This window comes from Abyssibacter profundi (assembly GCF_003151135.1).
Lineage (GTDB): Bacteria > Pseudomonadota > Gammaproteobacteria > Nevskiales > OUC007 > Abyssibacter > Abyssibacter profundi.
This window is the reverse complement of the sequence record NZ_QEQK01000008.1, coordinates 1-56519: the sequence shown is the minus strand read 5'-3', so window position 1 is coordinate 56519 and position 56519 is coordinate 1. Positions and strand designations below refer to the sequence as shown.

Annotated in this window: 55 protein-coding genes and 1 pseudogene (1 of these 56 running past the window's edge); 33 read left to right on the top strand and 23 right to left on the bottom strand. The window is 62.8% G+C overall.

Annotated elements, in window-relative coordinates; genetic code table 11:
* The 3 genes in view from DEH80_RS10255 to DEH80_RS10245 are tightly spaced (each overlapping or abutting the next) and all read right to left on the bottom strand, a layout consistent with a single transcriptional unit that may run on beyond the window.
* Window positions 1-281, bottom strand: the beginning of a protein-coding gene (locus DEH80_RS10255) for a DUF6502 family protein (RefSeq protein WP_109720407.1). The gene continues 586 nt to the left of window position 1, outside the view; 281 of the gene's 867 nt are visible here — the first part of the coding sequence; it begins with the start codon at window positions 279-281; the stop codon falls past the left edge of the window.
* Window positions 278-1162, bottom strand: a complete 885-nt coding sequence (asd, locus tag DEH80_RS10250) for an archaetidylserine decarboxylase (RefSeq protein WP_207774558.1) — start codon at window positions 1160-1162, stop codon at window positions 278-280. The genes DEH80_RS10255 and asd overlap by 4 nt, the downstream gene beginning before the upstream one ends.
* Window positions 1159-1755, bottom strand: coding sequence for an SCO family protein (locus DEH80_RS10245; protein WP_109720406.1), 597 nt, complete (start codon window positions 1753-1755; stop codon window positions 1159-1161). The genes asd and DEH80_RS10245 overlap by 4 nt, the downstream gene beginning before the upstream one ends.
* A gap of 46 nt (window positions 1756-1801) precedes the next feature.
* Between DEH80_RS10245 and prmB the strand changes: the two genes are divergently transcribed.
* From prmB to DEH80_RS10230, 3 genes are all read left to right on the top strand, one after another.
* Window positions 1802-2707 carry a 50S ribosomal protein L3 N(5)-glutamine methyltransferase gene (prmB, locus tag DEH80_RS10240; protein ID WP_109720405.1) on the top strand — a complete coding sequence of 302 codons (906 nt, stop codon included), beginning with the start codon at window positions 1802-1804 and terminating at the stop codon, window positions 2705-2707.
* A gap of 120 nt (window positions 2708-2827) precedes the next feature.
* On the top strand, window positions 2828-3925 hold the full coding sequence (gene aroC / locus DEH80_RS10235; protein WP_109720503.1) for a chorismate synthase: 1098 nt from the start codon (window positions 2828-2830) through the stop codon (window positions 3923-3925).
* 7 nt (window positions 3926-3932) lie between these two features.
* The gene (locus tag DEH80_RS10230) at window positions 3933-5102 is read left to right on the top strand and encodes an MFS transporter (RefSeq protein WP_165831413.1); all 1170 of its coding nucleotides are present in this window, start codon (window positions 3933-3935) and stop codon (window positions 5100-5102) included.
* 78 nt (window positions 5103-5180) lie between these two features.
* Here the strand turns inward: DEH80_RS10230 and DEH80_RS10225 are convergent, their stop codons facing one another.
* Both DEH80_RS10225 and DEH80_RS10220 read right to left on the bottom strand, forming a co-directional pair.
* The gene (locus DEH80_RS10225) at window positions 5181-6197 is read right to left on the bottom strand and encodes a diguanylate cyclase domain-containing protein (protein ID WP_109720403.1); all 1017 of its coding nucleotides are present in this window, start codon (window positions 6195-6197) and stop codon (window positions 5181-5183) included.
* Between the two features lie 68 nt (window positions 6198-6265).
* Window positions 6266-7144 (bottom strand): LysR family transcriptional regulator, encoded by an 879-nt coding sequence (locus DEH80_RS10220; RefSeq protein ID WP_109720402.1) that lies wholly within the window; start codon window positions 7142-7144, stop codon window positions 6266-6268.
* Between the two features lie 101 nt (window positions 7145-7245).
* Between DEH80_RS10220 and leuC the strand changes: the two genes are divergently transcribed.
* The 17 genes from leuC (at window position 7246) to DEH80_RS10135 (ending at window position 26643) form a co-directional block, all read left to right on the top strand.
* On the top strand, window positions 7246-8658 hold the full coding sequence (leuC, locus tag DEH80_RS10215; protein WP_109720401.1) for a 3-isopropylmalate dehydratase large subunit: 1413 nt from the start codon (window positions 7246-7248) through the stop codon (window positions 8656-8658).
* Between the two features lie 4 nt (window positions 8659-8662).
* Window positions 8663-9310 (top strand): 3-isopropylmalate dehydratase small subunit, encoded by a 648-nt coding sequence (gene leuD, locus DEH80_RS10210; protein ID WP_109720400.1) that lies wholly within the window; start codon window positions 8663-8665, stop codon window positions 9308-9310.
* Complete coding sequence (leuB, locus tag DEH80_RS10205; protein WP_109720399.1) at window positions 9307-10380, top strand: 3-isopropylmalate dehydrogenase; 1074 nt, start codon at window positions 9307-9309, stop codon at window positions 10378-10380. Before leuD ends, leuB begins: the two co-directional genes overlap by 4 nt.
* A gap of 25 nt (window positions 10381-10405) precedes the next feature.
* Window positions 10406-11431, top strand: a complete 1026-nt coding sequence (locus tag DEH80_RS10200) for an aspartate-semialdehyde dehydrogenase (protein WP_109720398.1) — start codon at window positions 10406-10408, stop codon at window positions 11429-11431.
* Between the two features lie 174 nt (window positions 11432-11605).
* Window positions 11606-15097 (top strand): FimV/HubP family polar landmark protein, encoded by a 3492-nt coding sequence (locus tag DEH80_RS10195; protein WP_109720397.1) that lies wholly within the window; start codon window positions 11606-11608, stop codon window positions 15095-15097.
* Window positions 15098-15209: 112 nt separating this feature from the next.
* The gene (locus tag DEH80_RS10190; protein WP_109720396.1) at window positions 15210-15887 is read left to right on the top strand and encodes a hypothetical protein; all 678 of its coding nucleotides are present in this window, start codon (window positions 15210-15212) and stop codon (window positions 15885-15887) included.
* Window positions 15887-16705 (top strand): tRNA pseudouridine(38-40) synthase TruA, encoded by an 819-nt coding sequence (gene truA, locus DEH80_RS10185; protein ID WP_109720395.1) that lies wholly within the window; start codon window positions 15887-15889, stop codon window positions 16703-16705. Before DEH80_RS10190 ends, truA begins: the two co-directional genes overlap by 1 nt.
* Window positions 16672-17301: a phosphoribosylanthranilate isomerase gene (locus DEH80_RS10180; RefSeq protein WP_109720394.1), complete on the top strand. Its 630-nt coding sequence runs from the start codon at window positions 16672-16674 to the stop codon at window positions 17299-17301. The genes truA and DEH80_RS10180 overlap by 34 nt, the downstream gene beginning before the upstream one ends.
* Window positions 17279-18490: a tryptophan synthase subunit beta gene (gene trpB / locus DEH80_RS10175; protein ID WP_109720393.1), complete on the top strand. Its 1212-nt coding sequence runs from the start codon at window positions 17279-17281 to the stop codon at window positions 18488-18490. Before DEH80_RS10180 ends, trpB begins: the two co-directional genes overlap by 23 nt.
* A complete protein-coding gene (gene trpA / locus DEH80_RS10170) occupies window positions 18487-19311 on the top strand; it encodes a tryptophan synthase subunit alpha (RefSeq protein WP_109720392.1) in 825 nt (274 codons plus the stop codon). The genes trpB and trpA overlap by 4 nt, the downstream gene beginning before the upstream one ends.
* Entirely contained in the window at window positions 19308-20165 is an 858-nt protein-coding gene (accD, locus tag DEH80_RS10165; protein WP_109720391.1) for an acetyl-CoA carboxylase, carboxyltransferase subunit beta, read from the top strand. The genes trpA and accD overlap by 4 nt, the downstream gene beginning before the upstream one ends.
* A 4-nt stretch (window positions 20166-20169) precedes the next feature.
* A complete protein-coding gene (folC, locus tag DEH80_RS10160; RefSeq protein WP_109720390.1) occupies window positions 20170-21441 on the top strand; it encodes a bifunctional tetrahydrofolate synthase/dihydrofolate synthase in 1272 nt (423 codons plus the stop codon).
* Entirely contained in the window at window positions 21434-22324 is an 891-nt protein-coding gene (locus tag DEH80_RS17700) for an SPOR domain-containing protein (RefSeq protein WP_165831412.1), read from the top strand. Before folC ends, DEH80_RS17700 begins: the two co-directional genes overlap by 8 nt.
* A 220-nt stretch (window positions 22325-22544) precedes the next feature.
* Entirely contained in the window at window positions 22545-23063 is a 519-nt protein-coding gene (locus tag DEH80_RS10150; protein WP_109720388.1) for a CvpA family protein, read from the top strand.
* Between the two features lie 37 nt (window positions 23064-23100).
* Window positions 23101-24612 carry an amidophosphoribosyltransferase gene (gene purF / locus DEH80_RS10145; RefSeq protein WP_109720387.1) on the top strand — a complete coding sequence of 504 codons (1512 nt, stop codon included), beginning with the start codon at window positions 23101-23103 and terminating at the stop codon, window positions 24610-24612.
* A gap of 62 nt (window positions 24613-24674) precedes the next feature.
* The gene (locus DEH80_RS10140; protein ID WP_109720386.1) at window positions 24675-25871 is read left to right on the top strand and encodes an O-succinylhomoserine sulfhydrylase; all 1197 of its coding nucleotides are present in this window, start codon (window positions 24675-24677) and stop codon (window positions 25869-25871) included.
* 1 nt (window position 25872) lies between these two features.
* Window positions 25873-26643: a ferritin-like domain-containing protein gene (locus tag DEH80_RS10135; RefSeq protein ID WP_109720385.1), complete on the top strand. Its 771-nt coding sequence runs from the start codon at window positions 25873-25875 to the stop codon at window positions 26641-26643.
* Here the strand turns inward: DEH80_RS10135 and DEH80_RS10130 are convergent.
* The 6 genes from DEH80_RS10130 to DEH80_RS10105 form a co-directional block, all read right to left on the bottom strand.
* The gene (locus DEH80_RS10130) at window positions 26610-28109 is read right to left on the bottom strand and encodes a PepSY-associated TM helix domain-containing protein (protein WP_109720384.1); all 1500 of its coding nucleotides are present in this window, start codon (window positions 28107-28109) and stop codon (window positions 26610-26612) included. The two genes, DEH80_RS10135 and DEH80_RS10130, sit on opposite strands and share 34 nt — an antisense overlap.
* Window positions 28109-28729: a hypothetical protein gene (locus DEH80_RS10125; RefSeq protein WP_109720383.1), complete on the bottom strand. Its 621-nt coding sequence runs from the start codon at window positions 28727-28729 to the stop codon at window positions 28109-28111. Before DEH80_RS10125 ends, DEH80_RS10130 begins: the two co-directional genes overlap by 1 nt.
* A 191-nt stretch (window positions 28730-28920) precedes the next feature.
* Window positions 28921-31110: a TonB-dependent siderophore receptor gene (locus tag DEH80_RS10120; protein ID WP_109720382.1), complete on the bottom strand. Its 2190-nt coding sequence runs from the start codon at window positions 31108-31110 to the stop codon at window positions 28921-28923.
* Between the two features lie 138 nt (window positions 31111-31248).
* Window positions 31249-33147, bottom strand: coding sequence for a CocE/NonD family hydrolase (locus DEH80_RS10115; RefSeq protein WP_207774556.1), 1899 nt, complete (start codon window positions 33145-33147; stop codon window positions 31249-31251).
* Window positions 33148-33281: 134 nt separating this feature from the next.
* Window positions 33282-34025: a UDP-2,3-diacylglucosamine diphosphatase gene (locus DEH80_RS10110; protein ID WP_109720380.1), complete on the bottom strand. Its 744-nt coding sequence runs from the start codon at window positions 34023-34025 to the stop codon at window positions 33282-33284.
* Window positions 34022-34561: a peptidylprolyl isomerase gene (locus DEH80_RS10105; RefSeq protein WP_330408665.1), complete on the bottom strand. Its 540-nt coding sequence runs from the start codon at window positions 34559-34561 to the stop codon at window positions 34022-34024. The genes DEH80_RS10110 and DEH80_RS10105 overlap by 4 nt, the downstream gene beginning before the upstream one ends.
* Window positions 34562-34744: 183 nt before the next feature.
* Between DEH80_RS10105 and DEH80_RS10100 the strand changes: the two genes are divergently transcribed.
* Together DEH80_RS10100 and DEH80_RS10095 are read left to right on the top strand one after the other, a co-directional pair.
* Window positions 34745-35017, top strand: coding sequence for an ElaB/YgaM/YqjD family protein (locus DEH80_RS10100; protein ID WP_109720379.1), 273 nt, complete (start codon window positions 34745-34747; stop codon window positions 35015-35017).
* Between the two features lie 6 nt (window positions 35018-35023).
* A complete protein-coding gene (locus tag DEH80_RS10095) occupies window positions 35024-35449 on the top strand; it encodes a hypothetical protein (protein WP_109720378.1) in 426 nt (141 codons plus the stop codon).
* A gap of 10 nt (window positions 35450-35459) precedes the next feature.
* On the opposite strand, the gene dusA is transcribed toward DEH80_RS10095, so the two are convergent.
* Entirely contained in the window at window positions 35460-36479 is a 1020-nt protein-coding gene (dusA, locus tag DEH80_RS10090; protein WP_279323122.1) for a tRNA dihydrouridine(20/20a) synthase DusA, read from the bottom strand.
* Between the two features lie 251 nt (window positions 36480-36730).
* Between dusA and DEH80_RS10085 the strand changes: the two genes are divergently transcribed.
* Window positions 36731-37672, top strand: a complete 942-nt coding sequence (locus tag DEH80_RS10085; RefSeq protein ID WP_165831411.1) for a site-specific integrase — start codon at window positions 36731-36733, stop codon at window positions 37670-37672.
* Here the strand turns inward: DEH80_RS10085 and DEH80_RS10080 are convergent.
* Window positions 37660-37974, bottom strand: coding sequence for a pyocin activator PrtN family protein (locus tag DEH80_RS10080; protein WP_207774555.1), 315 nt, complete (start codon window positions 37972-37974; stop codon window positions 37660-37662). The genes DEH80_RS10085 and DEH80_RS10080 overlap by 13 nt on opposite strands.
* A gap of 328 nt (window positions 37975-38302) precedes the next feature.
* Between DEH80_RS10080 and DEH80_RS17185 the strand changes: the two genes are divergently transcribed.
* From DEH80_RS17185 to DEH80_RS10045, 7 genes are all read left to right on the top strand, one after another.
* Window positions 38303-38680, top strand: a complete 378-nt coding sequence (locus DEH80_RS17185) for a hypothetical protein (RefSeq protein WP_133249204.1) — start codon at window positions 38303-38305, stop codon at window positions 38678-38680.
* A gap of 67 nt (window positions 38681-38747) precedes the next feature.
* The gene (locus tag DEH80_RS10070; protein WP_165831410.1) at window positions 38748-40049 is read left to right on the top strand and encodes a TolC family protein; all 1302 of its coding nucleotides are present in this window, start codon (window positions 38748-38750) and stop codon (window positions 40047-40049) included.
* Window positions 40039-41010 (top strand): efflux RND transporter periplasmic adaptor subunit, encoded by a 972-nt coding sequence (locus DEH80_RS10065; RefSeq protein WP_109720373.1) that lies wholly within the window; start codon window positions 40039-40041, stop codon window positions 41008-41010. Before DEH80_RS10070 ends, DEH80_RS10065 begins: the two co-directional genes overlap by 11 nt.
* Window positions 41011-41019: 9 nt before the next feature.
* The gene (locus DEH80_RS10060) at window positions 41020-44190 is read left to right on the top strand and encodes an efflux RND transporter permease subunit (protein ID WP_109720372.1); all 3171 of its coding nucleotides are present in this window, start codon (window positions 41020-41022) and stop codon (window positions 44188-44190) included.
* Complete coding sequence (locus DEH80_RS10055) at window positions 44187-44813, top strand: cation efflux transmembrane domain-containing protein (protein WP_109720371.1); 627 nt, start codon at window positions 44187-44189, stop codon at window positions 44811-44813. The genes DEH80_RS10060 and DEH80_RS10055 overlap by 4 nt, the downstream gene beginning before the upstream one ends.
* Entirely contained in the window at window positions 44813-45151 is a 339-nt protein-coding gene (locus tag DEH80_RS10050; RefSeq protein ID WP_109720370.1) for a YnfA family protein, read from the top strand. The genes DEH80_RS10055 and DEH80_RS10050 overlap by 1 nt, the downstream gene beginning before the upstream one ends.
* Window positions 45152-45196: 45 nt before the next feature.
* Window positions 45197-46108, top strand: a complete 912-nt coding sequence (locus DEH80_RS10045) for a cation diffusion facilitator family transporter (protein WP_109720369.1) — start codon at window positions 45197-45199, stop codon at window positions 46106-46108.
* A gap of 17 nt (window positions 46109-46125) precedes the next feature.
* Here the strand turns inward: DEH80_RS10045 and DEH80_RS17805 are convergent.
* The 10 genes and pseudogenes from DEH80_RS17805 to DEH80_RS09990 all read right to left on the bottom strand — a co-directional run.
* Window positions 46126-46221: pseudogene (locus DEH80_RS17805) on the bottom strand (MerR family DNA-binding transcriptional regulator); the annotation flags it as partial.
* Entirely contained in the window at window positions 46221-47351 is a 1131-nt protein-coding gene (locus DEH80_RS10035; protein WP_165831409.1) for a c-type cytochrome, read from the bottom strand. The pseudogene DEH80_RS17805 and the gene DEH80_RS10035, both read right to left, overlap by 1 nt.
* A 1-nt stretch (window position 47352) precedes the next feature.
* A complete protein-coding gene (locus DEH80_RS17330; protein WP_165831408.1) occupies window positions 47353-47508 on the bottom strand; it encodes a hypothetical protein in 156 nt (51 codons plus the stop codon).
* A 569-nt stretch (window positions 47509-48077) separates the two neighbouring features.
* Window positions 48078-48833 (bottom strand): copper resistance protein B, encoded by a 756-nt coding sequence (locus DEH80_RS10020; RefSeq protein WP_109720365.1) that lies wholly within the window; start codon window positions 48831-48833, stop codon window positions 48078-48080.
* On the bottom strand, window positions 48833-50785 hold the full coding sequence (locus tag DEH80_RS10015) for a copper resistance system multicopper oxidase (RefSeq protein ID WP_109720364.1): 1953 nt from the start codon (window positions 50783-50785) through the stop codon (window positions 48833-48835). Before DEH80_RS10015 ends, DEH80_RS10020 begins: the two co-directional genes overlap by 1 nt.
* 116 nt (window positions 50786-50901) lie before the next feature.
* Entirely contained in the window at window positions 50902-51288 is a 387-nt protein-coding gene (locus DEH80_RS10010; RefSeq protein WP_133249203.1) for a hypothetical protein, read from the bottom strand.
* A gap of 119 nt (window positions 51289-51407) precedes the next feature.
* Window positions 51408-52118, bottom strand: coding sequence for a PepSY domain-containing protein (locus DEH80_RS10005; RefSeq protein WP_109720362.1), 711 nt, complete (start codon window positions 52116-52118; stop codon window positions 51408-51410).
* Complete coding sequence (locus DEH80_RS10000; RefSeq protein WP_109720361.1) at window positions 52118-52612, bottom strand: YybH family protein; 495 nt, start codon at window positions 52610-52612, stop codon at window positions 52118-52120. Before DEH80_RS10000 ends, DEH80_RS10005 begins: the two co-directional genes overlap by 1 nt.
* A gap of 33 nt (window positions 52613-52645) precedes the next feature.
* Window positions 52646-53416, bottom strand: coding sequence for a MauE/DoxX family redox-associated membrane protein (locus DEH80_RS09995; protein WP_243412792.1), 771 nt, complete (start codon window positions 53414-53416; stop codon window positions 52646-52648).
* A 238-nt stretch (window positions 53417-53654) separates the two neighbouring features.
* Window positions 53655-54065 carry a MerR family transcriptional regulator gene (locus tag DEH80_RS09990; protein ID WP_165831407.1) on the bottom strand — a complete coding sequence of 137 codons (411 nt, stop codon included), beginning with the start codon at window positions 54063-54065 and terminating at the stop codon, window positions 53655-53657.
* Window positions 54066-54195: 130 nt separating this feature from the next.
* Between DEH80_RS09990 and DEH80_RS09985 the strand changes: the two genes are divergently transcribed.
* From DEH80_RS09985 to merA, 3 genes are read left to right on the top strand one after another with little or no spacing between them, the layout of a single operon-like run.
* The gene (locus DEH80_RS09985; RefSeq protein ID WP_165831406.1) at window positions 54196-54507 is read left to right on the top strand and encodes a mercuric transporter MerT family protein; all 312 of its coding nucleotides are present in this window, start codon (window positions 54196-54198) and stop codon (window positions 54505-54507) included.
* 28 nt (window positions 54508-54535) lie between these two features.
* Window positions 54536-54829, top strand: coding sequence for a cation transporter (locus DEH80_RS17585; protein ID WP_243412791.1), 294 nt, complete (start codon window positions 54536-54538; stop codon window positions 54827-54829).
* Window positions 54826-56238 (top strand): mercury(II) reductase, encoded by a 1413-nt coding sequence (gene merA, locus DEH80_RS09980; RefSeq protein WP_243412790.1) that lies wholly within the window; start codon window positions 54826-54828, stop codon window positions 56236-56238. The genes DEH80_RS17585 and merA overlap by 4 nt, the downstream gene beginning before the upstream one ends.
* Window positions 56239-56519: the final 281 nt, after the last annotated feature.

Here is a 56519-nt window from a genome sequence, read left to right as displayed (position 1 = left end):
GTTTCACGCAATCGTTTGACTTCCTTGCGGGTCAGCCCCGTCATGATCGCGACGCGGGAATCCGAGGGGCGGGCATCGTCGGGCGTGAATTCGTCCCAAGCGATCTCCATATAGGTGCGCTTGGCAATCTCGGAAAATTCCCCGAACGAAATACCCTGGCGCAGCATGATGCGAACAAGCGGTCGCAATAATCGCCGTAAGGCCCGGTCCAGTTGGCTGTGAGCATCCATGTCCATTGTCTGGGCAGCGTAGCCCAGCGACTCCTTTCTTGCCAGATTCATTGCAGGCCTCCTAACGTGCCTACGCGTTGTCCCATACGGACCGAAGTGCCGGCGACCAGCGAGTCGATCCATTCGACGGCGCCGGCTCCGGATAAGAGGATGACAGTCGATCCCATGTTAAATCGACCGATTTCTTCACCTTTTGAGACGGGCAGCGGTGTTTCCATGGTTTTCTTCCAGGCCCGCTGGCCATGGGGCGGGGTGACAACCCCGGTCCATCGGGTTTCGATGGACCCCACGAAGATGGCCCCCACCAGCACCAGGGCCAGCGGACCGACCGCGGTATCGAAAAGCAGGGCGAGACGCTCGTTGCGGTTAAACACGCCCGGGATGCCCGCGACGGTCGTCGGATTAACGCTGAAGAGCCGTCCTGGCTCGAAGTGCATGGCCACCAGTCTGCCGTCCATAGGCATATGAATCCGATGATAATCGCTGGGGGACAGATAAAGGGTGGCGAATTCGCCACCGAGAAACGTGCCCAGACCAACGGTATCAACGCCCAGCAGATCAGCCGCCGAATAGCGGATGCCCTTGGCCTGGATGAGCCGGCCTTCCTCAATCGGCCCGGCTTCGCTGACCGTGCCATCCACGGGGCTGACCAGGGCATCGGCGGCTGTATCCAACGGCCGCGCATTGGCGAGCAAGGCGCGGGTGAAAAAATGGTTGAAGCTGACATAGGCATCGGCGTCTCGTAGCCGCGCCTCCTCCAGCGAGATGCCAAAATGGGTCATGAAGCGGGTGATGAGCCGGCGCTTGAGCCAGGGGCGCTGGCTACGCGTGACCAAATGCGCCAGCTGCGAAAGCCACAACGTTGGCAGAACGCGCTGTAGCCAGACAAATGCGCGTTGTTTGGCGGTCAGGCTCGGACGGGTCGAACTCACGAAGAAACCACCGTTTCCAGGTCCTGCCGCAAGGTGTCCACATCCCAAGGTGGCAGGATGTAGCCTGCGATCCGGCCTTGCGGATTGACCAGCACCAGGGCGGCGGAGTGGTCCATCGTGTAACCACCCTCGTCCAGAGGGACCTTCAGAAATGCGATGCCGGCGCCCTCGGCGAACCTGCGGATGGCTTCGGCCTCGCCGGTTAGCGACCGAATCGACGGATCGAAGTACGTGGCGTACTGATGCATGGCCTGCGGGGTGTCGCGCTCCGGGTCGACGGTTACGAACTCCAGACGCAAATCGTCTTCAAGTGTCTTGGAGCCTCCGCGCACACGCGCCAGACGCTCCAGCGTGGTCGGGCAGATGTCCGGGCAGTGCGTGAACCCGAAGAACAGCAGGCGCCACTGGTCGCCGGGCGCGTTGGCGATCACCGTCTGGCCTTCGCCCGTGAGTAACTGTGCCGAAGGCAGGGCGCGTGGTTGATCGAGTAGGGTGATGGATTGCACCGGTGTCGGTGCACGAACGATCATGGCAATCATCAGCCCCAGTAATGCGGGGGCAACAACAACGAGCAGCAGCAGACGCTTGGACATCCTGGAACGAACTTCTTATTTGGGCGGGGAGCCGGTACACAAAATTATGACAGACACGGCGACAGATTCCGTGATTGATGCCCTGACGACCGGGCGAGACTGGATTCGCTGGGGTGCCAGCGAGTTGCATCGCGCACATCGGTGCAGCGGCCACGGCTTTTCCACTCCGCTGGATGAGTGCGCGTTTCTGATCCGTCATCTGCTGGGGTTGCCGCAGACCAGCGATGATCACTGGCTGGACGCGCATGTGCTGCGCGCCGAGCGCCAGATGATTTACGACGCTCTGCACGAGCGCATCGTCGATGCGAGACCGACGGCGTACATCACCGGCGAAGCCTGGTTCGCCGGTCTGCCGTTCGCGGTGGATGAGCGTGTCCTGATTCCACGGTCTCCGCTGGGCGAGTTGATCCAGGCGCAGTTCCGGCCCTGGCTGCCCGATGCACCTCGCCGGATTCTGGATCTTTGCTGTGGTTCGGGCTGTATCGGAATCGCAGCTGCGCTGGCGTTTCCTGACGCCGAGCTGGTGCTGGCGGATCTGTCCCCGGATGCCTTGTCGGTCGCCGCTGACAACGTGGAACTCTACGGCCTGGAAGCGCGCTGCTCGCTGGTGGAGTCGGATTTGTTTGCGGCCCTCGATGCCGAGCCATTCGACCTGATTCTCACCAACCCTCCGTATGTCCCGCGTGAGGAGGTAGAGGTGCTGCCGGCCGAATTCGGGCACGAGCCGCGCATGGGCCTGGAGTCCGGAGACGACGGACTGTTTCATCCAGCGCAAATCGTGGCCCAGGCAAGGCAATTCCTGACCGAACGCGGTGCCCTGATCGGCGAGGTGGGCGCCTGGTGGCCGGAGCTGGAAGCGGCATTTCCCCGGGTTTCCTTCACCTGGGTGGAACTGGAGCAGGGGGGGGAGGGAGTGTTCTACGTCCCCGCCGAGGGCTTGCCGAAGGGCTGACGGCCCTTTGCAGCGGAGCAGCGACCTGCTCAGCGTCGTCGCTTCATGCAATTGCCGGGTGGTTTCCCTAGACTTCTGCCTCCCGCGGTGGCCTGTCACCGCCCAGAAAAGCGCGCGCTCATGGCTGGAAACACCTTCGGACACCTGTTCTCTGTCACTTCCTTCGGCGAGTCCCACGGGCCGGCGATCGGAGGTGTGATCGATGGCTGCCCTCCGGGCTTGGCCATCGACGAGGCGATGCTGCAGCGCGAACTCGACCGCCGCCGCCCCGGGACCTCGCGCCATGTCACGCAGCGCAAGGAGCCGGATACCGTGGAAATCCTGTCCGGCGTTTTCGAGGGCCGGACCACCGGTACGCCAATCGGGCTGCTGATCCGTAATCAGGATCAGCGTTCCCGGGACTACGACAAGATCAAGTCGGTGTACCGCCCGAATCATGCGGACTATGCCTACGACCAGAAATACGGCTTCCGCGACTATCGGGGGGGTGGGCGCTCCAGCGCGCGCGAGACGGCGGTGCGTGTGGCCGCCGGTGCGGTGGCACGTGCCTATCTGCGCGAGCAATTGGGCATCGTGGTGCGGGCCTGTGTCACCGCCATCGGCACAAGGTCGCTACCCATCGAGGATTGGTCCGCCGTTGACCAGAACCCATTTTTTTGTGCGGCTCCAAACCAGGTCGATGCGCTGGAGGCGGATCTCATCCAGCTTCGCAGAGATGGTGATTCGGTCGGGGCGGTGCTGCAGGTCGAGGCCACCGGGATGCTGCCTGGCCTGGGCGAGCCGGTTTTCGATCGCCTGGACGCGGATCTCGCGAAGGCGATGATGGGCATTAATGCGGTCAAGGGTGTCGAGGTCGGTGATGGTTTCGCGGCTGCTTCCCAGCGTGGCAGCGAGCACCGGGATGTGCTGAGCCCTGACGGGTTTGGTTCGAATCACTCCGGTGGGGTGGCCGGTGGCATCAGCACCGGCCAGGACCTGGTGCTACGCGTCGCATTCAAGCCCACTTCCAGCATCATCATTCCCGGTGAGACGATTACCCGCTCGGGCGAGTCCACCGAAATGCGGACGACAGGTCGGCATGACCCCTGTGTCGGTATCCGGGCGGTCCCCATTGTCGAGGCGATGATGGCCTTGGTGCTCATGGACCATTGGATGCGGCATCGCGCCCAAAACGCCGATGTCACGCCGCCGAGCCCGCGTATCCCGGCGCAGCGCTAGCAGCCGCTTGCCTCGCTCGCTCCCATACGGACGCCTGTCGGCGTTCTACGCGCTGTATTTTTCGACGCTTGGCCTGATTCTGCCGTTCTGGAGCGTCTACCTGGATGCGGCCGGCTTCTCGGCTTCGCAGATCGGTGCGCTGGTCGGGGCGATGCTTGGCCTGAAGATCATCGCGCCGTATCTATGGGGGCAACTCGCCGATCATCTGGGCCGGCGATTGCCCATCATCCGACTCGCAGCACTACTGGCGGGTTTGAGTTTTGCAGCCGTGCCGCTGTTCGACGGGTTCTGGCCACTGCTCGCGGTGGTGATCCTGTTCGCCTTCTTCTGGAATGCGGCATTGCCTCAGTTCGAAGCGATTACCTTTAATCACCTGCGGGAGCGGGCGGATCGTTACGGACAGATCCGGGTCTGGGGATCGGTGGGGTTCATCCTCGCCTCGGTGGGCCTGGGGGCCTGGATCGAACAGGTCGGGGTCCAGGTGTTGCCATACGCCGTGGCTGTGGCCATGGCGCTGCTGGCCTTGGTCGCGACGCTGGTGCGGGAGCCGCCGGCACAGACGACGCATGACCCGGGGCCGATCGGGCAAACCCTGCGCCAGCCTGTTGTGGCCGGCTTGTTGCTCACCTGCGCATTCATGCAGCTAAGCCACGGCCCGTACTACGGCTTCTACTCGTTGTACGTCCGCAGCCATGGCCATGGCGAAAGCCTGATCGGTTGGCTGTGGGCGCTGGGTGTCGTCGCGGAAATCCTGACATTCCTGCTGGCCCCGCGCTGGTTGCGCCGGATTGGGCCAAGGCGGCTGATGCTGGCCGCGCTGGGCATGGCCACGCTGCGCTGGACCTTACTGGCGCTGTTCGCCGAATCGCTGGCCATGCTGGTGTTGATCCAGTGCCTGCACATGGCCTCGTTCGGGCTGTACCACGCTGTCGGCGTGTTTCTGATTAATCGGTTGTTCCTAGGGCGCCAGCAAGGGCGTGGGCAGGCGTTGTACAGCGCAATCTCCCTCGGTCTAGGCGGGGCGATCGGGAGTCTGCTGGGTGGGGTGCTCTGGGACTACGCGCCATCCGAGGCATTGTTCCTATTCGCTGCCGCTGCAGCGGGCACGGGGTTTGTCGTGGCGTGGCTCAGCCTGCGCGGGCCGGCGCTGGCCCGGTCCGGGGTCGACAGTCGATAGCACGGCTCAGACTGAGGCCGGTATGGAACACGCCCAGCACCCGAGGTGGCCAACCGGCATGAGCCCGTTGGCGCGGATTCAGAGCGAAGCGTAGACCCGCGATTCAGGACGAGAGTTGTGCAGGCGATCGGGCGCCGGGGTCTGGCCACTCGGTGACGAAAAATCCGGACGCGTAATGGATTGATTGCGGCCGGCGCCTTTGGCGGCATAAAGCGCCTCGTCGGCCGCCTGAATGAGATCGATGGGACGCAGTTCACGGCTGGGCACGCAACCTGCGACACCCAGACTCATGGTGACGTGGTCCGTGACCTGCGACTGCGCATGCGGGCGATTGAGCTTGCGGACGGCTGTCAGCGCGGCCTCGGCAAGGGTCGAGGCCGTCGTGGCCGGGCCGTTGACGAGAATGGCAAATTCTTCGCCCCCGAAACGGGCCGTGATGTCTGCAGATTCCGTCGCAGCAGCCAGGGCTGCCGCGACATCTCGCAGGCAGTCATCGCCTTCGGCGTGACCATAGCTGTCGTTATAGCGCTTGAAGTAATCAATATCGCCGAGAATCAGCGACAGCGGCTCTCCGGCTTCGCGGCAGGTCTGCCACCGTTCGCGCAGCCGGGCGTCAAAGGCCCGCCGGTTGGCGATGTTGGTCAGACCGTCCATGGACGACATCCGTAGCAGATTGCGATTGGCCGCCTGCAAGGCCTGACTGGTCTCCATGAGGCGACGCCGCATGTCGGTGATCCGGGACATGGCCCGCAGCTTGGCATTGAGTACAACCGGCGAGATCGGCTTGGCCAGGTAATCGTCACCGCCTGCATCAACGCCCTGGCTCACATCCTCGTCGCGAATCCGGCTGCTGAGAAAAATAATCGGAATCCAGGTGTCCGGCGGGTCGCTTAGACGCAGCTGCCGCGCCAGGGCATAGCCATTCATGCCAGGCATGTCGACATCGGTTAACACGAGGTCAGGTTCGAGGTCGGCATACAAGGGCAGGGCGGCATCGCCGCTGTCGGCCTCGACGGCCTCGTGGCCCATTTCCGAGAGGTAATGGGCGATCAGCCGTCGGGCTGAGCGTGAATCGTCGACAAGAAGCACTTTCATGATGGGTTACGGTTTGGCGGCCACTCGTGTCTATCGGCGCCAAGCCAGGGAAGTTGAGGGCTTGCGTTCTACCGCTCCTGTGACCCGCCCTGAGTCAGCAAGGCCAGGAAGGCCCGGGCAGGTGCAGAGAGGGTGCGACCTCGATGGACGACGCTGCCAAGCTGGCGGTGAATCCCCAGGTCGAGGGGCAGCGCAACCACTCGCTCGTCCAGCATGGTCCGGGGCAGGGCCGACCAACCCAGGCCGATGGAGACCAGCATCTTGATGGTCTCCAGGTAGTTGGTGGACATGCGGACCTCGGGCTCGGCACCCACAGCCGCCAAGGCCTCGGCGATCAGGCGGTGTGTGAACGTGCGGCGATCCGGAAGTATCGCGGGATGCCGGGCGAGTTGTTCAACGTCGATCGCCGGCTGCTGTTGCAGGGGGTGATCCGGTGCTGCGCAAAGCGCCAGCGGGTCGTCCCAGATCCGATGGGTGATCAACCGCGAAGACGGCGTGCGGGGCAGGGTGACCACCGCCAGTTCCAGCCGGCCTGATTCCACGGCCGCGCAGCCTTCCTCGGAATCCATGAACTCCAGGTTCAGGTCCACGGCGGGGTACTGACGGCTGAACCGGCTGAGTACATCCGGCAATCGATAGAGACCGAGGTGATGGCTGGTTGCCAAATTCAATGCGCCGCGAACCTGGCCGGGGCTGTGCTGAACGGCCTGTCGGGCCAGTTCCATGTCCGCCAGTATCCGTCGGGCGATTGGGAGCAGGCGCTGACCGGCGTCCGTGAGCTGGACGCCCCGGCCGATGCGATCAAGCAGTCCGTCGCCCAATTGGGATTCGAGGGTTTGTAGACGTTTCGAGACGGCCGACTGGGTGAGGTGCAAATGCCCGGCTGCAGCCGAGATCGAGCCCTGCTCCACAATACTGACGAAGGCTTGTAGCTGCGTTCTGTCCATGAGTATTCCAGAATGGAATGTGTAAGAAAAATATAATTCGTTTGAAGAATGGCCGCAGCGGCCGCTAGAGTCGCGGCCCTCTGAACGAGCGAGGCAAGCCAATGGCCGGACAAACGCTTTACGACAAGCTGTGGAACGCGCACGTCGTGCGTGACAATGGCGATGGAACGGCGCTGATCTATATCGACCGGCACCTGGTCCATGAAGTGACATCGCCCCAGGCGTTCGAAGGTCTGCGTCTTGCCGGGCGTACGCCCTGGCGGACCCGGGCAAACCTGGCCGTGCCGGATCACAATGTCCCCACGACAGCGCGTTCTGCCGGGATTAGTGACCCGATTTCCAGAGTCCAGGTAGAGGCGCTGCGGAATAATACCCAGGCAACCGGCATCACCCTGTTCGACATGGATGATGTGCGTCAGGGCATTGTTCACGTCATCGGGCCGGAGCAGGGAGCCACGCTGCCGGGAATGACGGTGGTCTGTGGCGACTCACATACCGCGACCCACGGCGCGTTCGGCGCGCTGGCCTTCGGCATCGGCACGTCCGAGGTCGAGCATGCGCTGGCAACTCAATGTCTGGTGCTCTCCAAATCCCGCAGCATGCGTGTCACGGTCGAGGGCCCGGTGGGGCCTGGAGTTACCGCAAAGGACATCGTGCTGGCCATTATCGGTGAGATCGGCACGGCGGGCGGGACAGGTTCGGTCATCGAGTTCGCCGGCCAGGCCATCCGTGATCTGTCGATGGAAGGCCGCATGACGGTCTGCAACATGGCCATTGAGGCCGGTGCCCGGGCCGGCATGGTTGCGGTCGACGACAAGACCATCGATTACGTGCGCGGGCGTCCCTACGCTCCGCAGGGGGCGAGCTTCGAGCAGGCCGAAGCGGCCTGGCGCGAGCTCGTCTCGGATTCGGATGCGCGGTTCGATCGGGAGGTGACGCTGCAGGGCGCGGACATCGTGCCCCAGGTCAGTTGGGGCACCTCTCCCGAGATGGTCGCGCCGGTCTCCTCTGCGGTGCCGGACCCGGCCGTGGCCTCAGGTGACAAGCGCGACGGCTATGCCCGGGCACTGGAATACATGGATTTGCAGCCCGGACAAGCGCTGACGGAGATTCCGATGGATCGGGTATTCATCGGCTCCTGCACCAATTCGCGGATCGAGGATTTACGCGCTGCTGCCGCCGTGGCCCGGGGGCGGCGAGTCGCGCCAGGCATTAAGCAGGCATTGGTCGTGCCCGGCTCCGGACTGGTCAAGCAGCAGGCCGAGGCCGAGGGTTTGGATCGCATCTTTATCGACGCCGGATTCGAGTGGCGTGAACCCGGCTGCTCCATGTGTCTGGCCATGAATGCCGACCGGCTGGAAGCCGGCGAACGCTGTGCGTCCACGTCCAATCGCAATTTCGAAGGCCGGCAGGGGCAGGGCGGGCGTACCCATCTGTGCAGTCCGGCCATGGCGGCAGCCGCCGCTGTTCACGGGCACTTTGTCGACGTCCGCACGCTGGAACAAGGAGTCTGATGTCATGGAACCGTTGATTACTCACACCGGACGTGTGGCGCCGCTGGACCGGTCGAATGTGGACACGGACGCCATTATTCCCAAGCAGTACCTGAAATCGATTAAGCGCACGGGCTTTGGTGCTTTTCTGTTCGATGAATGGCGCTTTAAGGACGCCGGAACGCTGGATTCCCGGCCGGAAGATCGCACGGAGAATCCGGCCTTTGTTTTGAATCAACCCGATCAGCGAGGTGCCAGCATCTTGCTGGCGCGTCGAAACTTCGGCTGCGGTTCTTCACGGGAGCATGCCGTGTGGGCGTTGGCCGACTATGGGTTCCGTGTCGTCATCGCCGAGAGTTACGCCGATATTTTCTTTAGCAACTGCTTTAAGAACGGCGTCCTGCCCCTGGTGCTGGAAGCGGATGCGGTCGAGGTGCTGATGCAGGACGCGCAGGCTGCGCCCCTGGACCTGACGGTCGATTTGCAGGCCTGTGAAGTTCGCCATCCCGACGGTCGCGTCTGGGGTTTCGAGATTGACGGGTTCCGGCGTGACGCGCTGATGCAAGGGTTGGACGAGATCGGCAAGACACTGCAATACGCCGATGCCATCCGGGCTTTTGAATCGCGTCAGCGTGCGGCGGCACCCTGGCTTTATGCTGGAGAATCTGCATGACACATAAGCTGCTCTTGCTGCCCGGAGACGGGATCGGCCCCGAGATCGTCAGCCAGGCGGAACGGGTCATCCAGACGCTCGGCCGCACGCACGGGCTGTCGGTGGAGTTGGAAACTGCACTCATTGGTGGTGCGGCCTACGAGGCAGAAGGTGATCCGCTGCCCGAACAAACCCTGGCCCTGGCCCAGGCGTCGGATGCCGTATTGTTTGGAGCGGTCGGCGGGCCGCAATGGGATGCCATTGAGCGCGACAAGCGACCCGAGCGAGGCCTCCTGCGGATTCGTGCCGGGCTCGATCTGTTTGCGAACCTGCGACCGGCCTCACTGGTGCCGGAGCTGGCGGAGGCCTCGAGCCTACGGCCGGAGCTGGTCGCCGGGCTCGACATCATGATCGTGCGCGAACTCACCGGCGGTATTTACTTCGGACAACCTCGGGAGCAGGGCGCAGATCGGGCCTTTAACACCATGGTGTACAGCCGCAGCGAGATCGAGCGGATCGCCCGCCGTGCATTCGAAATCGCACGTCTGCGCGATCGGCGGGTCTGTTCCGTGGACAAGGCGAACGTGCTGGAAGTCTCGGAGTTCTGGCGCCAGACCGTCACGGCGGTGGCAGCGGATTATCCGGATGTGACCTTGTCGCATATGTATGTCGACAACGCGGCCATGCAGCTGGTCCGGGCACCCAAGCAGTTTGATGTCATTGTCACCGGCAATCTGTTCGGCGACGTGTTGTCGGACATTGCCGCCATGCTCACCGGTTCCATCGGCATGTTGCCCTCGGCATCGTTGAACGAGCAGAGCCGCGGATTGTATGAGCCGGTTCATGGCTCGGCTCCGGATATTGCCGGGCAGGACAAGGCGAACCCGCTGGCGACCATTTTGTCGTTGGCGATGCTGCTGCGGTACAGCCTAGGTGAGACGGTGATGGCCGATGCCGTAGAGCGTGCCGTGGCGCGGGTGCTGGCCGATGGTCTGCGCACGGCCGACCTGCAAAGTGCCGGCAGCACGCCCGTGGGAACCCAGGCCATGGGCGATGCGGTGATCCGCGCGCTCGAGTCGGCCTCTCATTGAATTCAGACGAAAACGGACAAGCACTATGAGCAAGACATTTGATGTCGCCGTCGTGGGCGCAACCGGAGCGGTCGGCGAAGCCATGCTCTCTATCCTGGCCGAACGCAAATTCCCGGTGGGTGAGGTGTACGCACTGGCCAGCGAACGCTCGGCAGGCGGTCGGGTGGCCTTTGGTAACCGTCAGCTCAAGGTCGAGAATCTTGCAGATTTCGATTTTTCCAAGGTCCAGATCGGGCTGTTTTCCGCGGGGGCATCGGTCTCAGCCGAATATGCCCCGAAGGCGGCCGCTGCAGGCTGCGTAGTTATCGACAATACCTCGCAGTTTCGCTATGACGACGACATTCCGCTGGTCGTGCCCGAGGTGAATCCGGACGCGCTGGATGGATTCGAGTTGCGCAACATCATCGCCAACCCGAACTGCTCGACTATCCAGATGGTCGTCGCGCTCAAGCCGCTGGATGACGCGGCCCACATCGAGCGGATCAATGTGGCGACTTATCAGGCGGTGTCCGGGACCGGGAAGCCCGGTATCGAGGAGCTGGCACAGCAGACCGTGCGTCTGCTCAACGGTCAGGACATTCAGCCGCCCAGCGCCTATCCCAAGCAGATTGCGTTCAATGCGCTGCCGCATATCGATGTCTTTCAAGACAACGGCTACACCAAGGAAGAGATGAAGATGGTGTGGGAAACCCAGAAGATCATGGGGCGTGCGGACATCCGGGTGAATCCGACGGCCGTGCGCATTCCGGTGTTCTACGGGCACTCAGAGGCCGTGCATCTGGAGCTGCGTGAACCGCTGTCCGCGCTGGATGCACGTGAGTTGTTGGCCCGGGCCCCCGGTGTTGTCGTCCTCGATGAGCACGCGGATGGTGGCTACCCCACGGCGGTGACCGAAGGGGTGAACAATGATGCGGTTTACGTCGGCCGTATCCGGGAGGATATTTCGCATCCCACCGGCCTGAACCTGTGGATCGTCTCGGACAATGTCCGCAAGGGCGCCGCGCTGAACAGCATTCAGATTGCCGAAACCTTGGTTGCGCGAGGTTTGTAAGGTATAACAGCGACTTAAGGAAACACTGAAAGGAATCTGTGAACTTGATCGAGGTCGATCAAGTTCACGCGAGCTCCGGGTAACAGGCTCGCGCAGTGTGCCCGATACGCACATGGTTTAAGCCGGGGGTACGTCGACCGACGGCGGCAAGGCCAGGGGAGAGTCGACAGGATCATGCGTTTCGCCGCAGTTATTCTCGCGCTTGCGAGTGCCAGCATTATCTACCGCGCGGATGCGCTTGCCATCGGCGAGATCGAAGTGCGGACCATGCTCAACGAGCCCCTGGACGCGCGCGTTCCGCTGGTGGCGGTGTCTCCCGAGGAGCTGAGCACCTTGGTGGTCAGTCCGGCCTCGGTCGCCGCCTACGAGACGGCCGGTTTGGAACTCACCGGCTATGTGGCCGATCTCGATTTTGAGGTGGTCCAGGCCACGCCACCATTCGTACGGATACGCGGCCAGCGCCCGGCACGCGAACCCTTCCTCGATCTGCTGCTCGAGTTCAGCTGGGGCAGCGGTCGGCTGCTCCGCAACTACACCATCTTGCTGGACCCGCCCGCCGTGGCGTTCGAGCCGGTGGCTCAGGCTGACACGGCTGCATCGGATGCCTCGGGCCCGACCGTCTCGCCAAGCGATGTGACACCCACGGCGCCGAGCCGGGCCACGGCGCGCAGCAGCCAGTCCGGCTCTACGCCCGCACCGGCAACCGATCCGGCGTTCAACGAAGGCGTCGGTTGGGTCGATAGTACGAAGCCGGCGCCGGCCACGCCAGCGGCGCCGCCTGAGCCCGAGTTGATTGCACCCCGGCGGACGACGCCGGCAGAAACCGTGCGTCGCTACGGCCCGGTGCAGTCCAAGGAAACGCTTTGGAGCATCGCCTTCCGATTACGGCCCGACCCTGCGCTGACCATGAGTCAGATGCAGTTGGCGATTTTCCTGGCCAACCCAGAAGCCTTTGACGGCAATATCAATACGCTCCGGTCTGGCGCCATGCTGCATGTGCCCAGCGCTGCCGACGTGGCGAGCCTGGATGCCCTGGAGGCCAAGGAAGAGATCGCGCGGCAGCGTCAGTCGTACCGAAGTCGTGCACGCACGGCGGTCGAGCGGCCGCGCCCACCCGCGCCGCGGGCCGAGCCACCGGTGGTGACCGAGCCCGAACCCGCCCAGCCCGCCGCCGAGACGGCGGCTGCGGAGCCGGTCGAGCCGCCTATCGAGCAGTCCGTGGCGCCGACCGATGAGCCGCCCGCCGCTGCGTCTGAGGTTGACGAGCCGGCGCCTGTCGAAGCCACTGATGCCGAGCCGACATCCAGCGCAGAGGCGGACCTGTCTGCCGAGCCGGAGGAGGCGCCTGCTGACGAGTCGGCCCCGCAGCGTCCGATGACCGCATTGGAGCGGCTCCGCGCCCAACAGGCCGGTCAGCCGGTGCCGGGCCGCCCGGAGCCCCAGCAGCCAATTCTTGGCCAGGAGACCTCGTCGGAGGCGACCGTCGACAGCACATCGCCACCATCTGACGATGCGGCGGAAGACGCCGAAGCGCCCAACGGTGAGGGCGAGGCTGCGCCCGTCAGTCGGCCCGCTGCACCAGCGCAGGCGCCAGTGGATGACGACGGTGGCTTCCCGTGGCTTATTCTGCTGTTGGCCTTGGTGGCTGGCGGTGGGGTTGGCTACATGATCTGGAAGCGCCGTCAGACGCAGACGGTCGCGACGCCGACCTGGCCCAGCGCGAAGGAGGCGGCGACCGAGGCGCCTGCCGATCCCGGCGACACCACGGTGTCTGAAGAGCCGGTGGCAGCGGATGAGCAGCCTGCGACTCTGGACGCCACGACCAGCCTCGATGCCAACGAGACGGCCGCCGAGCTAGCCGAGGGGATGGAGCCGGATCCGGAAGCGCTCGGTCTGGAGGCGACAACGGTCTTCGACGCCGGTGCGGAGACAGCGACTGACACCGGCGGGCCGGTAGAAACGCCTGCCAGCGAGTCGACGCAGCAGTTCCATTCCGAAACCATCATGATTGATGTCAGCGGTGACGACCCCGTCGCTGAAGCTGACTTCCATCTGGCCTATGGCTTGTATGACGAGGCCGCGTTGCTGCTGCAGCAGGCCATGGAATCCGACCCGGGACGGGCCGACATCAAGTCCAAGCTGGCCGAGGTGTATTTTGCGGCCAGTCAGCCGAGCGAGTTCGTCGAGTTGGCGCGCCGTGTGCAGCCGGAACTGGCCGAGTCGGCGCCGGCTGAATGGAACCGCATCGTCATCATGGGGCAGCAAATCGCGCCTGATGAGCCCCTGTTCCAGAGCAGTGACGCTGCGGACCTGGGCGATGGTCTCGATCTGGACTTCGATTCCGAGCCCTCTGCAGCGCCAGACCCGGCTACCGATTTCGATCTGGGCGCGTTTGATGATCCGACCGAACAGCCCGCATCGGAGGTGTCCGCAGACGACAGCGATGACGACATGTCGCTGGAGTTTGATCTTGAGCCGGCGACCCCAGCGGCCGAGTCGGATGCAGCTGAGGAGGTGACCGAGACGTCGGCCGCGATGCCTGGCGATGACGAGCATTCGCTCGAGTTCACGCTGGATGCGACGGATGATGATGCCGTTGTTCCACCGGCCGAATCGGTAGGAGCGGCTGACAACCTGAGCGCCGCCGCCGAGACCGAAGAGCAGGACGCCGAGCCGTCGACGGAATCGACCGATGCGCTGGCATTCGACATCGACACCATGACCTCCGAGGAGCCGTTGCTGGCCGATGGTGACGCCGATGCCATGCTTGATGAGCTGGGTGACTTTGAGATTGGAGAGCCGGTAGCGGAAGCGTCCGACACCGACACCGACACCGACACCGATGCCGACACCGATGCCGACACCGATGCCGAAGAGGTGGTCGCCAGCGATGCACAGGCTATAGACGAGGATGATGCGGTCGGGGACTCGTCCACCGAAACGCCTGCTGCCCTGGACGATCTAATCGGTGACACCGACTTGGCCGAACTGGAGGCCGAGGCGGACGATCCGGCTGAGTTCGACTTCGGTGACTTTGGAGTGCCCACCAGCGAGCCGGCTGAAGACAAGGCAACGGAGGCGGCCGCTGAGCCATTCCAGTCTGATGACGAGGCGTCGTCGCCAACTGGTGAGGACGCTGCGGAGGATTCGGCGCCGGACGACGCCGAGGCTTTGCTCGCCGATCTGGATGACTTTGCGGCCGAGCCGGAAGAGGTGCAGGGTGCTGATCCACAGCCTGCCGAAACGCCCTCCACGCCGACGGATGACGCACAGGATGAACTCGCGGTGGACCTGTCCGAGTTCGACCTGGACACGGGTGATTCCGAGACCGATGTGGCCGCGCTGGAGTCCGTCGAGGCCGGAGAGGGGGAGCTGGACCTGAGCGAGTTTGACTTCGGGGTGTCCGACACTCCCGAGCCCGTTGACGAGGCTGCCGACGCCAGTGAGGACTCGCTGGACCTGGATGGCCTTTTCGATGAGGAATCCGCCTCGGGCGACGGCCAGGCTGAGGATTTGGGCAGCAAGCTGGATCTCGCGCGGGCCTATGTCGACATGGGCGATGCCGAGATGGCCACAAGCCTGCTCGATGATGTACTCGCCGGTGGCAGTGAGGAGCAAAAGGCCGAGGCGACCGAACTCAAGGCCCAGTTAGCCGGTCAGGGCTGAGGACACCGCGCACGGCTGGGCCGGCCTGCCGGCCTGCCGGATTGAGGTGCCGGGCGTGACGCCGTTCCGGTTCCCCGGTCTGACTGTCGCCGGCCGCGTACGCTTGCATCCTATGAATGCCGCATCTCATCACCACAGCTGGGTCAGTGCGCCGGTTCGGCTGGTGACGCTCTTGTTGCTGGCCGTGGGCTACCTGCTGGCCGAGCCCGCCGTCTTGTTGGCGCTGTCGGCCGCGATTGCGTCGCTGTTCGCACTGGAGTGCGGTGGCCGGGCGGTGCTGAACTGGCTGGCCGCGTTGCGGCAACTCAAGTGGTTATTCATCGCCTTGGCGGTTTTGTATCTGGGTTTTACACCCGGCGAGCCGTTGATCGCGGGCTGGGATCGTCCGAGCTGGCAGGGGCTGAGCGAGGGGGCGCACCGAGCGCTTGTGCTGGCGATGTTGTTGCTGGCCGTGCATTGGTTGGTTCGTCCGCTGCCAGCCGATGATCTGGCCGGCGGTGTGGTCTGGTTGGCGACACCGCTGTCCAGGCTCGGTGTACGCACCGAACGGTTTGCCGTCCGCCTGGCCTTGACGTTGCAACAGGTCGCTGAGCTACAGGCCCGCGTCACCGCCTTGCGGGAGCAGGCCAGTCGCGGCTGGATCGAGGCCGCGGGTGGGCTGGTCCAAGAAATCGAATCCGCATCGCCGCCGGTGGAGCGTCGCTGGATCGAGTTGGTGACGCCGCGCGCCCATGAATGGCTGCTGCCCGCGCTGCTCGGTGCAATCCTGCTCGCACTGGTCTGGTTCTGATGCGTTTCGCCGCAGGCATCGAGTACATCGGGACGCGCTATGCGGGCTGGCAGGCGCAGAAGCATGCACGGGGCGTTCAGGCCGAGATCGAGGCCGGTCTGTCCAGCGTTGCTGCGGCGCCGATTGAGGTGGTGTGTGCGGGGCGCACGGATGCCGGGGTCCATGGGCTGGGGCAGGTGGTGCATTTCGATTCGCCGGTCCAACGCCCGCCGCATAGCTGGATGCTGGGTGCCAATACACGCATGCCGGATGATGTGGCCGTCCGCTGGGTTCAGGCGGTCGACGAGTCCTTTCATGCGCGCTACACGGCCATCGGACGTCGCTATCGCTACGTCATCCACAACGCCCGGTCACGCTCGGCGTTGTGGCTGAACCGGGCCGCCTGGTGGACCTACCCCCTGGATGCCGGGGTCATGCATCAGGCAGGCCAGGCGCTGTTGGGCGAGCATGACTTCAGCTCGTTCCGTGCGGCCGAATGCCAGTCCAGAACCCCGTGGCGGCGCATCGAGTCGTTGCGCGTGCGACGCCACGGTGCGTTTGTGATCATCGACATTCAGGCGAATGCGTTTGTTCACCACATGGTGCGCAACATCGCCGGTACACTGATGGAAATCGGTCAAGGCAAGCGTGACAAGGCGTCGATGGCCGACATCCTGTCGGCCCGCAATCGCAGCGCAGCCGGCGTGACAGGCCCTGCAGGCGGGCTTTATTTCGTCGAGGCCCTGTATCCGCCGCCTTATCATTTCCCCGCCGCCGATGGTGACGCGGCTTTGTTCGGAACAGCATGCAACGCACTCGAATCAAGTTCTGTGGACTGACGCGCCCGGCCGATATCGAGGCGGCGGTACGGCTGGGCGTCGATGCCATCGGCCTGGTCTTTGCCCCAGGCAGTCCGCGCCGGGTGGATCTGGCCACCGCGGCGGCACTGCGTCAGCGGATACCCGGGCTTTGCCATTGCGTGGCCTTGGTCATGGATCAGCCCTATGACACTGTTCAGGCAATCGTCCAGACCGTGCGCCCCGACATGCTACAGTTCCACGGCTCTGAATCGGCCGCAGATTGTGCGCGGTTCGGCCTGCCGTATATCAAGGCGCTGGGCCTGGGTGGGGAGGCGGAAACCGCCGTACAGGCGTTTCCAAACGCCCTCATACTGACCGATAGTCACGCCCCCGGGCAGGCGGGCGGAACAGGGCAGACATTCGACTGGAACCGCGTGGCCGACTGGACACGCCAGCGCCCAGTGATGCTGGCCGGCGGACTCCACGCCGACAATGTCGAGTCGGCGATCGCCACCGCGCGACCCTATGCGGTCGATGTCAGCAGTGGCGTGGAATCGGCTCCGGGCATCAAATCAATCGACCGCATGCAAGCTTTTGTGAGAGCAGTTCAACGTGCCGACCAATCCAATCACTAGTCGACCAACGGATTCCGCGCCGGGCCATTTCGGTCCTTACGGCGGCTCCTTTGTGTCCGAAACCCTGATCGAGCCGCTGAATGCCTTGATCGCGTCCTATGATCGGCTCAAGACCGACCCGGCGTTCCGGGCCGAGTTGGATGCCGATCTGGCCAACTACGTCGGGCGGCCCACGCCGTTGTATTTTGCCGAACGGCTGACGCGCGAATTCGGCGGTGCCCGCGTGTTTCTCAAGCGCGAAGACCTCAATCACACGGGCGCCCACAAAGTGAACAACACCGTCGGGCAGGCCATGCTGGCCAGCCGGATGGGCAAGACGCGCATCATCGCCGAGACCGGCGCCGGTCAGCATGGTGTGGCGACGGCCACGGTGGCTGCGCGTCTGGGCCTGCAGTGTGTGGTCTACATGGGCGAGGAGGACATCGCGCGACAGTCGCCCAATGTGTATCGCATGCGACTTTTGGGCGCCGAGGTGGTGCCGGTCACGTCGGGTTCCAAAACGCTCAAAGACGCCATGAACGAGGCGCTGCGGGACTGGGTGGCCAACGTGGACGATACCTTCTACATCATTGGCACGGTGGCCGGTCCGCATCCGTACCCGACCATGGTACGCGACTTCCAGTCGGTCATCGGCCGCGAGGCGCGTGCCCAGATGCTGGAGCAGACCGGTCAGCTGCCGGATGCCGTGGTGGCCTGTGTGGGTGGCGGATCGAATGCCATCGGGATTTTCCATCCGTTCATCGACGACCCGGTGCGGCTAATCGGCGTGGAGGCGGCGGGCGATGGCGTCGAAACCGGCCGTCATTCGGCGCCGTTGTCGGCCGGACGCTCCGGCGTTCTGCATGGCAATCGCACCTACCTGATGCAGGACGAGAACGGCCAGATCCTGCCCACCCACAGCATTTCAGCCGGGTTGGACTACCCCGGTGTGGGCCCCGAGCACGCCTGGCTTAAGGACAGCGGCCGCGCGGAATACGTGGCGGCGACAGACGATGAGGCCATGCAGGCCTTTCATACGCTGACCCGCGTTGAAGGCATTATTCCTGCGCTCGAATCCTCCCATGCCATCGCCTACACCCGCACGCTGGCCCAACAGCTGGGTCCGGATGCCAGCATCGTCGTGAACCTGTCAGGTCGTGGCGACAAGGACATCAACACCGTGGCCGAACGAGAGGGCATCGCCCTATGAGTCGCTTGGATCAACGGCTGGCAGCGGTCCGCGACGCCGGCCGCAAGTCGCTGGTTCCCTACGTCGCGGCGGGTGACCCGGCCGGCCAGAACACGGTGGAGCTGTTGCATGCCCTGGCCGCTGCCGGCGCGGATGTCATCGAACTGGGCGTTCCGTTTTCCGACCCCATGGCCGATGGCCCCACCGTGGCCCAGGCTTGTGAGCGTGCACTGGCCGCAGGCACGCGGCTGGTCGATGTGCTGGACATGGTGGCTCGGTTCCGTGAGCGCGACACCGAAACGCCCATCGTGCTGATGGGTTATCTGAATCCCATCGAATCCATGGGTTATGAACGCTTTGCCGAGTCTGCTCGGGATGCAGGCGTGGACGGCGTGCTCATCGTCGATCTGACACCGGAGGAGGCTCCGGACGTGACGCCGGCGCTGCGTGCTGCCGGACTGGCACCGATCTTCCTCGCCGCGCCCAACACCTCGCTAGATCGACTCGTGGCCATCGGGCGTGAGGCCGCAGGATATCTGTACTACGTGTCGCTCAAAGGTGTGACGGGGTCCAGTCGCTTGGACACCGGTGAGGTGGCGGCGCGCGTGGATTTGCTCCAGGCGCATACGGGCATCCCGGTGCTCGTGGGCTTTGGAATTCGTGATGCGGAGACAGCCGCGACCATCGCCAGCACGGCGGATGGCGTCGTGATCGGATCTGCGTTAATACAGGCATTGGTCGATCGCGGTGAACAATCTGCTGTCGATGCCGCGACCGCGTTTCTTGCACCCATTCGCGCCGCCATGGATGCTGGCGTCAAGACTTCAGGGAATGCTGCATGAGCTGGTTGGAAAAACTGATGCCCTCCCAGGCCTCGGGCCAGGAGCGCAAGCGCAACGTGCCGGAGGGGCTCTGGGTTAAATGTGACAAATGCCAGGCGGCGCTTTATCGCGCGGAGCTGGAGCGCAGTCTGGATGTCTGTCCGAAGTGCGGCGCCCATCGACCGATTGCGGCACGCCGCCGGATCGACTTGCTGCTCGATGCCGAGGGTCGCGAGGAACTGGCCGGGGGGCTGGAGGCGAACGATCCGCTGAAGTTCAAAGATAGCAAGCGATACCGTGATCGCCTCTCTGCGGCGCAGAAAAGCTCGAAGGAAAAAGACGCGCTCATCGTCATGAAGGGCAGCCTTGATGGGGTGCCGGTGGTGGTGGCGGCCTTCGAATTCAATTTCATGGCGGGATCCATGGGAAGCGTGGTCGGCGAAAAATTCGTCCGAGCGGTGGAAGCCTGCCTGGCAGAGGACCGTGCGCTGGTCTGCTTCACCGCCAGTGGCGGCGCGCGCATGCAGGAAGCCTTGTACTCGCTGTTGCAAATGGCCAAGACCAGTGCTGCGTTGGCCCGCCTGTCCGAACGTGGGCTGCCGTACATCTCGGTGATGACCCACCCGACAACGGGCGGCGTGTCGGCCAGTCTGGCCATGCTGGGCGACATCAATGCGGCCGAGCCGGATGCGCTCATCGGCTTTGCCGGGCCTCGCGTCATCGAACAGACCGTGCGACAGACGCTACCCGAGGGTTTCCAGCGGGCAGAGTTCCTGCTGGAACACGGGCATATCGACATGATCATCGACCGCAGGCAGATGCGCTCCACCCTGCATCGTCTGCTCTCCATCCTGATGCAGCGGCCAGCCGCCTGACTCGATGACAGCCAACAACGGGCCGTCGCTGGACGACTGGCTCGCGCGTCTTAACGCGCTGGATCCCACGCGGATCGAGCTGGGGTTGGATCGTGTGCAGCCGGTGGCTGCCGCATTGGGCGTGCTAAACCCCGCAGCGCGTGTCATTACCGTAGCCGGGACCAATGGCAAAGGCAGCACCGTGGCATTGGCTGAGTCGATTCTGCGAGCGCAGGGTCTGAGCGTCGGCTGCTATACGTCACCGCATATCCTGCGGTTCAACGAGCGGGTCCGGGTCAACGGTCTGGAGGCCGCCGATGCCGCTATCGTTGCCGGGTTGGAGGCCGTCGAGGCCGCGCGCGCCGACACGCCGCTAACGTACTTCGAGTTCATCACCCTTGCCGCGCTATGGCTTTTCCGGCAACAGCCCCTGGATGTCTGGTTGCTGGAAATCGGCTTGGGCGGCCGCCTGGATGTCGTCAACGTGGTTGATCCTGACGTGTCGGTCATCACGTCGATCGGCCTGGACCACATGGACTGGCTGGGTCCGGATCGCGATGCCATTGCTCGCGAGAAAGCCGGAATTCTGCGGCCGGGCCGCCCCGTGGTCTGCGGCGAACCTGATCCACCGTCGGCGCTGGATGTCCGATTGACCGCGCACGATGGGCCGGTTCTGCGTCTGGATCAGGGCGGGGCTCGGTGGAGCGATACATCGCCCTGGACGCTATGGGTGGGGGATCGCGAATGGGCGGGCTTGCCACAGCCCGGTCTGGCAGGCGTCTCGACACGGCGCAATGCCGCAGCGGCCGTGGCAGCGCTGTGCTTTGCCGGCTGTGTCCCGAGTTTGGCGGCGCTGCGTAGCGGCCTGGCGAATGCCCGAATCCAGGGCCGGATGCAAACCATTGCGGCCTCTCCGGAAACGCTGGTCGATACCGCCCACAATGCGCAGGCGGCAGGTCATCTCGCGCAGTCGCTGGCGGCCCTGCCTGCGGCCGACGGGCCCTTGCAGTGTGTGCTCGGGATGCTGGCTGACAAGGATCCCGCAGCCGTGGTCCAGGCGTTTATGGAGCACTGGCCAGCCCGTCAGCCCGTGGTTTGGCGGTTTGCCGCCACTGCCGGCCCCCGAGGCCAAGAGGCCACCGTCCTGAAGGAGCGGGCCGGTGTGAAAGGGGGCTGTTATCCCTCGGTTGGCGCAGCGCTAGACGCTGCCCGGGATGCGGCCGGGCCCATCGGGCGTGTCGTATGCTTTGGATCGTTTTTGACTGTGGAATCCGCACTGCGCCATGTCCATGAATGAAGCCCTTAAAGCCCGATTGGTCGGCGCAGCCGTGCTGGTCGGCGTGGCCATGATCGTGCTGGGCAGTCTGCTGGGCGGTCCGAAGCAGCGTGAGGCGCCGGCCGACGGCGTCATCGTGATTCGTCCCGAACCCGAACGCCCGCCCAGCCTGCGGGCGCGTCAGGACGGCAGTGAGACCCGCGAAACAGCGGCGGCGACGTCCGGCCAACCCCAGCCGGTCCCCCAATCAAGCCGGGCGGACGCCGACCCGGATGCATCCGGCCCCACGCAGTCCGGGGGCGCGTCAAAAGGTGACGGCGCCACCCCGACTCAGCGAGCTCGGCCCGAGACTTCGCCGGACAGGGGCGCAGGGTCCGCACCCACGGCAGCGGCCCCAGCGTCCAACCCGGCGCCAGCCGAACCGGTGGCGTCTGCGCCGCCCAAGCGCGAACCGGCCCCGGCGCCTGATCGACCAGCCGCCACGCAGCCGGCGCCAGCCGCTAACGACCTGTATGCACGAATTGCCGGGACAGCGGTTTCGCAGTCCAGGCCGTCCGAACCCCCGGCTGCGGCGCAAAAGGCCGAGACACCGCCTGCTGCAGCCAGACCGGCTCCACGGCCTGCGACCAAGCCGACCAGCCCCCCACCGCCCAAGCCGCGTGTCGCCAGCAACGGCTGGATGCTGCGCATTGCATCCTTTGGCGATGCGGACAATGCGCAACGGATGGTCCAGCGCCTGCGTGATGCCGGGTATGCACCCAGCACGGAGACCGTGACGGTGGCCAATCGTCGCTACACCCGCGTGCAGGTCGGGCCGTATGCATCGGAAGCCCAGGCTCGGGCCGCGCAACGTCGGCTGAAGGCACAGGTGGGCGAATCCGGGCAGGTCATCGCCCCCCGATAAAGGCGCGGCTGGCAGGGGCGACCGGGCGTTCGGCCTCGCCTGAATTATTGCTAGAATATGACGCCTTATCGGCCCCGGACCCTCCGTCCTGCGACCCGCTCATTCGAGACCGGACATGTGCCCCGAAGATTCAGATCGCTGCCTCGTTCAGTCGCGGGACCGCTGGAGCGCGGCATGACATCGATGCGTTGCGCTGTCACCAACCCGGGGGCGGACTGAGGTGGTCTGGGTCGACTATCTCATCTTGGCGATCGTCGGCGTGTCGGCGCTGATCAGCCTGTTTCGTGGCTTTATCAAGGAAGCCTGTTCGCTCACAACCTGGGTGGTCGCGTTCTGGGTGTCCATGCGCTTTGCCAGCCCGGTGGCCACCTTGTTCGAACCCTACCTCTCGGCGCCCTCGGCGCGTCTGGGGCTGAGCTACGTTTTGTTGTTCCTGCTGGTACTCATAATCGGTGCCGTCGCCACACATTTGCTCACCGATCTCGTCCGCAAAACCTATTTCGCCGGAACGGATCGCATGGTCGGCGTGATATTCGGCATTGGCCGCGGTCTGATCATCGTCACTGTGCTGGTCATGGCGGCGCAGATCTTTACGCCGGTCCAGCAAGACCCCTGGTGGCAGGCATCCGCGTTCCTGCACCATTTCGAAGCCTTGGCAGACTGGGTTCGGGGACTGCTCCCCGAAGACTGGTCGCAAACCGTGATCGAACGCGCGGTCACACCTCAGAGCGGCGAGTAGCCCGTCGCAGTCGAACTCGAATACGGACCCCAGAACCATGTGCGGAATTGTCGGAATCGTGTCTCACCAGCCGGTCAATCAGGAGCTCTATGACGCCCTGACTGTGCTGCAGCACCGGGGGCAGGATGCCGCCGGCATCATGACGGACGCCGATGGACGCCTGTTCCTGCGCAAGGAGAACGGCCTGGTTCGTGATGTGTTCTCCCAGGCGCATATGGAGACGTTGATCGGCACCATGGGCATCGCCCATGTGCGCTACCCCACGGCGGGCTGCGACTCCAGTGCAGAGGCGCAACCGTTCTACGTCAACTCGCCCTTTGGTGTGGCGCTGGCGCACAACGGAAACCTGACCAACGCCGATGTGCTTAAGCGCGATTTGTTCATTCAGGATCGTCGTCACATCAATACCGACTCGGACTCCGAGATCCTGCTCAACGTGTTCGCCCATGAACTCATGGAGCAGGACAAGCTACGCCTGACCGCCGAAGATGTCTTCGAGGCGGTCTCCCGCGTACACCAGCGCTGCCGCGGAGCTTACGCGGCCGTCGCGATGATCAGCGGCGTCGGCATGGTTGGCTTTCGCGATCCGCACGGTATTCGCCCCGTGGTTTACGGCAAGCGCGAGACGCCCGAGGGCACGGATTACATCATCGCGTCGGAAAGCGTCGCCCTGGACAGCCTTGGCTATGAACTGATCGGCGATATCGCGCCGGGCGAGGCGGTGTTCATCTCCACCGACGGGCTGCTGTCCACCCGACGCTGCGCCCCGGAGGCGCAGTACGCGACCTGCATCTTCGAGTACGTCTACCTGGCGCGCCCGGATTCGGTCATCGACGACGTGTATGTCTACAAGGCCCGGCTGCGTATGGGGGCCACGCTCGCCGAGAAGATTCGCCGGGAGTGGGGGGATCACGACATCGATGTCGTCGTGCCTATTCCGGATACCAGCCGAACCTCCGCCGTGCAGCTGGCCAATGATCTCGACGTGCCGTACCGCGAGGGCTTCATCAAGAATCGGTACATCGGCCGGACGTTCATCATGCCCGGTCAGGCCCAGCGTCGGAAATCCGTGCGGCAGAAACTCAACCCGATCGATCTGGAGTTCCGGGGCAAGAACGTCTTGCTGGTCGATGACTCCATTGTTCGGGGAACGACGTCGCGAGAGATCATCCAGATGGCGCGCGATGCCGGCGCTGCCAAGGTGTACTTTGCCTCCGCCGCACCGCCAGTTCGCTATCCCAATGTGTATGGCATCGACATGCCCGCGGCCAGTGAACTGGTGGCGCATGGCCGCACGCATGAGGAACTGGAACGCCTGCTGGGCGCCGACCGGCTGATCTACCAGGACCTTGACGACCTCATCGAAGCGGTGCGTGCGGGGAATACCAATCTCAAGGACTTTGACACCTCGGTGTTCGACGGCCGTTATCCGACCCAGGATGTCGACGCCGAATACCTGAACCAGCTGGAACTGTTCCGCAGCGACGCTGCCAAGGATTCCAAGCGCCGTGCCGGACAACCGGTGATCGAGATCCACAACACTGCCTGAGGCGGTGACGCCGGGGCGCCGCTGCGGCATGCTGCGCGCCCTGTCGACAGCAAGGCCAGACCATGAGCAAACCCGATCGACCGCAGGACATTGATCCGAACTGGGGCACGGCGACCTTGGGTGTGCGCGCGGGCGAAATGCGGTCGGAATTCGGCGAGCACTCCGCGGCCATTCATGCGACTTCGAGCTTTGTTTTCGAGTCGGCAGAAGCGGCGGCCAAGCGGTTCTCCGGTGAAGAACCCGGGCTGATCTATTCCCGGTTCACCAATCCGACGGTCCAGGGCTTCGAGCGCAAGCTGGCGGCCATGGAAGGCGGGGACCAGGCGGTGGCGACCGCCTCCGGCATGAGCGCCATTCTCAGTCTGTTGCTGGCGACGCTGCGAGCCGGGGACCACCTGGTCGCGGCCAAGGGGCTGTTCGGATCGACCACCGGCTTGCTCAACAACATCATCAGTCGTTTCGATATCGCGATCACCTACGTGGCGCCGTCGGACACGGACGCTTGGCGCCAGGCCGTGCAGCCGAATACGCGTCTGTTCATGGTTGAGAGCCCGACGAATCCACTGTGCGAATTGGCGGATATTGCCGCTTTGGCGCAGATCGCCCGTGATGTCGGTGTGCTGCTGGCGGTCGACAACTGTTTCTGCACGCCGGCGCTGCAACAACCTCTGGCTCTGGGGGCGCATGTGGTCCTGCATTCGGCCACCAAGTTCCTGGACGGGCAGGGCCGTGCCGTGGGGGGCGCGGTGGTGGGGGATTCCAAACTGGTCGGCGAAGATGTGTTCGGGATTATTCGCACAGCCGGCCCCTGCATGAGTCCTTTCAACGCCTGGGTCTTTCTCAAGGGATTGGAGACGCTGGACGTGCGCATGCGGGCTCATTGCCAGCGTGCCGAGCAGGTCGCCGGGTGGCTGGCGGAGCAGCCGGCTGTCGACCGTGTGTACTACACCGGCCTGTCGACGCATCCCCAACATGCATTGGCCTGCCGCCAGCAGTCGGGCCACGGCGCCATTGTGGCCTTTGATCTCAAGGGCGGGCAGGCAGCAGCCTTCAATCTGATCAACGCCACGCGCTTGTTTTCCATTACCGCGAATCTGGGTGACGTGCGCAGTACGATCACGCACCCGCCCACCACCACGCATTACCGCATCGGGCCCGAGCTGCGCGCCGCAGCGGGGATCCAGGACGGGCTGGTGCGTCTGTCCATTGGCCTGGAAGATGCCGGGGATTTGATCGCCGATCTCCAGCGCGGGCTTTGACATGTGCGCTGCGCCCGTACTGGCGGCGTATTTAGAGTCGGACCCGGCCCGTAAGTGCGAACAGGTGCTGGCGCTGGACGACCATCAGGCGGCGCCGCTGCAACAGTCCATGCCTGGGCAACCCGGTCGGCCAGATCGTCCCGAACTGATTCACCCGGCCAAGGTGCGCAAGCGCAAACTCGGTTCTCAGGCTGGGCGGGCCGCCCTGGTCCATGCCGTGGCCCATATCGAATTCAATGCTATTAATCTGGCGCTGGATGCCGTGCTGCGCTTCGATGGGCTGCCCTCCGCGTATTACCAGGACTGGCTCAGTGTGGCCCGCGATGAAGCACGGCATTTCCGTATGCTGGCCGGCCGGCTAGAGGAACTGGGTGCGGCCTATGGCGACCTGCCGGCGCATAACGGCTTGTGGGAGATGGCGGAGAAGACAGCCGCCGACCCATTGGAGCGCATGGCCCTGGTGCCTCGGGTGCTTGAAGCGCGGGGGTTGGATGTGACACCGGGCATGATCGAACGGCTGCTCGATGCCGGTGACACCGACACCGTGGCCCATCTCCGGGTGATCCTGGCCGAAGAGGAACGGCATGTGGAGATCGGCTCCCGCTGGTTTGCCTATCTTTGCCGCCTGCGCCAGCTCGACCCGGTCCCGACGTTTCAGGCCCTGCTCGCCCGTCATGGCGTGGTGGTTGCCCGTGGGCCGATGAACCGACCGGCCCGGTTACGGGCCGGATTTAGCGATCAAGAACTGGATGCACTGCTAACAGCGGGCTGAACCGGTCCGTCCTGCTGGCCATCGCTGAGCCGCCGGCCTGGCCGCCGCCAGCCCAGTACCAGACAGAGCAGCAGTAGCAGGCCCAGGCCACCACGCACCCCGTGGACCACGGTCAATCGATGCAAGAGCCCGTGGGTGGCGACATCCCAGGCCAGCGTGAATCCGATGAGCAGGGCGGTTGCATTGCAAAGCCCGCGTCTCAAATCCAGCCCAGGTTGCCATTGACTCAGCACCAGCACGGCCACGAGTAACCCCCAGAACAGCGGGATGAGCGACTGACCACCGAGCAGCCCACTTCGGGTGACCAGCAACAGCACCGCCAGCGCCGCCAGTCCGCCCCAGACAATCGCATTCCATGCAGCGGCAAGCCGTGGGGAGGGCCGTCCCCGCTGTGCGCGCTTGAACAGCCAGATGCGCAGACCGCTGTGAATGACCACGCAGGCCAGCAGGCCGAGCAGGGCATAAGCCGCCTTGATGACCAGACCGCCGTAAGAGCCGAAATGCAGCGGATAAAACGCGGCGATGAGCTGTTGGCCGAGGGGACCGTTCGACAGACCCAAGGGTTCTTGCAGCTGGCCCGCGTCGTCAAAGGCGTAGTTGTCGCCGTAGATCAGCCGTCGCGGGTGCTTGGCCAGAATCTCGGCGCTTTGCCCCTCGGTGGCCGGCTCGTGGTAGCTGACGTACCAGGGAATTAAATCGGGATACTCTGCGTGAAACCGAGTCAATGCTCGGTCAGCCGGCGCCAAAGGAGCAGGCGCTTCGCTGCCCTCCATGTCGGAACCGAAAATCGGTGCGAAGAAGGCCCCGGTGTCTCCCTCGCTAAAAGTGGGGGCCATGGCCTGGGACACGGCGCTGGCCAGCCCGATGGCGGCACCGGTTAGCGCGATGGCGAAAAACATGGGTGATGCCCAGACGCCGACCCGGTTGTGCAAATCGGTCCAGGCCAGTTGCGAAGAGCGGCGCAGTCGCAGTCGGAAGGCGTCCCGGAACAGTCGAGGCAGGGCCAGCAGGCCTGAGCCCACCAGCGCTATCATCATGACGCCCAGGCTGCCGACCAGGGTCAGGCCCAGCACGCCGGGCAGGGTGAGGTAGTAATGCAGGGTTTCCAGCCAGTCGCGCCAGGGCGCATGCACGGGCCCGAGCAGCTGGCCATCGGCATTGGCATACCAGTTCTGTGCATCCGCCGTGACGGTCATGCGCGGCATGCCGGACACCGGCAGTCCGATGAAGAAGTGGTGTGGGGTCTCATCAACACGGGCGAGCCCGGCAGCGGTTGCAGTCGCGACTGCGGCAGGCGTGACCTGTTCGAATTCGCTGATTTGCGGCTGCTCCCAGCGCGCGAATTCATCATGAAACACCATGAGCGTGCCGCTCAGGCACAGCAGATAGAGCAGACCGCTAGCGGCCAGCGCCACCGCGCGATGCGCCTGCAACAGAGAAGCAACCCAGGCCGAAGAGCCAAGCATCAGGACACCCACATTGGTAACAAGGGATAGGCCAGCGCACCGGCGGCCACGCTGCCCAGCAGGATGGCGCTACGCGTGCGCAGTGCCAGGCCCGCTGTCGCGACGGGCATGAGCAGGGACCAAAGCAGCGGGGTGGCGATGAGCCCGATGGCAAGGCCATTGGCCGCCTGCAGGCCGGCGGCCAGCGCCAGTGCGTAGAGCAGCATGGCCAACAGCACAGCGGCCGCAACAGCCACCGGGCCTGCCAGCACGACGACCCATAGACGGCGAAGCCCTGTGCGCAGTCCGCCACCCGGTCCGGGTGGGCGCGGCCCGGCAGTCCATGTTGTCGTTCGACGCCGCCTGGCGGGACGATTCCGGGACCGTGCTTCGCTACGCGCCGCCTGCACCAGGAATAGCAGTCCGGCCAAGCTCAGTCCAAGGCCAGCAATGGCCAGCCCGCGGTCCGGCCCAGCGGCTTGCATCCACAGGCCGACGGAAGCCACGAGCAGCCCCCAGCCAAAGCCGCGCAGTGCCGGCCTGGACCACGCGACCACCGGTTGGCGACGCCCGGCCATCCAGGCGCCCCACAAAGCCGCGACACCGAGCAAGGTTGTGGTGCAGGCGAGCGCGCTTAGCATCCGCGCACTCGCCGGTCTGGCCACGCATCCCATCCTGCCTGCGGATTGGTAGGGCGGGCGGTTTGTTCCCGCCACTGAGCGCCCGGCGGTAGGCCATACGGTGTGATGCGTCGTGGATGGCTCATGACCATGCGTCTGTCCATGCGTTGTGTGTGGCGGTCACGGGGCGGCTGGAGTGGATGCGTACGCGCTTAGAAACTGCGTCGCAGCGTACCCACGACGGTGCGTCGATCACCGACGAAACAATCGCCCCGCGCCAGGCAGGTGGCCACATAGTTCTTGTCGGTGAGATTGCGCACGTTGATGCTGAAATCCCAGGGGCCCAGCGGGTAGCCGACCATGGCATCGGCCAGGGTGTAGGACGGCGTACGCAGCCCATCTGCGCCGTCCCAGCTCTCGCCGACGTAGCGCATGCCCAGACCTGCACGCAGTCCCCCCCATTGCGTAAGCGGTTTGACGGCCAACCAGGCAGAGGCCTGATTTTCCGGCACCGAGGCATAGCGCCGGCCGTTGGGGTCTTCGCTCAGCAGTCGGCTGGCGTTGGCTTCCAGGCTGATCAGGCCCAGGTCAAGCAGGGATTCGAGTTCCAGGCCGCGAAACTCCGCCACGCCCTCCTGTTGGGAACCCGCATTGGGCAGGCCATTGGGGTTGGACAGGTTGGACTGTTCGATATCGAAGGCGGCGAGGGTGATTTGTGAGCGGCCGCTGGCGGGTTCGTATTTCAGACCCACCTCGTACTGCCGACCTTCCTGCGGGCGCAGTGCCTCGCCGGTGAGGCTGTCGGTGCCGACGACCGGCTCGAACGATTCGGCATAGCTGGCATAGGGCGCCAAGCCGTTATCGAAGCGATACAGCGCACCGATGCTATAGCTCAACGCATCATCATCCTGCTCGGTGCTGCCGTCATCGGTGGTGACCTCGTCGTAGCGCAATCCGGCGGTTAGCCGCCAACGGCCCACGGACACCTGATCGTTCACGTAGACACCCAGGTCACGGGTTCGCGCTTCGGGGGCGTCGTTGTAGAACATGTCGAGAATGTCATCCCCCGGGACGTTGCCGTACACGGGGTTAAATACGTTGATCCAGTAGGTATCGCCCAGCGTATCGTCCGGCCCACCGGTGGCGAAGTCGTATCCCAGGGCAAAGGCGTAGGCGCTGTCGTTGTCGGTGGTGACATCCTGGTATTGCACGCCGAACATGACCTCGTGGTCGAGCACGCCGTCAAAAAAATCGGCATGCAACCGGGTATCGATGGCCGTTTGCTCGGACATGGCATCGCTGATGTAGAACGTGCGTGGCACGGTGCCGTTCTCGTACAGGCTGCCGTCGTCATTGAATACGTAGCGACTGCCGCCGATGAATGCCGGCCAGGCTTGGCGGTAGTCTGCCTCGCCACGCGTCCAGCGTGCGGTCACGTCGAGCGACCACACCGCGTTGATCATGTGGTTGGCCAGCAGGGTGACGGACTGGGATTCAGTGTTATAGCGGTCAAACTCCGGTTCGCCCAGAAAGGTGCTGTGCTCGATGAACTGTCCGTTAGGCGCCGGTGTTAGCGTCCCGGCAATGGGTAGGAACTGGGCACCCGCCTTGCTGCGGGTGTCCTGGTAGTTGCCCAGCAGCGTGATTTCGGTGCGTAGGCCCGGACGCCATGTGATCGACGGCGCCAGCACGACCGTATCGTTGTTCACGTGGTCGACCATGGTGTCGGCATCGCGGCCAACGGCCACGACCCGGTACAGCAGGCTGGCATCGTCGTTGAGTGCGCCGCCCACATCGGTTCCGAGCTGCAGATGATTGAAGCTGCCGTACTGAACGAATAGTTCATTGCGCTGGTCGGCGCGGGGCTGCTTGCTCACGATGTTGACCAGGCCGCCGGGGGAGCCTTGGCCATACAGCACCGAGGCCGGGCCTTTCAGGATTTCGACCTGTTCCAGCGTGTAGATATGGGGGCGAACGTTGTTGTAGTTGCCGAAGAGAGCCTGCAGGCTGTCCCGATACTCCGGCACGTTGAGCCCGCGCACCTTCAACCAGTCGCCTCGGGTGGCAAACCCGTAGGTGTCGCCGATCACACCGGCTGAATAGGTGTAAGCGTCTCCCAGATCCAACGCGCCCTTGGCCTGCAACTGCTCTGCGGTTTCGACCGAGACAGAGCGGGCCGTCTCCATAATGGGCGTGTCCGACTTCAGGGCCGAGTATCGCGTCATGCCCCCGTGCACAGTCATCTCGCCCAGGTCCTGGGGTGCCGCATCGTTTTGTTCGGCGCCCGCATTCCGCTCAGCGGTGTCTGCCGAGGTGGCGGCATCGGGCTGGGCAAGGGCGGTCGCCCCCATCGTCAGCAGGCAGCTCAAGGTGAGAAAACGAACTGGGAGGAGTCGAGACATGCAGGTCGCCAGGCGGTAGAAAAGGGAAGCGAAAAATAATGCGAACGATTATCAATAACAACCCTTCACGCGCCGGTTCTAAGGGGCTTGCGTCCCACGTCTGGCTGAGTATCGGACTCCGCGATTTTCCGCGGTCAGCTAGCCCGTGCTGTCGTCGTCGCGGCCGAGTGCGTCGACCGGGACGACCGGCAGGACAAGTGACGACGGGCGTGCGGCCGTACTGTCGATCCGCATGATGCCCAGCACCTGATCCAGCAGATCTGTGATGGGCGGCAGGCCATGCGGAAAATCACTGCTGGCAATGGCCACACGTAGTCGGTGGCCGGCCGGAATGACGAAGCTGCTGGGGAATATTTCGACGGACACCAGCGTCGACTCGCCCGGTTCGACCGGCTCGATCGACTCTGCGGTGTAGGGATGCCAGGGCTGGATGGACTCGCCGTCGAGCCTGCGCGATCGCTCAGGGTCTAGCGCCCGCGAGGAGAAGGTCTGCAGTCCGTTCGTGAGTTCGAACGATTGGCCCTCGGGTGAGACGCTGGTGACCCGCACGGCGACGCTGCCATCCGAGCCCAGCTCCGAGGCCAGCCACAGATCGGCCTGAATCGGCCCATTGATGTAGTAGTCGGCGTCCATCGGTGCTGTGGTGTAAGTCACCGCGCCCAGTAACGGCAGCTCATTGATGCTGTTCTGGCCTTGAAAGCAGGGCAGCGGAATCAGCTCCAACACGCCGGCTGTCCACTGGGCCGAGCTGGCCGAGCAGAGGTTCTGGACCGGAATCTGCACGGTATGTCGGGCGGGTTCATCCGTCGCGGGTGGGTCCGCGCTCAGCGAGCCGTTGCCGCGGAGGAACCAGCGTTCTGCGGTGGCCTGCGGGTGAGGCCAATCCGCGGACCGGACATAGCGGTCCTCGTTCCAGACGTACTGCGTGACGGCGGGGACGGTCTCGGCCTGGTTATCGATGTTCTTGAGATAGCGGTCGAACCAAAGCAGGGCCATGTGGTTGAGGTCGGGCACGCCATCGGCTGGCAGGCCCGCCCCCGAGGAAGCGTCCAGATGCGACCAGGGGCCGATGACGAGTTTGGTGGTTGCATGGGGCTTGATGGCTTCGTACAGCATGGGCTCGCCGCGCTGGAAGATGTCCCGCAGGCCACCGATGATGATCGTGGGCACCCGCACCTGATCCGCGACCTCAATGGGCGAGCGTGTGCGCCAGAATGGCCCGTCGTAGTTCTGTCCATTCACACCCAGCGTGGCCTGCAGTATCACCGGGATGTCATAGCTCAGTGTGCCTAGCACGTGCTCGACCAGCGTCGAGAGGGCCTCGGGTGAGGGGTGGGCGGGGATGAGTCCGAGCCCGGTGACCAGACCAATCCACAGCGGAATAAAGCCGACGTTCACCTGGCCACCGGTGAAGACGATGTCTCGGTAGGCATCGGCCATGGGCACGATGGCGAACATGGCCTGGTGGGCAGGATGCTGCCAGGCGGCGGTGTAAATCTGGGTGATGGCCATGAAGGAGGGCCCCCAGGTGCCGACACGCCCATTGCTCCAGGGTTGGCGGGTGATCCAGTCCATCACCTCCTGGTAGTCCAGTTGCTCACGTTCGCTGAAGATCTCCCAGGTGCCCTGGGAGGTCCCTGTACCGCGAACATCCACCGTGACATGGGCGTATCCGTGTTCGACCAGGAAGCTGTTGAACGCAAAGCCTTCCACGTAGCCACTGGCGCTCTTGTTGTAGCCCGTCTGCGTCAGGATGACCGGCAGTGGCCCCTCAATGGCGTTGCCGTCGGCATCGGTGGGCAGCATGACCTGTGCCGACAGCTTCGTACCATCACTCATGGTGATGTATTCGGCGGGCAGGCGGGTTGTTCCGTCGTAGGCAGGCGTCGGGCTGTAATCGAACCAGTCCGCTGCCATCGCAGGGGGCGCGGTGTTCGCCGGGGCGTCATCGCCGCCTCCACTACAGGCGGTGACAGCCACGGGCAGGCTAAGTGCGAGCAGGCGCAGGGCGAGAGCGGGACGGTGCAGGCTGATCACGGTGGTCTCCTCTTCATGCCGGGCGCCTCGATGACGCCTTCATTCAATGCATGATGAATGACGCAGCCGGGCCAAGCATTGGCCGTGATGACCTGCCATTTGTAAGCACTTTCTGACGGTGGCGGCGCGCCCGGTCAGGCCGCGATGTTCTCCGGCGGCGGCACGCGCAGACTGCCCGTGCGGCCTTCGCGGTCAATGGTCATGACCCGGCCGCCGGTGTCGGTGCGCCAGTCTTCCAGTACGTGGCGCTCGATCATCTGTTTCCCTTTGCCGACACGATGGACGGCCGGGCGATGGGAGTGCCCATGGATAACGCGCGAGGCCTGTGCATCACGAACGGCCTGGTACAGCGCGCGGCTATCGAGATCGGTGATTTGCAGCGGCTTGCCGGGTGTGGCCTGCCGGCTGCCTTGGCGGAGCCGGTTGGCTAGCCCGACCCGCCAGCGCTGGGGCATGCCGTAGAAACCCCGTTGCACGGCGCGGCTTCGGACCACGGAGCGAAATGCCTGGTAGCTGCGATCCTGGGTGCAGTAGCGATCCCCATGCGTCAGCAGGGTGACGATGCCGGCTAACTCGCCGACCCAGGGGTCAGAGATCAGCGTCGCTCCGGTTGCCGATTCGAAAATTGGACCGAGCAGAAAGTCCCGGTTGCCGTGCATCACATGCACCTGCACGCCGGCATCCACGGCACCGGAAATGGCATCGATGGCCGCCCCGTGTTCAGGCATGGAGAGGTCGTCGCCTAACCACACGTTGAACAGGTCTCCCAGGATGAATATGACCGATGCGTCGCGTCCGGCACCGGCCATGTACTCCACAAAGCGCCGGGTCAGTCCGTCTCCCGGCGCCAGGTGGAGGTCAGATAGCAGATGGATCACTCGGAATCGATGATGCGCACGGACTCGATGACCACCAGCGGCTGCGGCACGTCCGAACGGAACGGGCCCTGGGCGCCGGTTGGCATCTCGGCGATCTTATCGACGACGTCCATCCCCTCGATCACCTTCCCGAACACCGTATAACCGTAGCCGTAAGACGTCTCACTGCGGAAATCCAGACGTCCGTTGTCGCCGTGGTTGATGAAGAACTGGGCTGTGGCCGAGTGCGGGTCGTTGGTCCGCGCCATGGCAATGGAGCCGCGCACGTTGGACAGGCCGTTATTGGCTTCATTCTGGATGGGGTCGCGGGTCTCCTTTTTGGCCAGCGATTCGGTGTGCCCGCCACCTTGAATCATGAAGCCCTCGATCACGCGGTGGAAAACCGTGCCGTCGTAGAAGCCGTCGTTGGCGTATTCAACGAAATTGGCCACCGTCGTGGGCGCTTTGTCGGCGTCCAATGCCAGCACAATCTTGCCGGCCGAGGTCTGCATGTCGACCTTGACCATGTCTGCGGTGGCGGCTGCGGATGTTGTCATGAGTACGAGTCCAGTCAGGAATGTCAGTCGGTTGAGCATGAGCGCTTGAGTCTCTGCGAATTGGTTCCGCGGGCATGATAATGCGGGGCGCGCTGGAATGCCGAACAAGCCAGCCAAGGAACATCGTTCCACGTCGCTTGTCTGCTAAGGGGCGGGGGAACATGAAGACAAGGAGGATGAATCATGGCGAGCTCAGATGCCGAACTCAAAGCCGTAAAGGACGACCTCAGTCAGCTGCGTGAAGACGTCAAGACCCTGACCGAGTCCCTGCAGGCAACGGCCAAGGGCCGAGCAGCCGATGCGCGGGCTCGCGTGCGGCAGGGTGTGGATCAGGGCAAGGATCAGCTGCTTGCGGCCGAGCAGCAGGCCGAGGCCAAGATCGCCGAACACCCGCTGCAAAGCGTTGGCATTGCCTTTGGGGTCGGCTTTCTCATCGGCCGACTGGCGGGACGGTAGCTGCCCATGCTGATCGAGCGCGCCCGGCGCGCGACGCGCTGGGGCGCGTTCTCATTGCTGCTGTGGGGGCTGATGAGTGTATGGATCAGCCTCGCCATCTTCTGGCTACTGCGGAACTGGTGGCCGGCCTGGGCGTCCGCCTCGGGCGTTGCGGCCGTGGCCTTGCTCATCTACGTCGGCGCCGTCGTGCTGCGGCGCTATCGGGCGCGCCGACGTCAGGTTGATGCAGGGTCGCCGCCCGATATGCCGCAGGAAATGATCGACTTGCTCGAACGCTGGACGGCAGATCAGCCCTGGCTGGCGGTTGGCGTGGCGGCAGGTGCGGGCTGGGTGACGGCACGATCCGAGGGCGATCCTCAACAAACGCTTAGGCAAATCCTGGAATTAATGCGCGGTATGGAAGCCGCGCGTCAGCAGACGCGTCGTTCTTAGCGGCCGCCGCTTATACCGCGACGTTGCTCGACGCGCGTGCGCCACGCGGTTGAACCGCCTCGACGGCTGCATCGAAAACCTCTAGACCGGCCGCGCGATCATGGGCGCCTTCCGATAGCAGGCGTCGAAACACACGCCCGCCCGGCTGGCCGTGATAGAGCCCGAGCAGCGGGCGGATGAGCCGACCCAGTGGCGTACCCGCCTGGCGCTCGGCGGCCACATGCAGGCGGTACTCCGCCAGCACCTGGGCGCGTGATTTCGGGGTGGCATCGCCGCCGAATATGCGCGAATCCACCGCGCTGAGCAGGTACGGCCGCTGATACGCCGCGCGCCCCAGCATCACGCCATCGACCTGCTGGAGGTGATCCAGCGAATCATCAATCGTTTGTATCCCGCCGTTAATGGCGATGGTCAGTTCGGGTCGTTCCCGCTTGATGCGATAAACGAAGTCGTAGCGCAACGGGGGGATGTCCCGATTCTCCTTGGGTGACAGGCCATCTAGCCACGCCTTACGGGCGTGCACGATAAACACCCGGCAGCCCGCCTCGGCCACAGTGTCGATAAAGGCTTCGAACGGCTCATACGCATCCTGCCGGTCGATGCCGACACGGGTCTTGACCGTTACCGGAATCGCGACGGCTGCCTGCATGGCCGCCACGCAGTCACCGACCAGCTTGGGTTCTGCCATCAGGCAGGCGCCAAAGCGGCCGTTCTGCACCCGGTCGGACGGACAGCCGACGTTCAGATTGACCTCGTCATACCCCCAGTCTTCTGCCATCCGCGCACACTCGGCCAGCGCCTGCGGATCGCTGCCGCCGAGCTGCAGCGCTACCGGGTGCTCGGTCTCGCCGTAGGCCAGATGGCGTTCGACATCACCATGCAGCAACGCCCCCGTCGTCACCATCTCGGTATAGAGCAGGGCATGGCGCGACAGGATGCGGTGCAGGGCACGGCAGTGCCGGTCGGTCCAGTCCATCATCGGTGCGACGCTGAAGCGCCACTGCCCAGAAATTGAAGAATTACGCGACAAAACAGTTGCTTATCGTGGTTTCTTGTCCTCCATGGGACACGCGTTTTTGTGCATTTAGAGGTATTATAGAGACGGTGGTGCACAAAAAAGTGCACAACGAGTGAGCGTTGTGCACCGGAATTGGAGGAAGAATGGCGACCATAACTAAGTGGAAGAATGCGAACGGGACGATGTCATATCGGGCCCTCATACGTGTCAAGCGAGAGGGCAAGATTATCGCGTCTGAGTCCCGCACGTTTCCGCGTCGTGCCATGGCCGAGAACTGGTCGCGTAAGCGCGAGACCGAGATCAAAGGGGAGGGCAGTACTCGAAAGCTGGCGCTAAAAGACATCACCGTTGGCGACGTCATACACCGCTATCGTGCCGAGTACGAACAGCTCAGTGGATGGGCTCGCTCAAAACGTGAGCATCTGCGGTTCCTCGCCAAGCACGATATCGGGCGCGTCAAAGTCCAGGACCTGACGAGTCAGGTGTTGATCGACCATGTGCGGACAAGGCGACAGGCTGGTACAGGGCCATCAACTGTCATGAACGACATCACTTGGCTGAAAGCCGCGTTCTCGCCGATGAATGTCGCGTGGGACTTACCGTTCGATATGACTGTGTTTGAAGACGCTCTGCAGTTCAGCCGCGACCAGAAACTCGTCCGTCGTTCACGGCGACGTACGCGTCGCCCGACAAAGGATGAATTGAGCCGGCTCGACAAGTACTTCGCGCAGTCTGATCAGAACGCCATGATCCCCATGCAGGAGTGCGTCAAATTTGCGCTCGCGTCCTCACGCCGACAAGCCGAGATCACCCGGCTTCGGTGGGACGACTTGATTGAGAAGGATCTTGTGATTGTAGTGCGGGACGTGAAGCACCCTCGCACCAAGAAAGGGAATGACCTTGAAAGCAAGCTCACGCCCGAGGCGCTCGAGATCATCAAACGCCAGCCGCGAACCAGTGAACTGATCTTCCCGTACAACCCCAAGTCCGTTGGAGCACGGTTCACCCGCGCTTGCCGAATACTCGGAATTCAGGATCTCCGCTTCCACGATCTCCGTCACGAGGCTACATCGAGGTTGTTCGAGCGCGGGTATGCGATCCACGAGGTGGCAGCGTTTACGCTCCACCTGGATTGGAACATCCTTCGCAGCTATACACATTTGAAAGCGAAGGATGTTCCAACCCGGCCGTATCAGGCGGCATAGGCCATCCCGATGTGGTGGCGTTTGGCTTGAGCGCGTTGCTCGTCGATGAGTTGTGCGAGATCTTCGATGTGGACGAACCAAGGTGACTTTTGCGATCCCGTCCGAAATGTCGGAACGGGTAGTTGATTAGTCGCGGCCTTGCGTCGGGCCTGACCTTCTTCCATCCCGAAAAAATCGCCGCAAATCGCGGTGAGTTCAACGATGGGGCTGCCGAATCTTTGGACCAGGATTTCTGCAGTAGAACGGTTCATGGTGATATACGTGGTGTGCATGTACATCATCAAAGGGACGGGGCCGGACATTTGCGCATCGCATGACCGCTGGGGCACTTATTTGGCCGATTGCATCTCGTCGAACTGGCCGCGTTGTGCCAACAGCCGTCATTCGCAGGTCAGTTTTTTCTCTTGCCAAGCCGTCCGTCTGACCGGGACCGAACCCGTTTACTGATAAACCGGACACCGGTCGTTTCGGGGTTCTCCAGGGGGCGTAGTACCCCCTCCATCGCATCCCGTCGCCCCGTGTGAGAAAAAAATCAATGCTGAGGCACTTTGTTCGCCAAGTGATTGTCTGAGTTTCCGACTTATCAGATAATAGACTTCAAGCAGTCCTCCTCAGCTACGTTCTCGTCACTTGCATATCAATTCTCACAAATTGGTCTGGTTCCTGGTCATCCTCGTGCTGGCCAGCCGCATCCTGGGCGCGCATGCCCATGCGTGCTCGGACGGTGACCTCGATTGCCTGAAGGAAGCGCATGCAGACGCGATTGCTCACGTTAGTGAAGCGTGTGCGGACGAAACCTGTATAGACACCAAGGTTGATGCGGCTGACGGCATCCTGGTCAAGCTGCTCGACCTGGATGAAAGCGATTTGCTCGCCGTTGTTGCAGCTGTATTGCTGGGCTTGTTTATCGCGCCGCGCATATTGCTCGTAACGCAGCGCACCGCGCCGGTGCCGCACCGCCGTGTCGGTCTCAGCCCCCCAGCGCGAGCACCGCCCCTAGTTCTCTAGATATCGCCTCCGGTGCCAATGCGGCACCGCCATGCGCCTGTTCGGCGCAACGATTTCTGGAGTCACCATGTCTGGTTATTTTTGCCGGATGGCGCTTTTCGCCATCGGGTTCACTTGGCTTGCAGCGGGCCATGCACAACCGCAAACCGCTGACGCCCTGACCTTGGGCGAGACGATTCAACGGGTCACCGACAACAACCCGTCCCTGGCGGCCTATGCGCCGCGTTTGAAGGCCTTGGCCGGGGAGCGAGCTTCAGCGTCGCTTTCACCGCCGTTGGCGCTCAATGCCGAAGCGGATGAGTTTGGCGGGACCAATGAAGCACAGGGCATCGACGGCGTTGAGTTAACGCTGGCTCTTTCCAGCGTCATCGAGCTGGGTGATCGTCCTGCCTTCCGCACAGCCATCGTTGATGCACGGGAAGGGTTGTCCGTTGCGCAGCGACGCACGCAGTTGCTGGATGTGCAGGCCAAAGCTGCCCGGTTGTTTGTAGAACTGGCTGCGCTGCAGCAGGAGCTTGAGGTCGCCCGCCAAGCGGAGGATCTTGCGCGCCAAGCTGAAGAGACCGTGGGCCGGCGGGTCAGCCGTGCACGCGCTCCACAAGCGGAACTGGACCGCGCCAAGGCCGCCACGGCCCGCGCCAGCCTGGAGGTGGGCCATATCGAGCACCAGCTGCCGACGCTGCGGACCAAGTTGGCCGCGCTGTGGGGTGCTGAGCAGCCCGGCTTCGAGTTGGTTGATGACGATGCGCTGTTTCATCCTGGCAACGCAGGGGCCTTCGAGCCGCTGGTCGACGCTCTGAACCGCAACCCGGACCTTCAGCAACTGGCCAGCCACGAGCGAATCCAAACGGCCAGCTTGCGCCTGGCCCAGTCAAACGCGCGTGGCGACATTCGCTGGCGGGCTGGCGTGCGCCGTCTGGAGGGCAGCGATAGCACGGGCCTGGTTGCCGGGGTGAGCATTCCCTTGTTCTCCGGCCGCCGCGCGCAGGGCGACATTGCCGCGGCGACGGCGCGACGCGAGGCAGCGCGGTTTGATTCACAGGCCGCCGTTATTGCCGCACGCGCGACGCTGTTTGAAGCGTGGCAACACCGGACCCACGCCATTGAAGCCTTCGCCATGTTGCGGGATGCAGTCATCCCCAGGCTGGAGTCTGCCCTGGGAGACACACGTGAGGCCTACCGGGCCGGGCGCTACAGCTACCTGGAGCTGATTGCCGCCAGGCAAGAGCTGATTGATGCGCGACTGGCGCTCGTCAACGCTGCACGCCGTGCCCATCTCAACCGAATTGAACTGGAGCGCCTGTCCGGCGCGGCGCTAACTGCTGCCGACGGCGACTCTGAACACAAGGAATCTGACCATGACCACTGAACGAAACACTTTTGCCGCGACGATGCTGGCCGTGAGCCTATCGCTGTTCACCGCAATTCTTGCGCCGACTGCGCTCGCCGCTCAAGAAATGGACGATCATGCCGAACACAGCGAACCCGATACGCACAATGGCCAATCGAATGACCACGGCGGTGCCGATGTCGTCCAGCTAACCGATGAGAAAATTGCATTGGCAGGCTTGGAAACGGCTGTCGCACAACCCGGCATGCTGCGCGAAACGCTGCAGGTTTACGGTCGCATCGAACCCATCCCATCACGCATGGCGGTCGTCCGGGCACGGTTTTCGGGCCAGATCATCCGGCTCGATCCCGATGTGGGGCAGCGCGTGACACGTGGTGATGCCTTGGCCACGGTTGAGGCCGATGACAGCCTGCAGCGCTACACCCTGCGGGCACCCGTCAGCGGCGTGATCGTCGAGCGCATGGCAACAGCCGGTGAGGTGACTGCCGACCGCAACCTGTTGCGGATCGCGGACTATTCACAAGTCTGGGCACAGCTCGCCATCTTTCCGTCTCAGGCCGAAAAAGTGCGCGCAGGCCAAACGGTTTTGCTGCTTGGCGACGGCGTGCAAACCGAAGGCGTCATCGATTGGATCACTCCCGATGCGATGCTCGGGCCTGCGCGCCACGCGCGCGTGGTGTTGCCAAACCCCGATGGCAAGTGGACGCCGGAATCGACCATCCGCGCGGAGATCGTCACAGCTGTGACCGATGCCGCGCTCGTCGTCGAGAACCGGGCATTACAGGACATCGAAGGCCGCCCATCCGTGTTCGTTCGAGAAGCGGATGACTTTGAAGTGCACCCACTCACGCTGGGCCGCAGCGACGGCCGAGCAACGGAGGTGCTGGGCGGTTTGAAACCCGGTGTGGTGTACGTGACGGCCAACAGCTATCTGCTGAAGGCCGAGTTGGAGAAATCCAGCGCCGAACACGACCACTGAGGGCTCGTCATGATCAATTCAATTGTGCGCGCTGCGGTTGAGCAGCGCTGGCTGATATTGGCACTGATGCTGGTGTGGATCGGGGTCGGGGTGTGGAGCTACAGCTCGCTGCCCATTGATGCCGTGCCGGATATCACCAACGTGCAGGTGCAAATCAACACCGCCGCACCCGGTTACTCGCCACTGGAGACCGAGCAGCGGGTGACCTTCCCGGTAGAGACGGCGCTCTCGGGCCTGCCGAATCTGGACTACACCCGCTCGCTGTCGCGCTATGCGCTGTCACAGGTCACGGTGGTGTTTGAAGAAGGCACCGATCTGTATTTCGCCCGCAACCTGATCAACGAGCGCTTGTCTGCCGTACGCAGCCAACTGCCACCCGGCCTGGAGCCGGAGATGGGGCCGATCAGCAGCGGATTGGGCGAAATCTACATGTACGCCGTGCGCGCCGAGCCGGGTGCCACGCAGGCGGATGGCCGCCCTTGGGATGCCATGGGCCTGCGCGAAGTGCAGGAATGGATTATCCGCCCGCAGCTTGTGCTCACGCCGGGTGTGGCGGAGGTCAACAGCATTGGCGGCTTCAACAAGCAGTACCACGTGCTGCCTGATCCGCAGAAGCTGCTGGCGTGGGGTCTGTCGATGTCGGACCTGACCGACGCCCTGATGCGCAATAACAGCAATCGCGGCGCAGGCTATGTGGAGCGTAATGGCCAGCAACTGCTGGTGCGTTCACCGGGGCTGTTGGAGAGCATCGCCGACATCGAGCAAGTTGTAGTCACTCAGCGCGAGGGGGTCCCTGTGCTGGTGAACGATGTTGCCGAGGTCGCGCTCGGACGAGAGTTGCGTTCGGGGGCGGCGACCGTCGCCGGCGAGGAGGCCGTGGTTGGCACCACCATGATGTTGCTTGGTGAGAACTCGCGTGCCGTGGCGCGCGATGTCGCCGAGCGTATCGAGACCATCAACCGCTCGCTGCCTGATGGCGTGTACATCCAAACCCTGTACGACCGCACAACGCTGGTTGATAAAGCCATCTCCACCGTGCAGAAAAACCTGCTCGAAGGCGCACTGCTGGTCATCGTGGTGTTGTTCCTGCTGCTGGGTAATATCCGCGCCGCCCTGATCACTGCTGCGGTTATCCCGTTGGCGATGCTGGCGACGATCACCGGCATGGTGCGCACGGGCGTCTCGGCCAATCTGATGAGCCTGGGCGCACTGGATTTCGGGTTGATCGTGGATGGCGCCGTGATTGTGGTCGAGAACTGCATTAGACGTTTGTCCGAAGCACAACACGGCACTGGCGAGCGAAGGCTCGCGCTCAAAGAGCGACTGCATGTGGTCTATACCGCCACCAGTGAAGTGATTCGCCCGAGCTTGTTTGGCGTTGGCATCATCACCGTGGTTTACATCCCGATCTTCTCGCTCACAGGCGTTGAGGGGAAGATGTTTCACCCGATGGCCGCTACCGTCGTGATGGCGTTGCTGGCGGCCATGGTGCTGTCACTGACATTCGTTCCGGCGGCCGTTGCCCTATTCATGCGCGGGCCAGTTGCAGAGCGCGAGAGCTTGCTGATTCGCGGAGCCAAGCGGGCCTATGAGCCGCTGCTGGCTGGCGCACTGAAGTTGCGCTGGGCGCTGGTGGCCGGAGCGACGGTGCTCGTGGTGGCCAGTGGCTGGCTTGCCACCACGCTGGGGTCTGAATTTGTGCCGCAACTCGATGAAGGTGATGTCGCCATCCAGGCCCTGCGGATCACGGGCACAGGCTTGGGCCAGTCGCTTGAGCTCCAAGCTCAACTGGAACAGCGCATCAGCGAGTTTCCGCAGGTCGAAATCGCGTTTGCCCGCGTCGGTACGGCCGAAGTCGCCACCGACCCGATGCCGCCGAACATCTCGGACGGTTACGTGATGCTCAAGCCGCGCAATGAATGGCCCGATCCGAGCCTGTCCAAAGCCGAACTGGTCGAGCAGATGGAAGACGCGCTGGGCGAGTTGGTGGGTAACAACTACGAGTTCTCGCAGCCCATTCAACTGCGCTTCAACGAGCTGATCTCAGGCGTCCGGGCAGACCTTGGCATCAAGGTGTTTGGTGATGACTTGGAAGAACTGCTGCGTAGCGCGCAAGCCATCCAGGCCGTGGTGCAAGACATCGACGGTGCGGCAGACGTGCGCGTCGAGCAGGTCAGCGGCTTGCCTGTGCTGTCGGTCATCCCAGACCGCACGGCGCTGGCCCGTTATGGCCTCAATGTGCAAGCCGTCCAGGACCTGGTCGCGACATCTGTAGGCGGGACTGCTGCAGGCTTGATCTTCGACGGTGACCGCCGGTTCGAGTTGATCGTGAGGTTGCCCGAGCGCCTTCGGCAAGACCCGGCAACGCTGGAACGCCTGCCGCTGATGCTCCCAGGTGAAGCGCAGGGCGAGAGTGGCGCACGCTACCTGCCGCTCGGCGAAGTCGCCGACATCAAGCTCGCCCCCGCTCCCGCACAGATCAGCCGGGAGGACGGCAAGCGTCGGGTCGTGGTCACAGCCAACGTGCGTGGGCGCGACCTCGGTTCGTTCGTGGCAGAAGCGCAGCAGCGCATCAATGACCAGGTCGACCTGCCTGCCGGGTACTGGCTGGACTACGGTGGCACGTTTGAGCAACTGCAATCCGCGAGCAAGCGGCTCAGCCTTGTTGTGCCGGTCACACTGATGCTGATTCTGGGCCTGTTGCTGATGGCCTTCGGGTCGCTGAAAGACGCGCTCATTATCTTCACCGGTGTGCCGCTGGCGCTCACCGGCGGGGTGGCGCTGCTTTGGCTGCGTGACATGCCGCTGTCCATTTCCGCCGGAGTTGGTTTTATCGCGTTATCCGGGGTGGCGGTGCTCAATGGCTTGGTGATGCTGTCGTTCATTCGTGAACTGCGGGCTGATGGCAAGCCCTTGCAGCAGGCCATCACCGAAGGCGCATTGGTTCGCCTGCGCCCGGTCTTGATGACGGCACTGGTGGCAAGCCTGGGCTTTGTACCGATGGCGCTGAACACCGGCACGGGTGCCGAAGTCCAGCGACCGCTGGCCACCGTGGTGATCGGCGGCATCGTATCCTCAACCTTGCTGACGCTACTGCTGCTGCCGGCCTTGTATCGGATCGTGCATGGGCGGGAAGATGACAGCGAGCTGTCGGCAAACACCAAGGGAAGTGAAGCATGAGCGACTGCGGATGTGAGTTCGAGGCCCGCAATCAGGCGGAGCGGCGTGTGCTGATCGCCCTGATGGCCATCAATGGGGTGATGTTTGTCGCCGAGTTCGGATTGGGTTGGCTGAGTCAATCCACAGGATTGATCGCCGACTCACTCGACATGCTCGCTGATGCGTCGGTGTATGCCATCAGCCTGTATGCGGTTGGACGTGCGGCAACGGCCAAAAATACGGCGGCACGACTGTCGGGCTGGCTGCAGATCAGTCTGGCTTGCCTGGTGTTGATCGATGTCGCCCGGCGATCTGTACTCGGAAGTGACCCGCAAAGTGAATGGATGATCGGCGTGGCGCTGGTCGCACTTGCGGCGAATGTTGTCTGCCTGTGGCTGCTTCGTAAACACCGAGATGGCGAGGTCCACATGCGTGCTGCCTGGATTTTTTCTGCCAACGATGTCATCGCCAATATGGGCGTTATCCTGGCGGGTGTCCTGGTGATGGTGTCGGCGTCGCGCTGGCCAGACCTGGTCATCGGCTTGACCGTTGCCGGCATTGTTCTGCGCGGCGGCATTCGGATCCTCCGTGAGTCCAAGCAGCAGCCTGTGACGCAAGGCGCCAATACGGCCGGTGAGGTTTGATGCTGGCGGAAAGCGCTAAGTTGTTCGGCCTGTTCGTCGCCACGGCGCTCGCCGAAATCGTCGGCTGCTACTTGCCGTACTTGTGGCTGCGGCGCGACGGCAGCGCGTGGTTGCTGTTGCCGGCTGCTGCCAGTCTGGCGCTTTTCGTGTGGCTGCTCAGCCTGCACCCGGAGGCTGCCGGGCGTGTATATGCGGCCTACGGTGGTGTCTATGTCAGCGTCGCTCTGGCTTGGTTGTGGCTGGTGGATGCAGTGCGCCCGACGTATAGCGATTTGCTTGGCGTCGGGCTTTGCCTTACCGGCATGGTTGTCATCATGCTTGGAGCACGAAATGCATGACCGAGTGACTGTCTCAACTGTCGCAGCCGACTCGAGACACCTGACATGAGCGCCGATCACGACCATGCGCATACCTCCAGCACCAGGACCTTGCTGCTGGCGCTAGTCATCACCACCGGCTTCGCGGCCGTCGAGGCGGTCACCGGTTGGCTGGCCAATTCGCTGGCGCTGATTGGCGATGCCGGCCACATGCTGACGGACAGCCTGTCGTTGGCGGTCGGCGCGCTCGCGGCCTGGGCAGCCAGGCGGCCACCGACAGCACGGCTGAGTTACGGCTGGCAGCGCACCGAGGTATTGGGCGCGCTGTTCAACGTCATTTTCATGTACGCCATCGTGACGGTCATCATCTATGCGGCAATCCAGCGCTTGATCGACACCCCGGAGGTTGAGGGCGGCACGGTATTGCTGGTGGGTACGTTTGGCTTACTGGTGAACATCGGTGTTGCCTGGCTGCTGTCGCGAGGCGAGCAGACGTTGAATACTCGCGGGGCAATGTTGCACGTGATGGGCGATCTTCTGGGTTCGGTTGCGGCAGTGGGCTCTGGAATCGTGGTGCTGGCCACGGGGTGGATGCCAATCGATCCGATTCTGTCTCTACTAATCTGTGTCTTGATTCTTGTGTCATCCACCAAGCTGCTTATCGAGACGCTTCGCGTCGTGATGGCCGGCGTGCCACCGGGATTGGATCTGGACGAAATCAAGTGCGCGATTCGAGACAGTCATCCATCGATTTCAGGCGTGCATCACCTGCATGTCTGGGAGGTGTCGTCGCACAGCCGAGCGTTGTCCGCACATGTGGAGATGCAGGCATTGGAATATTGGCAGCCTGCGTTGGAGGCTGCGGCCATGCGATTGCAGGCAGAGTACGGCATTAACCACCCGACCTTGCAGCCAGAACTCGAATGCATTACGTACAAAACGAGCCGGTTGATTACTTCGTCATCGAACAGTCGGTAGTTTCCCGAGCCTTTCCGGTGCGGAGGTACAAGGCCGACGCGCTCGTAGTATTGAATGGTCTCGACCGGGATTCCGGTTTCGGATGCAGCTTGTCCAATCTGCAAGCCGTCCATCAGTGTTCACCATTGGCTTTTCCAGATGACCAATGCACGTGCGCTATGCGCCACTGCTCGGCATCCCGATGCATAACGAGCGTCTCGGTGCTGATCACATCGATGGCCCGATCACCCAGCTGCGCGGTCAATCTGGATCGAGTTGCCACCCACGCACGGTCATCTTGAATATCGGAACTTCGAGATAGCGGCTCTCGCTTGGCTTGTTGCAAAAATGCCATGTCACTGGGCATGTGATGACCGGCGTACTCGTCCATTGAACTCTCAACGCCGCCCGATTCAAAGATCAGAACCTGGTCTGCGAGCACCCTGCGCACGGCAACCTCATCGCCATCTGCCAATGCGTCGTAGAACTCGTTTGCCAGTGCTTCGGCGTCATTCCTTGCGAGTGGCTTCGTCGGTTCAGCATGCGAGTGATCATGGTCGGAATGGTCGTCCTTCGGCGTTTCGCGGGTGGGCGGAGGCGACCCATGATCATGCGCATGCCCGTCGTCTGTGTCGCTGTGCGGGTGATCGCCATCGCCATCGGTCGCAGGCGCATCGGCTGCCGAACCATCATCTGAGCTGTCGTCACCCGGACCATGTCGGTGGTCATGCCCGTCGTCGGCATCCAAGACTTTGCCTGCTCTCGTCACCAGCGAACGGTATGTGTTCGCGTCCGCGCCTTTCATAGCTTGCAGGAATCCGACCAACCCCCAAAGCTCTGAAGATTCATGGGTCGGGCCGAATGCCGGCATGCCGGTCATGCGCACGCCGTTGTCGATCACCCAGAACTGCTCTGCGGGCGTGCTGTGATCCGCAATGTCCAGCAGGGCGGGCGGCTGGGGATTCAGCCCAGTGGCTACCGGTGTGTCACCCAAGCCGGGCGGGGTGTGGCAAGTGCTGCACATGGCATCGAAGTTTCGGGCACCAATGAGCACCGAAGCATCGGACGCGTAGTCCGCTGGAACATCCACGTCGCGGGCGCGGCGTTGCACGGATTGGTGATACGTCGTGTGCAGCAACCAGGCAACCGGGCCGACATCACGCTCAGTAGCGGCGACGTTGTACAGGCCGGTCAAGGGCACCGCAAGCGCGATGACGCCCACGCCGATGATTGCAGTTACAGCACCCAGTACAAACCTTTTCATGTCAGTGCCCCCCATGGTTGTGATCATGTCCGTCGGCTTGGCGCTTCCCCTTATCGGCAGACTCCGGATGCGAAGACTCGCAGGCCGCCATCATCGCCATGTGGTCGGCGTGTTGCTGGTGGTTCATGGCGCCCATGTCCATCTGCCGGTGTTGCATGCAATCCTCGCGGCTGGGTGCCGAAGCCTTCGCCGATTGAGCGCGATGTGCGTCGTGCGCCCCGCCGTGTTGGCCTGCAGCAAATACTGGATTTGCCGAGCTGGCGACCAAGAGGGCTACGCAAGTCAGAAACATTTTGGTCATGTTGAGTACCTGGATAGGAAGTAATGAGTTGTGCGCGACATTAGTTGTCACTCTGCTGGTTGGTGAAAATGAGACGGTGGACTTGCCCCAAACTCAGCTGGATTTCGACCAAGTAGCGCTGGCTATCGAGGGCTGGGTCAACGGATCCGACAGCGTGTCGTAACTGATCCTTAGCGGCACCGCTTGCATGCCCGAGGCTGTCCAGGCCTTGAGCTGAGCGCTCGGTAGTTGCACCGGATTATCCCGAAGGTCTCTGGCGTAGACGTGTACGAGCCCGTCTTGCAGCACGAGCTCCACCCGCGTTTGTCCAACCTGCTCAACCAGCCCGCCATGCATGGGTTGGAGTGGGGTCGCCGGCCGGTGAGCGATTGCCGGACCAGTCACAAGAACAAAACACGCCAACACGGCGTGGGGTAGGGCGCGGCTCAAAACCACGCCCGTACTCCTACGACCAGCGCATTCACGGAGGTCGGCGCTCGTTCTTCACGCGCAAAGTCTGCAGTTTCGCCATAGCGTTGCGTCCACTCGAAGCCGATGTACGGCGCAAACTTGCGGCTGATCTCATAGCGCAGACGCAGGCCAGTCTCCGTCGTATTGACGCCGCCACCCACGCCGGCCTCTGGAACAGACTGCACGGCGGCGTTCAACTCGAAGCGAGGCTGCAGGATGACGCGCTGCGTGATCAGCAGTTCGTACTCAGCTTCAATGCGCAGCGACACATCACCGTCATCACTGATGAAGCTGGCGGCATCGACTTCGAAAAAGTACGGTGCCAGGCCCTGCACACCAAATGCGAGAAACGTCCGGTCCGGGTCTGGCCGAAAGTCGTGTCGCACACCGACTTGCAGATCCCAGAACCGGCCGATCATTCTGCCGTAGCCAAGTTGCAGTTCAGCTGACTCCAATGGCTCGCCCTGCGCGCCTTCGCCTTCGGTCTTGAGCCAGCCCTTGTGCACATCGCCGCCGTACCAGCCCTGGGCATCCCAAACGTTGGTGTCTTCAGCGTCCGCGAAGCCGGCCTCCAGTCGATCGATCAGAAACTGGGAGAAACGCGATCGCTTGACAGGCTCAGGCCAGGACGCCGGGGCACCAGTTCTCGGATTCACGCCGTCATCCGATGCGTGCGCGGGGATTGCAGAGATGGCTGCCAGGCAGGTAAGCAGTGTAATTAGGTAACGCATCAGACCACCTCCACGACGCGAAACATGCCCATCTTCATGTGGTACAGCAGATGGCAGTGAAAGGCCCAACGCCCGCGCTCGTTCGCCGTAATTAGCAAAGAGGCTCGCTCCGACGCCTTGACGCTCAGTGTGTGTTTGAGGGGCAGCCGCCCGTCATGGCCGTTCTCCAGCTCCATAAACATCCCGTGCAGGTGTATTGGGTGCTCCATCATGGTGTCGTTGACGAGAATCAGACGTAGCCGCTCGCCGTAGTTGAAGCGAACGGTGCTTTCGACTTCATGAAATCGGTCGCCGTCGAAAGACCACATGTAACGTTCCATGTTGCCGGTGAGATGCAGTTCGATCTCGCGATCGACCGGCCGGGTATCGGCGTTGGGCTGAATGTTTCGCAGGTCGGCGTAGGTCAGCACGCGATGATCGACATCCTCCAAGCCGGTACCGGGCTCACCCAGCCGGTTGCGCTGGACCGTCGCCACGCTGATGTTGCCGGGTCCATGTGTGTCCGGGCCATGTCGCGCGACGACTGGACCAGCCCGCTCCATCCGGCTTTCGATCGGCTGATCCCGGCCATTGGGAATTGATGCCGCCAGCGTCGCAAAGCCGGAAATGGCAGGCGCAGTCTTCATGCCGGCAGAAGGATCCATGCTGTGATCCATGGATGCATGAGCTGACCCCGATGCTGTGTCTTTGCCCTGCATGCCGGACATGCCCTGGTGGTCCATGCCTTTCATCTTGGGCATGTCACCGTGCTGCATTCCCTTCATGCCGCCGTGGCCGCCTCCCATGGACATATCCATGCCCATATCGACCATGGTGCGCATGGGTCGCTCTCTAAGCGGCGGCACTGCTGCCTCCATGCCCAAGCGCGGTGCCAGCGTGCCGCGTGTATAACCGCTGCGATCCATGGACTCGGCCATCACCGTGTAAGCGGCATCCTCTTGCGGTTGGACGATGACATCGAAGGTTTCGGCGACGCCGATCTGGAACTCGTCGGTCTCAACGGGCTGAATGTTTTGTCCGTCAGCCTGGATAACCGTCATGGGCAGCCCCGGGATTCGGACATTGAAATAGCTCATTGCCGAGCCATTGATAAAGCGCAAGCGGACGCGTTCGCCAGGGCGGAATAAACCCGTCCAGTTACCGGCCGGGTGCAGCCCGTTCATCAGGTAGGTGTAGGTCTCGCCGGTGATGTCGGCGATATCTGTTGCCATCATGCGCATACCACCCCAGGCCGCACGGTCTGCGAGGGCGGCGCCTGTGCCCGCCTTGCGTGCGTCACGAATAAAGTCTTCGCTGGTGCGTTGCTGAAAGTTGTAGTAATCGGCCATGCCCTTCAGGTTCGCCAGAACCCGATGCGGATCTTCGAATGTCCAGTCCGACAACATCACCACGTAGTCCCGGTCATAGGCCCAGGGTTCTGGTTCGGCCGGGTGGACGACCATGGGTCCGTAAAGGCCTAACTGCTCCTGCAGGCCCGAGTGGCTGTGGTACCAATATGTGCCGTATTGACGAACATCGAATTCGGCATTGAAAGTGTCGCCCGGTTTGATGCCGGGGAATGTCACGCCGGGAACGCCGTCCATCTCGAACGGCAGCAAGATGCCGTGCCAGTGGATCGAGCTGTCTTCGGCAAGATGGTTGGTGACCCGCAGTGACGCCCGTTGCCCCTCGTAAAGTTCGACCACGGGACCCGGAATTGAGTTGTTCAGGGTCATCGCCTTGGGTCGCTGCCCGGCCAGCTCGAGCCGTTGTTCGCGAATTGCGATGTCCATGAGGGTGTCGGCGGCATGACGACGGTTGGGGGGTGTAACCGTGCCAAGCCCTGGGGCGAATTGCGTTGCGGCGTAGGCGGGCAGCAGGCTGTTGAGTGCGAGCAGGCCGCCAGCACCTAATGCGCCTTGTAGAAATTCACGACGTTGCAACAACGTCGCCGGGGTGTTGGGTTGACTCATGCGTGTATCTCCTGACTGATAACCAATTCCCGGACCGAAAAGCGGTCGGGCTTGGAGCCGCTGCGCCAAACGTCAGCGCGAGCGGTCTCTACACGCCTCGCGAGGCGTGTGTTTCGTCAGGTGATACTGGGTGGGTGAGTCAGTTCATCGGCACGGTCGAGGGGCTTCCCGATCACAGCCGGAATCTTGGCGAATGCGATGATTTGCACTGGAACGGCGGCAATGTCGCCAACCGCAGTCGCCATCACTCCGGTGGTGCACGACGACATGTTGCTGCACGGGGTGCCATCCAAGTGGACGCCGAATAACTTTCCGGCTTCGCTTCCGGAGACCATTTCATCTCCGGCATGCGATCCACAGTGCTCAGCGGTGTGATTGTCGGGTGCAATCTCCATCTCAGCAGAGTGACCGCCAGCGTGCTGTGCGCAACATGCAGCTGCGGCTTGGGCTATCGGCCCAAGCACAAAGCTTACCGTCAAAATGACAATGATCCAGTTGCGCATAGGCCCAGTATGACCTTGTAGTTTGGTCCAGGGTCAAGCGGTAGAACTTGCGCTGCCACAGCGATCACAAGGGCTGGCTCCGTTGCCGCGACAAGCCAACGAGCGAAACGACAAAGCGCTCACGCCGTTCGAGAGCCCCGTGATTTTCGGCGAAATGCGAAGACCAGCATCCACAGTCCGCTAATCACGAACAGCAGCGCTGTGCCGGCTGTGATCAGCAGTAGTGGATGATTGAAGTCGTCGCGGTCGTCATAGTCCATGATGTGCAACATCCAGACAAAGTCGAAGATGCGCCATAAATTGTTGCGGCGGGCTACCACTTCACCGGTTTGCGGCGACACATAAATTCGTGTCCCTAGATCATCGTTGACTGCGATCTGCCACAGGGGCAGCTCACGCCCACGTGTCTCGTAGTGCGGGGTGTCCACCAAGCGCACCACCGCACCTGATGCATCGCCGGCGTAGTCTGCTTGCGCGACAGCTAAGGCTTGCGTGGATTCGATTGGATCCAACCGGGCGCCGGTACGTGCATCTATCAGGTACGAATCATTGCTGGTTTCAACCCGATAAACAGGCTGACCCAGCCAGTGGGTCAGTCGCAAGTCGGTAACGGTCTTGCCAAATCCCGCCAAGAGGTCGCCAGGGGGGCTGACGGGACCCGCGGCGCGCAGGTCTACTGTCGCTGCATTCGCAACTCGATGTGCCCCGCGCACGGCATCGAGGTCGAGAAACGCCATGGTGAATCCGCCGGCCACCCACAGCGTCAATTGGATTGCGATCAGCAGGCCGAGCCATCGATGGACTTGGCGGACACGGCGACGCCAGAGCATCAGTGCTTGTGGGTGTGATCAGGGTTTGACTTACGCGGTGCGCGCGACGACGAGTGGGTGTGAATCACTTTCCATTGGCCGTCCAGGCGCCGGAACAACCAAGTGCCGTAGCCCGTCCTGTCAATCTCGCGCCCGCCATCTCGAATTTTGGCCTGCACACGTACGTCGGTGATCGCCCAGGCGAAGTCTCCCTCAATGTGTGTTTCGATCTTGCTGATATCGAGCTTCAGGTACTCCAGCGCGTCCTTTTCCGGCTCCACGTGGTGCGTCACCAGATCATCGAGTCCTTCGTTCTGGCCACCCGACTCGATGTAACGCGCGCCGGGGAAATCGAGAAAATGGTTCAGGAATGGGGTGCCATCTCCCGATTCCCATCCAGCCTCAATGGCATTGATGATTTGAACCAATGACTGACGGTCATCGGCTGAAGCCGGTGCAGATGCGAAGGCTGCTGCCACGAGTGCCAGCGCAACGGCCGTTGTTTGCTTGATCACATTAACTCTCCATCATCGTTTTCGCGTCCATGGTCAAAACCAGCCGGCGCTGAGCCCAAACTTGATCGGCATCCACAGGCCCATCACGATCATGACCAGGTTCTCCGTCAACGACACAAACCCAAGCGGCACATTCGAATTGCCACCAACGCAGGCGCACTTCAATTCACGCTTGTCGATATACACCGCTTTGACTACAGAGCTAGCGCCGATTGTGCCAATAAATAGTGCAACAGGCGCTGCGATCAATCCTGCCAGGCCTCCCGCTATCATCAGTAGCCCGGCAGCGGCCTCGGCGTAGGGGTAGAAATATCCATAGCCGACTCGGCGTTGCGCCAGGAGATCGTAGTTCAGGAACATCGTCGAGAAACTCTCGACATCCTGAAGCTTTTGCAGCGCCAAGCCGGTCATTGCAAACGCCGCAAAAAGCTCCACCGTTCGCAAGGAAAACAGTTGCGATTCGGCAAACCAGGCGACTGCGATCGCGGAAAGTGCACTCACAGCGAAGATCATCAGGACCGGCGTATATGACTTGTCGTCGCTGTCTTTTTCGAATCCAGTGAATCGAGCCCGCAGATCGTCGTAGCCACCAACGCGTTCGCCGTCTATGAAGGTTTGTGGGGTGGTCTCCACTCCATGCTTGTCCTTGAACGCCTCTGTCTGTTTACGAGTCTCAAGGTGGTTGTCCTGAACTGAATAGCCCTGTCGTTCCAGTAGCCATTTCGATTTAAGCCCGTAAGGACATAGATGGTCCGGCATGACCATTCGGAAGAGGCTGGCTTGTTTGTTTGATGTTGTCGACACGCAGATGACACCCTCGCAATAAATCGATTAAACGCTGTTGGCATTCACAAACTTGAATGAATTACTCGGCCAACGGCGGAGCAGTTGCAGCATGCTAAGTCTTTAGCGTGCTACAGGGTCAAGAGGGCGGAGTCATCGGATCAGGAGCGAATACGTTGTTCTGCAATCCGCAGCGCGCCAGGCGCAATCGACTTCCACAGCTCCAGCACTTGACGGTCCAGCCGCTCCCTCAGAGGGGTTACAGTGAAGAGCGACCCATCTGACGAACAACCGGGCACTCGTCGCGGCTCGGATCGCACTCCGACGCCAAGCGTCTGAGCCGGGACTCCAGCGCCTTTAGCGACTGAATCCTGCTGCGGACCTCATCGGCATGTGCCAGCAACTGGCGCTGCACGGTCTCGCACCGCATCTCTTCGCCTTCAGTGGCGGCGCTCAGCTCGCGAATCTCGTCCAGCGACATGCCGATGTCTCGCCAGGCCCGGATAGTCGCCAGCCGGTCAAGCGTTTCCTGGGAGAAGTAGCGATAGCCATTGTCACCACGCACGGGACTGGGTAGCAGGCCGATTCGCTCGTAATGCCGAATGGACTCTGGAGAGATGCCGCTGCGCCGGGCGGCGTCTCCTATGGTGATCGAGGTGGTTGCTGACATCGTGGTTGCTTGATTGCGAGGGCTTGACCTTGTAACGGTTACAGACTGCATCGTAGCCCGCAGGTTCCCCAGCAAGACTGCGATGCAAGCTCCCACACACCGAAAATCTACATGGCTTACGACAGGCGGATTGGTCGGCGCAATCGCCGCGTCTAGCTGCTGCATTCTGCCGCTGTTGTTCTTTAGCCTGGGGCTGGGCGGTGCATGGCTGGGGCAGTTGAGCGTGCTGGCGCCATACCAGCCGTATTTCCTCGGTGTGACACTGATTTTGCTGGCGCTGGGTCACTACCAGGTCTGGTTCCGGGCACCCAAGGTCTGTGCGTCCGAGGACTGCGCCGAGCGTCAGCCCGGATGGCTGCTCAAATCCATCTTGATGATCGCAACCGCATTGACACTGCTGGCGCTGGCATTCCCATGGCTGGCACCGCTGCTGGACGCATGAAGGCAGTCACGACTCGGAGATCACGATCATGACCAGAACAATTGCTATAGGCGTATTTCTGCTTGCCGCCTTGCTGCCGTTTGGAGCGAATGCAGCAGAGGCTGTCGCCACCTTCGACATCGACAAGATGACCTGTGCGGGCTGTCGATACATCGTCAAACAGTCCATGAATAGCGTCGAGGGCGTGCAGGACGTGGAGGTGTCTTACAGGCAGCGCCAAGCCATCGTGACGTATGACGATGCGCTCACCGATCCGCAGGCCATCGCCGCTGCAAGCGCGGCGAACGGCTATCCCGCAACACCTGTGGAAGATGATCAATGACTGACGCGACATCAGAAACACTGCACATCGCCATCATTGGTAGCGGCTCAGGCGCCTTTGCGTGTGCCATCCGTGCTGCCGAACTGGGTGCACGGGTGACGATGGTCGAACGCGGTGAAGTCATCGGCGGCACCTGCGTCAACGTGGGCTGCGTACCGTCCAAGATCATGATTCGCACTGCGCAGCTTGCGCACGACAGACGCCACGTGCCGTTCGAGGGACTGAACACGGCCGAGGCCGACATTGACCCGCTGCGATTGATGCAGCAACGCGAGCGACGCGTGGCCGAACTGCGTCAGAGCAAGTACCAGCGCATCATCGATGAGCAAGACGCCATCACCTTGCTTCGCGGAGAAGCCTGGTTTGATGGACCAAAATCGCTCACTGTGCGAACGGACCACGGTGATCAACACATTGCGCCTGACCGGATTCTGATTGCCAGTGGCGCGTCCCCGGCCATTCCGAGCATCAAGGGCCTGCCGGGCACGCCGTTCTGGACCTCGACGCAGGCCATGCGCAGCGGCGAGTGCCCACCGCGACTGATCGTGATTGGTGGCTCCGTGGTCGCTGTCGAGCAGGCCCAGGCGTTTGCCCGCCTGGGCAGCCAGGTGACCATGCTGGTACGCAGCCGCTTGTTGTCCTCCGAAGACCCGGCGCTGGGCGACGGATTATGTGCGTACTTGCGCGGCGAAGGCATCGACGTGTGCCTGGATACCACGGCATCTTCGATTGCGCATGACGGCGCATTGTTTACCGTCAATGTCGGTGATGAGGCCTTGGTCGCGGAGCGTTTACTGATCGCAACGGGGCGGCGGCCCAACACAGAAGTATTGCGCCTGGGCGCGGCCGGAGTGGAAAGCGACCGCACCGGCGCGATTCTGGTCGATGAACGCCTGCGAACTTCAGCACCGGACATCTACGCCACGGGTGATTGCACCACGCTGCCGCAGTTCGTCTATGTGGCAGCCGCCGGCGGCACGCGCGCGGCAGACGCCATGCACGGCATTGCATCCACACTCGATCTGTCGGCGATGCCGGCGGTGATCTTCACCGACCCGCAGGTGGCCACGGTGGGTTTGAGCGAAACCCAGGCCGAGCAGCAAGGCCTTGAGGTGGATTCCCGCAGGCTTGAAATGGATCAGGTGCCACGGGCACTGGCCAACTTTGATGAGCGCGGTTTCATCAAGCTGGTGATCGACGCTGAATCCCGCGTGCTGATCGGGGCGCAGATACTGGCACCGGAGGCGGGCGAGATCATTCAGATCGCGGCCTTGGCGATCAGCCAGCGGCTGACCGTGGAACAGCTCGCCGGGATGTTGTTTCCTTATCTCGTGTACGCCGAGGCCATCAAGCTGTGCGCGCAGACGTTTCAGCGTGATGTATCGCAATTGTCGTGTTGCGCGGGATGACACAGCCCACCAGTTGCGATCAAATCTCTGTCTGATCTGTGCCATTGGGTACGGCCCAGTTAGCACGGACGAAATTAGTAGCGGGTAGAACGGCCGCTTTGGGCTGATTGCCGACCTTCAGAAACCAGTCCCATGAACCGCCCCGGGAATCCCGGAGGCTCATAGGTTTGAGTCAGGCGGCCATCGCCTGACCCTCAATCTGTGAATAGTAAGCCGCTTCGCGCTCGATCGGCGGGACATTGCCGATCGATTCCATGATGCGGCGGTTGTTGAACCAGTCG

Excerpts from the sequence above, each read along its gene's own strand:
- DEH80_RS10245 (WP_109720406.1), bottom strand. The coding sequence starts at position 1,755 with ATGTCCAAGCGTCTGCTGCTGCTCGTTGTTGTTGCCCCCGCATTACTG.
- prmB (WP_109720405.1), top strand. The coding sequence starts at position 1,802 with ATGACAGACACGGCGACAGATTCCGTGATTGATGCCCTGACGACCGGG.
- aroC (WP_109720503.1), top strand. The coding sequence starts at position 2,828 with ATGGCTGGAAACACCTTCGGACACCTGTTCTCTGTCACTTCCTTCGGC.
- DEH80_RS10225 (WP_109720403.1), bottom strand. The coding sequence starts at position 6,197 with ATGAAAGTGCTTCTTGTCGACGATTCACGCTCAGCCCGACGGCTGATC.
- DEH80_RS10220 (WP_109720402.1), bottom strand. The coding sequence starts at position 7,144 with ATGGACAGAACGCAGCTACAAGCCTTCGTCAGTATTGTGGAGCAGGGC.
- leuC (WP_109720401.1), top strand. The coding sequence starts at position 7,246 with ATGGCCGGACAAACGCTTTACGACAAGCTGTGGAACGCGCACGTCGTG.
- leuD (WP_109720400.1), top strand. The coding sequence starts at position 8,663 with ATGGAACCGTTGATTACTCACACCGGACGTGTGGCGCCGCTGGACCGG.
- leuB (WP_109720399.1), top strand. The coding sequence starts at position 9,307 with ATGACACATAAGCTGCTCTTGCTGCCCGGAGACGGGATCGGCCCCGAG.
- DEH80_RS10200 (WP_109720398.1), top strand. The coding sequence starts at position 10,406 with ATGAGCAAGACATTTGATGTCGCCGTCGTGGGCGCAACCGGAGCGGTC.
- DEH80_RS10195 (WP_109720397.1), top strand. The coding sequence starts at position 11,606 with ATGCGTTTCGCCGCAGTTATTCTCGCGCTTGCGAGTGCCAGCATTATC.
- DEH80_RS10190 (WP_109720396.1), top strand. The coding sequence starts at position 15,210 with ATGAATGCCGCATCTCATCACCACAGCTGGGTCAGTGCGCCGGTTCGG.
- truA (WP_109720395.1), top strand. The coding sequence starts at position 15,887 with ATGCGTTTCGCCGCAGGCATCGAGTACATCGGGACGCGCTATGCGGGC.
- DEH80_RS10180 (WP_109720394.1), top strand. The coding sequence starts at position 16,672 with ATGCAACGCACTCGAATCAAGTTCTGTGGACTGACGCGCCCGGCCGAT.
- trpA (WP_109720392.1), top strand. The coding sequence starts at position 18,487 with ATGAGTCGCTTGGATCAACGGCTGGCAGCGGTCCGCGACGCCGGCCGC.
- accD (WP_109720391.1), top strand. The coding sequence starts at position 19,308 with ATGAGCTGGTTGGAAAAACTGATGCCCTCCCAGGCCTCGGGCCAGGAG.
- folC (WP_109720390.1), top strand. The coding sequence starts at position 20,170 with ATGACAGCCAACAACGGGCCGTCGCTGGACGACTGGCTCGCGCGTCTT.
- DEH80_RS17700 (WP_165831412.1), top strand. The coding sequence starts at position 21,434 with ATGAATGAAGCCCTTAAAGCCCGATTGGTCGGCGCAGCCGTGCTGGTC.
- purF (WP_109720387.1), top strand. The coding sequence starts at position 23,101 with ATGTGCGGAATTGTCGGAATCGTGTCTCACCAGCCGGTCAATCAGGAG.
- DEH80_RS10140 (WP_109720386.1), top strand. The coding sequence starts at position 24,675 with ATGAGCAAACCCGATCGACCGCAGGACATTGATCCGAACTGGGGCACG.
- DEH80_RS10135 (WP_109720385.1), top strand. The coding sequence starts at position 25,873 with ATGTGCGCTGCGCCCGTACTGGCGGCGTATTTAGAGTCGGACCCGGCC.
- DEH80_RS10130 (WP_109720384.1), bottom strand. The coding sequence starts at position 28,109 with ATGCTTGGCTCTTCGGCCTGGGTTGCTTCTCTGTTGCAGGCGCATCGC.
- DEH80_RS10125 (WP_109720383.1), bottom strand. The coding sequence starts at position 28,729 with ATGCTAAGCGCGCTCGCCTGCACCACAACCTTGCTCGGTGTCGCGGCT.
- DEH80_RS10120 (WP_109720382.1), bottom strand. The coding sequence starts at position 31,110 with ATGTCTCGACTCCTCCCAGTTCGTTTTCTCACCTTGAGCTGCCTGCTG.
- DEH80_RS10105 (WP_330408665.1), bottom strand. The coding sequence starts at position 34,561 with ATGACAACATCCGCAGCCGCCACCGCAGACATGGTCAAGGTCGACATG.
- DEH80_RS10100 (WP_109720379.1), top strand. The coding sequence starts at position 34,745 with ATGGCGAGCTCAGATGCCGAACTCAAAGCCGTAAAGGACGACCTCAGT.
- DEH80_RS10095 (WP_109720378.1), top strand. The coding sequence starts at position 35,024 with ATGCTGATCGAGCGCGCCCGGCGCGCGACGCGCTGGGGCGCGTTCTCA.
- DEH80_RS10085 (WP_165831411.1), top strand. The coding sequence starts at position 36,731 with ATGGCCGAGAACTGGTCGCGTAAGCGCGAGACCGAGATCAAAGGGGAG.
- DEH80_RS10080 (WP_207774555.1), bottom strand. The coding sequence starts at position 37,974 with ATGTCCGGCCCCGTCCCTTTGATGATGTACATGCACACCACGTATATC.
- DEH80_RS10070 (WP_165831410.1), top strand. The coding sequence starts at position 38,748 with ATGTCTGGTTATTTTTGCCGGATGGCGCTTTTCGCCATCGGGTTCACT.
- DEH80_RS10065 (WP_109720373.1), top strand. The coding sequence starts at position 40,039 with ATGACCACTGAACGAAACACTTTTGCCGCGACGATGCTGGCCGTGAGC.
- DEH80_RS10060 (WP_109720372.1), top strand. The coding sequence starts at position 41,020 with ATGATCAATTCAATTGTGCGCGCTGCGGTTGAGCAGCGCTGGCTGATA.
- DEH80_RS10055 (WP_109720371.1), top strand. The coding sequence starts at position 44,187 with ATGAGCGACTGCGGATGTGAGTTCGAGGCCCGCAATCAGGCGGAGCGG.
- DEH80_RS10050 (WP_109720370.1), top strand. The coding sequence starts at position 44,813 with ATGCTGGCGGAAAGCGCTAAGTTGTTCGGCCTGTTCGTCGCCACGGCG.
- DEH80_RS10045 (WP_109720369.1), top strand. The coding sequence starts at position 45,197 with ATGAGCGCCGATCACGACCATGCGCATACCTCCAGCACCAGGACCTTG.
- DEH80_RS10035 (WP_165831409.1), bottom strand. The coding sequence starts at position 47,351 with ATGAAAAGGTTTGTACTGGGTGCTGTAACTGCAATCATCGGCGTGGGC.
- DEH80_RS17330 (WP_165831408.1), bottom strand. The coding sequence starts at position 47,508 with ATGCAACACCGGCAGATGGACATGGGCGCCATGAACCACCAGCAACAC.
- DEH80_RS10020 (WP_109720365.1), bottom strand. The coding sequence starts at position 48,833 with ATGCGTTACCTAATTACACTGCTTACCTGCCTGGCAGCCATCTCTGCA.
- DEH80_RS10015 (WP_109720364.1), bottom strand. The coding sequence starts at position 50,785 with ATGAGTCAACCCAACACCCCGGCGACGTTGTTGCAACGTCGTGAATTT.
- DEH80_RS10010 (WP_133249203.1), bottom strand. The coding sequence starts at position 51,288 with ATGCGCAACTGGATCATTGTCATTTTGACGGTAAGCTTTGTGCTTGGG.
- DEH80_RS10005 (WP_109720362.1), bottom strand. The coding sequence starts at position 52,118 with ATGCTCTGGCGTCGCCGTGTCCGCCAAGTCCATCGATGGCTCGGCCTG.
- DEH80_RS09990 (WP_165831407.1), bottom strand. The coding sequence starts at position 54,065 with ATGTCAGCAACCACCTCGATCACCATAGGAGACGCCGCCCGGCGCAGC.
- DEH80_RS17585 (WP_243412791.1), top strand. The coding sequence starts at position 54,536 with ATGACCAGAACAATTGCTATAGGCGTATTTCTGCTTGCCGCCTTGCTG.
- merA (WP_243412790.1), top strand. The coding sequence starts at position 54,826 with ATGACTGACGCGACATCAGAAACACTGCACATCGCCATCATTGGTAGC.